Origin of the sequence: Muriicola marianensis, assembly GCF_014638095.1 — a bacterium.
GTDB lineage: Bacteria > Bacteroidota > Bacteroidia > Flavobacteriales > Flavobacteriaceae > Muriicola > Muriicola marianensis.
On record NZ_BMFH01000001.1, the window covers coordinates 1,941,284 to 1,998,125 of the forward strand.

The following is a 56,842-nucleotide window of genomic DNA, read 5'->3' on the forward strand; positions in this document are numbered from 1 at the left end:
GTCCGGCCATCGCATACCCACCGTCCCAGTTTTTTGAAGCTTTTTTGAGGATCTTGGCCAGGTTGAGACGCTCAGCGATCAGGGGAGAGGCCTCCATTTTATTGTATCCCTCCTTTTTGATCTGTTTGTAGAGTTTGGCCACGGCATCGTCCAGGAAATGTCCGATCTTTTCCATAACCGTCACCGTGTCTGCCATTTCCTTTGGATGCTGGCCCAGCTGCACGAGATTGTCGAATAACTCCGTTACGTTGGTCATGTTGAAATTCCCGGCAACGATCAGGTTTCTGTGCATCCAGTTGTTCTGACGAAGGAATGGGTGCACGTTCTCGATGCTGTTCTTGCCGAAAGTACCATAGCGAACATGCCCCAGCAGTACTTCTCCTATGTAGGGAATATGCTTCTTTTGGGCTTCTGCGTCATCGATGTATTCTGGGTGCTCTTCAAAAGCGCGGTTGATGCGATCTGTGATCTGTGCAAAGATGTCCTGAATGGGCTGGGCCTGTACGGATCTTACCCTGCTCATATAGCGCTGTCCCGGCTCGACATCCAATTTGATGCTGGCAAAACCGGCGCCGTCCTGGCCCCTGTTGTGCTGCTTTTCCATCATGAGATACATCTTGTTCACCCCATAAAAGGCAGAGCCGTACTTCTCTTTGTAGTAATCCAGGGGTTTTAACAATCGGATCAGCGAAATCCCGCATTCGTGTTTAATGGCGTCGCTCATATTCTATTTCAATAAAAAAAGCCCTGAATCTGCAGGGCATTATCTCAACTCAATATCGAATTGTGTCAATTGCTTAAATTGCTCCAGCCTTCGTTCAACCTCCTCCTTGGTAAGGTTTTGCATCCGTTCTGTACCGAACTTTTCCACACAGAAGGAAGCGAGATTCGACCCGTGGATCACCGCATTCCTGAGGTTGTTAAATGACACGTTTTCCGTCTCGGCCAGGTAGCCCACAAAGCCTCCCGCAAAAGAATCTCCGGCCCCTGTAGGATCGAAAACCTCTTCGAGCGGTAGTGCAGGTGCAAAGAACACCTCCCCGTTATGGAACAGTAAGGCCCCATTCTCACCTTTCTTGATCACTACGTATTTCGGCCCCATGCGGTGGATCTTCTGAGCAGCTTTTACCAGGGAATACTCATTAGAAAGTTGCCTGGCTTCACTGTCATTGATCGTGATCACATCCGTCCTGCTGATCACCTTCTTCAGCTCGGGAAAGGTATGGTTCATCCAGAAATTCATGGTATCCAGCACCGTGATCTTAGGTTCTTCCCTCATTTGTTCCAGGGCTTTCAATTGTACCGAAGGATGAAGGTTCCCCAGCATGAGTACATCTGCATCCCTGAAATGATCAGGTATCACCGGTTCGAAATCTGCGAGTACATTCAGTTCAGTGGCCAGGGTTTCCCTGCTGTTGAGGTCATTGTTGTATTTCCCACTCCAGAAAAAGGTCTTCCCTTTCTCGATGATCTCAATTCCGGAAACATCTATCCCCTTATTCTTTAAAAGGTCGAGGTACTCCCTGGGAAAATCACCGCCTATGACCGATACGATGGCCGATTCAGCCCTGAATTGTGAGGCCGCGAGACCTATAAACGTTGCTGCACCTCCCAGGATCTTGTCTGTTTTTCCAAAAGGGGTTTCTATGGCATCGAATGCTACTGTACCCAGGATCAAAAGCTTGCCCATACTCGCTGTTCAAATTCGATGCAAATATACGCTTTTGTAATTGCCTTCGCTCAGTCGGTTTTCAGGAAATCATTAGCTGTTTACTTCCGACCAAAATCAGCCGGAATCTCACCCCATGCGACAGTTTCCCATTTCACGATAGGCGTAGTGTACGAATTCTTCTCTAACCATTTTTCGGCCCTCGTGATCAGGTCGAACAATTCCCGGTTGCGGGCATTGGGCTGTAGCTTGGTGTTGCATCGCTTTTTCCGTACCCAGCTGATGGCCGTACGTGAATCCGAATAGAGGACGCGGTCTGAACGCCTTTCTTTCAGGAAGGCGAGACCGTGTACGATCGCCAGAAATTCCCCGATATTGTTGGTGCCCTCCGGAAAAGGCCCCTGTTTGAATAATCGCTTGCCAGTTTTAGTGTCTACTCCCTGGTACTCCATCTTTCCCGGATTTCCGCTTGAGGCCGCATCTACAGCAATGGAATGAGGGTTGGGATCCCCGATCTTCATCAATTCCTCACCTGAAAGTCCGGGTTTCTTCTTTTTTTGCCCCTTGTAGGCTGCGTAAGAACTGTTGTAAGCCTCTTCAGCATCTTTTCTCGAAGGAAAACCCATGTACTGAGCGCCTTTGATTCCCGAGATCTGCTCTTTGCATTCTTCCCAGCTCCCGTAAATTCCGGGGGCTTTACCTTTCCAGACCACATAGAATTTGTTCTTGGCAGCCATCAGTTGCGGGTTAGGAGGTCTTCAATGACAAGAGGGAAGTGCCTGTGCTCCAGGAGCTGCACTTTCCTGCCGATCTCTTCTGCGGAATCTCCGGGTTCCAGCCTAGTCTTTTCCTGTGTAATAATGGCCCCTTCGTCATATCGTTCATTGACATAGTGGATGGTGATCCCTGATTCTTTTTCTCCTTTGGCTTTGACGGCCTCGTGGACATGATGTCCGTACATACCCTTCCCCCCGTATTTTGGAAGTAGGGCCGGATGAATATTGATGATCTTTTTAGGGAAAGCCTGCACCATCTCCGCGGGAATGAGGCGCAGAAATCCGGCCAGGACAATGAGGTCCGGCTGAATGGACTTCAGGAGTTTAAGGACATGTCCGCCTCCTTTGAAACTGTGGCGGTTAAAGTAAAAGCCTGGAATTCCCAGGGTATTGCACCGCTCGAGGACGTAGGCGTCTTTCCTGTCTGTCAGGACGCAGGAGATCTTTATTTCGGGGTGTCCTTCAAAATATCGCGCAATGTTCTCAACATTGGTTCCGGAACCTGAGGCGAAAAGGACAATGTGTTTCATCGTTGATTTCTGAGTAAAGAAGCGGGCTCTATTCCCGGGGAGGTCAGCAGCATGTTGTACGGATGGGAAGAATAGCGATCGACCGCGATCAGCAGCCCGACTTTCCCCTTAATTTTATGGTGCTAAAGTAATATTCTTGCGATTAAATTTCTTAAATTACCCTACAAAATGGCATCCGGTGGTGAATTTCCACCAAAGTTTTTTATTTTTGCCATCAATTAAAAATTAAAACCAAAAAAATTATGTCAGACATTGCATCAAGAGTAAAGGCAATTATCGTTGATAAGTTAGGGGTTGATGAAAACGAAGTTGTGGCAGAAGCTAGCTTCACCAACGATCTCGGGGCAGATTCATTGGATACTGTTGAACTGATCATGGAATTCGAAAAAGAATTTGACATCCAGATCCCGGATGACCAGGCAGAAAATATCGCAACCGTCGGCCAGGCAATAAGCTATATTGAAGAGGCCAAATAAGGAATTTTATACATAACATGTTGTAATTTATCCATGTGGTTTCCACGCTGCATGGATATTTTTTTTAATTTTCGCTTGGCATAGGTACATCTGATACAAAAATTGATTCTATGGAGTTAAAACGAGTAGTTGTTACCGGATTAGGTGCCCTTACACCCATCGGGAATACCCTCGAGGAATACTGGGAAGGACTTAAATCAGGGAAAAGCGGTTCTGCTCCCATCACGTACTACGACACCGAAAAATTCAAAACTAAATTTGCCTGTGAGATCAAGAACTACGATCCACAGAATTACTTCGACAGGAAAGAAGCGCGCAAACTGGATAGGTTCACCCAGTATGCCCTGATCTCTTCTGATGAGGCAATCGCCGATGCAGGTCTCGATCTCAATGCTCTTGATAAATTCAGGGTTGGGGTGATCTGGGGTGCCGGGATCGGTGGTCTTGAGACCTTCCAGAATGAAGTGATGGACTTTGCAAAGGGAGACGGAACCCCGAGGTTCAACCCCTTCTTTATACCCAAGATGATCGCGGATATTGCCCCGGGGAATATTTCGATCAAGCACGGTTTTATGGGGCCTAATTATACAACGGTCTCCGCCTGTGCCTCCTCGGCCAATGCAATGATCGACGCCTTGAATTACATCAGGCTGGGCTATTGTGACGTAATTGTCACCGGAGGTAGCGAAGCAGCCGTAACCATGGCTGGGATGGGTGGTTTTAATGCCATGCATGCCCTGTCTACCAGAAATGACAGCCCGGAAACAGCCTCCAGGCCTTTTGATGTAACACGGGACGGATTTGTACTCGGGGAAGGTGCCGGTGCCCTGATACTCGAGGAATATGAACACGCCAAAGCCAGGGGGGCGAAGATCTATGCAGAGTTGGTCGGCGGAGGGATGTCCAGTGATGCCTATCACATGACAGCTCCCCATCCTGATGGGATCGGCGTGGTGCGCGTGATGGAAAATTGCCTTAGGGATGCAGGGATGAAACCGGAAGAGATCGACGCGATCAACACCCATGGCACGTCCACTCCTTTGGGAGATGTTGCCGAATTAAAAGCGATCTCTCAGGTCTTTGGCGAGCACGCCCCAAAAATCAACATCAATTCCACCAAGTCCATGACCGGACATTTACTGGGTGCGGCAGGAGCCATCGAGGCTATTGCTTCCATCTTAGCCATGAAACACAACCTGGTACCCCCCACGATCAATCACTCAACAGTAGATGAGAATATAGATCCCAAACTCAACCTGACCCTCAACAAGGCCCAGCCCAGGGATGTCAGGGTGGCTATGAGTAATACCTTTGGTTTCGGGGGCCATAACGCCTGTGTGATCTTTAAAAAAATAAGCTAGACGCAGGATGAATTTCCCTTCAAATATCTTTAATTCCCATTCAAAAAAGGATGGGGATTTTTTTTTAAGCATATCAAAAGTCCTGGGATTTAAACCTAAGGATGTCAGCATCTACAGAAGGGCATTTCTGCACCGATCGGTCAACCTGAAAGACAAGAAAGGGAACCCCATGAATTACGAGCGACTCGAATTTCTGGGGGACGCAATGCTCGGAACCATTATTTCCAGACATCTCTACAACGAGGTTCCGGGAGGGGATGAGGGGTACCTCACCAAGATGCGTTCGAAGATCGTGAGCAGGAAGCATCTCAATGAGTTGGGGAAGGACCTGGACCTCATTAGGTTTGTCGAGACCAAGATCCCTAAATCGCATTTTGGCGACAACATCCACGGCAATGTCTTCGAGGCCTTGATAGGGGCTATCTATCTCGACCGGGGGTATAAATATTGCGAAAAATTTATTCGTGAACGAGTCATTGAACCTTATGTGGATATCGAACAGCTGGAAGGCAAAGTGATCAGCTACAAAAGCCTGCTGATCGAATGGTGTCAGAAGCAAAAAAAGGAATTCAAATACGAGGTGTACGAAGATGATGGGAAGGACCTCTTAAAGCATTTTGGCGTCAGATTGTTCATCAATGGCAAACAGGTATCCAAAGCCAGAGCTACTTCCAAGAAAAAAGCAGAGGAGAAAGCGTCTAAAAGAGCTTTTTTTGCCCTGCAGCACAAAATTGAGAAATCCTGATCATTAAGTGAACTAAATCGTTTGCGCCATTATTTCACGGGCGTCGGACTAGGTGAGTAACGTTATAAATTATATATTTACATCTTAGGCTTTTATGGGGTCGAGCATGCGAATACTGGAAGATTTTTATGAAGAGGATTTTGCGCTGGCAGGGATTCACACCAGCCTTGAGGATTTTACCCTGGTGTACTCCCTGAATAAGATCCTGAAACTCCGACTCCGCAGGGCTGTTTCGGATCTTTCCTTTTCTTCGAATATCTTTTATCCCTATTTCGAATGGAAGGATGAATTATACGACAGAAGCTGGTCTCTGTTGACCAACTCCTGTATTACGGAACAAAGGGGTCCTTCGGGAGATCTTTTTCCGGAAGAGCCATCATTTACCAACAATGCTCTGGTTCCCGAGCATAAAGGAGCCAATTTTCTGTTGAAAACTGAAGAAGACGTATTGAATTCGGAAGTGATCTCCAGGATCAAATCCATACCCGGTGTCATAACGGCCTATGTCATTGAAACAGTGAATCTCAAGTCGAAGACCAACTTAATTTTTTAAGAATGCCGAGTAAAAAGAAGACAAAGATAGTTGCTACCCTGGGCCCGGCCTGCAGTGATAAGGATACCCTGAGGAAGATGATAGAGGCGGGGGTCGATGTCTTTCGCATCAACTTCTCTCATGCCGATTACGACGATGTAAAGACGCGTATCGAAATTATACGCGAGCTGAACGAGGAAATGGGGATTTACACCGCCATCCTGGCCGATCTTCAGGGGCCTAAACTCCGGGTAGGGGTGATGGCCGGTGAAGTGGTAGTAGCCCCCGGAGATGAGATTACCTTTAAGACCGGGAAGCCGTTTGAAGGCAATTCCGAAACGGTCTATATGAATTACGCTGAATTTCCCAGGGACGTGAACCCGGGTGAGCGTATCCTGCTCGATGACGGGAAACTCATCTTCGAGGTCGTGGCGACCAACAAAAAGGATGAGGTGCAGGCTAAAGTGATACAAGGTGGACCTCTGAAGTCCAAAAAAGGGGTGAACCTGCCCAATACGAATATCTCTCTCCCTGCCCTGACCAAGAAAGACATCAAGGATGCCATTTTCGCTATTTCTCAGAAAGTCGACTGGATTGCTTTGAGTTTCGTCCGCTATAGCCAGGATCTCATCGACCTTCAAAACCTGATCGAAGAACACTCCGAACACAAGATCCCTATCGTGGCCAAGATAGAGAAACCGGAGGCGGTAGAAAATATTGATAAGATCGTTTCCTATTGCGACGGACTCATGGTGGCCCGGGGCGACCTGGGGGTGGAAGTTCCCGCCCAGGAAGTTCCGCTCATACAGAAGACCTTGGTTCTCAGGGCAAAGCGGGCGAGGATTCCCGTGATCATCGCCACACAGATGATGGAGACCATGATCACAAGCCTTACGCCCACCCGGGCAGAGGTTAACGATGTGGCTAATTCAGTCATGGACGGGGCCGACGCGGTAATGCTCTCGGGGGAGACATCTGTGGGGAATTATCCCGTTCAGGTGATCGAAAAAATGTCGAGTATCCTCAGCAGTGTGGAAGGATCAGAACTCATCAAAGTGCCTCAGGAGCCCCCTCATATCAGGACCAAGAGGTATATCACAAAAGCTGTGTGTTTTCACGCCGCTACCATGGCCAATGAGATAAAAGCCAAGGCGATCTCCACCCTGACCAATAGTGGGTATACCGCCTTCCAGATCTCGGCCTGGAGACCGAGCGCTCATATTCTGGTCTTTACTTCCAACAAAAGAATTTTGACTCAGCTGAACCTCCTTTGGGGTGTGAAGGCCTTCTATTACGACAAGTTCGTCTCCACGGACGAGACCATTGAGGACGTAAACCGCATCGCCTGTCAAAAGGGTTTCCTGGAGGCGGGGGATATGCTGATAAGCCTGGCGGCTATGCCCATCAAAGCGAAAGGGATGGTCAATACCCTCAGGGTCACGGAAATAGATTCATGTAATTTCTAAAGAGCTTACAATTCAAATCTGAGTTGTACAGAAACGCTTTTTTCTTCGGTGGGGGAGGCGTCCTTCCCATTGAGATTGGAAAGGGATATTCCCAATAGTCTCACCGAATTCTCTAAGGGCTGCTGGTAGAGAAGGTCTATGGCCGTGTCGAGAATCAGGTCTTTGGCACTGATGTAGTATGGCAGGGTCCTGCTCCGGGTCTGCAGGGTGAAATCACTGTATTTGATCTTCAGGGTGACCGTCCTGGCAGACGTACCTGCCTTTGCTACCCTCCTTGCCAGTTCTTCCGCAATATGCTCCAGGCGGTCCTTCATAAATACTTCGCTGCTGAGGTTTTCGCTGAACGTCCGTTCTGCGCCCAGGGATTTTGGGGTTCGGTGCGACTTCACCTCACTCCGGTGGATGCCCCTCACGACCTCGTAATAATGAACACCACTCTTCCCGAAATGTTCCTCCAAAAACTCGGGGGTCTTGTCCTTCAGGTCCTTTCCCGTGAAGATGCCCTGGTGGTACATTTTCTCTGCCGTTACCTTACCTACGCCGTAGAACTTACGGATATCAAGTGCTTCGAGAAATGAAAGGACATCTTCGGGGTTTATGGTCTTCTGCCCATTCGGTTTATTGATATCACTGGCTACCTTGGCGATAAATTTATTGATGGAAATACCGGCAGATGCGGTGAGCCTTACTTCCCTGAAAATACGGTCCCGGATCTCCCTTGCGATCAAAGTGGCAGAGGGATTGCCTTTCTTGTTACTGGTCACGTCGAGGTAGGCTTCGTCCAGGGAGAGGGGTTCCACTTTATCCGTGTAATCGAAGAAAATAGAACGGATCTGCAAAGAGATCTCCTTGTAGCGGTCGAATCTCGGCTTTACGAATACCAGATCAGGGCAAAGTTTCGATGCAAGTACGCCACTCATGGCGCTCCGCACCCCGAATTTCCTCGCCTCGTAGCTCGCCGCTGCAACTACCCCTCTTTTGGCCCCTCCCCCGACGGCTACGGGCTTTCCTTTTAATTCCGGATTGTCGAGCTGTTCAACGGAAGCATAGAAGGCATCCATATCTACATGGATTATTTTCCTGATGGGGAAATCGAAGGGCATAAACAAATTTAAGTCATATCTTAGTTTTATGGACCAGCCGTTGAAAACCGCCATCATCCTGGGAGCTACCGGACTGACCGGCGGTATTCTACTGGATAAACTCCTGGAGGATCCAAGGTACGGATGTGTAAAAGTCTTTTCGCGATCCCCCCTTCAGAAAGATCATCCAAAATTGGAGGTACACCTGGGCGATCTTCTGTCCCTTTCAGATTTTAAACCGCATTTTATGGGAGATGAGGTCTATTGCTGTATTGGCACTACCAAGGCTAAAACCCCGGAGAAAGAGAAATACAAGGCGATCGATTATGGGATCCCTTTGGAAGCTGCCAAGCTGAGCAAAGAGAACGGAATTGATACTTTCCTCGTAATTTCTGCCCTGGGCGCAGATCCGGGAAGCGGGATCTTTTACAATCGGGTCAAGGGTGAGATGGAGGAAGCTGTAATGGGGAAAGGGATAAGTCGTACCTATATCCTCCAACCCGCCCTGATACAGGGCCCCCGGGAGGAGAGCCGGCCCGGGGAATGGATGGCCAGGAAACTCTTTTCCGTGCTGGATGTCTTACTGGTAGGACCTTTGCGCAAATATAAATCTATCAGGGCCGAGGATATCGCTACGGCCATGATCTGGCTCGCCAATAATGAAATTTCACTGAACAGAATCGTCTCAGATACCATAAAAGACCTTGCCCATGCTTGAGATTGAACGTAAATACCTGGTAAGATCCCGTGCGTATCGTGAGGAAGCCATAAAAAAAGAGGAGATCGTACAGGGTTTCCTCAATACCCATCCCGATCGTACTGTCAGGGTCCGCCTCAGTGGGGAGCAGGGATTTATGACGGTGAAAGGGAGGACAGATAATGAAGGGATCACCCGATTTGAATGGGAACGCGAGATTCCGGCCACCGAGGCCAGGGCTCTGCTGGAGATCTGTGAACCGGGAGTGATTCGCAAGGTGAGATACTTTGTGAGGAGTGATTCACACCTGATAGAGGTGGATGAGTTTGGAGGGGCCAATGAAGGCCTGGTCATCGCCGAGATCGAAATGCAGGAAGTAGATGAAATCATTGTAAAACCCGACTGGCTTGGGGAGGAAGTAACAGGGGATCCCAGATACTACAATTCCCAGCTCAGCAAAAACCCGTATTCCACATGGAAAAATACCTGAACCTCTATTGTCTGTTCTCACTTCTAGTCCTGGCAGGGTCCTGTGGGGAGCAGAAAACTGCGGATATTACTTTGCCCGCCCCAACAGAAGAACTTCAAAAGTCCAGTGCCCAATTAAAACAGGAACTCGTTGAAAAGGGATTCCAGGTGTTTGATTATGTAGACACTAAGACCGCCGATACTGTCCTCATGCAGCAGTATTTTATAGCCTTCCTGAAAAGAGGTCCGAACAGATCGCAAGGCAAGGCAGAGGCAGACAGTCTGCAGACCCTTCACCTGGAACACCTAGGCAGGATGTACGATTTGGGATATGCCGATATATCAGGGCCTTTCGGGGACGATGGGGATATCAGAGGGATTACGATCTACAATACGCCTACCCTGGAAATGGCTGACAGCCTGGCCAATCTGGATCCCATGGTAAAGTCGGGTCGCCTGGTCATAGAGATCCACCCCTGGTGGGCCGCCAAGGGGTTTCCACTCAGGTAAGGTTCAAAAAGCGCTTTTGAACTGTTCCAGGAAACGCAAGTCGTTCTCGCTGAGGAGGCGGATGTCTGAGATCTGGTGGAGGAGGAGTGCGATCCTGTCTATACCCATTCCAAAAGCGAAGCCGGAATATTCCTTGGAGTCTATCCCGCAATTGTCGAGGACATTGGGATCTACCATGCCGCAGCCCATTATCTCAAGCCATCCGGTGCCCTTGGTCATACGGTAATCCGTCTCAGATTCCAGCCCCCAGTATACATCAACCTCTGCACTCGGTTCGGTGAATGGGAAATATGACGGTCTCAGACGGATCTTCGACTTCCCGAAAAGCTCTGTAGTGAAGAACTGCAGAGTCTGTTTGAGGTCTGCAAAAGAAACATCCTTGTCTATATAAAGTCCTTCCACCTGGTGGAAGAAACAATGGGAACGTGCCGAAATGGCCTCATTCCGGTATACTCTGCCGGGAGATATGGTCCGGATCGGAGGTTTGTGAGTTTCCATATAACGTACCTGTACCGATGAGGTATGGGTACGCAGCAGTAGATCCGGATTGGTCTGGATGAAAAACGTATCCTGCATATCCCTTGCCGGGTGGTGTTCCGGCAGGTTCAGGGCAGTAAAATTATGCCAGTCGTCCTCGATCTCAGGCCCTTCTGAAACGTTAAATCCGATCCTGCTGAAGATATCGATGATCTGGTTCTTTACGATGGAAATCGGATGCCTGGAGCCCAGTTCCAGGGGCTCTCCGGGGCGGGTCAAATCGCCATAGATGGATTTATGACCTACCTTCTCTTCCAGGGAAGCCTTGAGGGTACTGACCTTTTCCGAGGCCAGGACCTTTAATTCATTGATAGTCTTCCCGAATTCCTTTTTCTGATCATTCGGAACCTGTTTGAATTCACTGAAAAAGTGATTCAGTATTCCTTTTTTCCCCAGGTATTTTATTCTGAATTCCTCAACGGCTTCCTCCGATGCCGCAGTGAAATCTTGAACTTCTTTGATATGTTCCTTGAGCTGGTCGATCATTTCAGGTATTCTTGGTTTGCCGCGTTCAAAAATAGGTGTTTTTTAGAATTCAGGGGTATCCCTTTAAGCAAAGTTTCCGGGTTGGGGATCAATCGGGGTCCGGGGTTGTATGTTCGTTGTTTTTCAGTACGTATTTCACACATTGGCCAAAGCTGTCAAAAATATGCTCATGGGGCACCAGGCCGGGGATGATATCGATCCGTTCCATCATATATCTCGGCTGATCCAGAACCCTGACAAAGAGCACACGGATATCCTTACTTCTGAGATCCTGCAGCACATCTTCCATGGCATAGAGGCCGGATTGATCCATATATTGCATCCTTCCCAGTCGGATGATCACTGTGGATGCTGTAGCCGGGATCTGGTCTGCCAGCATTTGGAAATCACTCGTCGTTCCAAAGAATAGAGGCCCTTTAATGTGTTTTATAAAGACCTTTTCCCGAAGGAAGTTGGGAAAGCCCTTTTCATCTGCCCAGGCCTTTTCGGTAGCCACCGACCTGATCTCTGATCGCTTGGCGGTGAGGTCCCCGATCTTTTTCATGAACATCAGTGAGGCTATGACAAGTCCTATACCCACTGCGTAGACCAGGTTCCACAGGGTTGATAATATCAGGACCACCAGCATGATGACGACCTCCATACTGAACCTGAGAGGGCCGAGCTTCACATCGCGGGGTAGGCTCGGGATGGCCTTGAGGCCCTTGTAATCCATGACCTTGATCCCCACAGTAATCAGTATCCCGGCCAGGACAGCAGCGGGTATCTGAGAGGCCACAGGGCCCAGAGCCAGCAAGATGATCATGAGCAGGATGCCCGAGATCATCCCGGAGAGCTTGGTTTTGCCCCCGGCGTTGATATTGACCACGGTCCTGATGGTCGCACCGGCTCCGGGGATACCTCCAAATACGGCGGCAATACTGTTGCCAAGGCCTTGCCCGACAAGTTCCCTGTTGGGATCGTGTTTCGTTTTTGTCATGTTATCCGCCACTACAGAGGTGAGCAAGGAGTCTATGGATCCCAGCAGGGCCAGAGTGAGGGCTGTAAATACAAAAGGGGTGATAGCCTGCAGGCGGAATTCTGTGATGATCTCAAGATTTGGGATGGGAAGGCCTTCGGGAATGGTTTCAATAGGACGGTAATCGAGCCCAAGGGCATAGGCTGCTCCCGATACAAGGATTAGTCCCGTCAATGTACTTGGAACTTTTTTGGTCAACTTTTTCGAGCTAAATATGATCACAACTGTGACCAGTGCCAGGATAAATTCGGTCCAGTTGATATTTCGAAGTGCCCTCGGCAGCACTGTGACCGCCCCGATCACCCCTGATGCCTCCTTAGCGGCCAGAACCTGTGCCTCTTCGAGGATCTCTTCCTCTGTGATCTCTCCGGCCCTGGAGATGGTCTCGTGAAAATCCTCCAGCACGAGGATACCCTCTCCGGCCTCTTCCCTCAGAATGTTTTCAAGGATCAGTTCCTCAGCCTGGGGCTTGAAGGGTTCTACCCAGCTCTGGTCCTCTTTGGGGTAATATCCCAGGGCGGGTAGTAATTGGGTGATGATGATGATGAGTCCGATGGCAGTCATAAACCCTGAGACCACAGGATATGGTATATATCGGATATAACTCCCTAAACCGATAATTCCCAGCCCGATCTGCATAAGACCGCTGAGTAGAAATACTGTAAGGATGGCGGGGAGAGCCTTTTCCACACTGCCGTCATAAACCGCTATGATCCCTGCAATGACGATCATACTGACCGCCGTCATAGGAGCTGTGGGTCCTGAGATCTGGGTGGGTGTACCCCCGAAGAGTGCGGCGAAGAAACTGATAAAAATAGCCCCGTACAGGCCTGCACTGGGCCCGAGGCCTGAACTGACCCCGAAGGCCAGCGCCAGGGGAAGAGCTACGATCCCGGCGGTGATCCCCCCGAGGAGGTCGCCTCGTAAATTTGAGAACAGGGATCTCATTAAAAGGTCGAATAGGTTGTCCCTTCTAAGATACTCTAAATCCGCCAAATAAAAAGCCAGCAGAATGTGCCGGCTTTCATTGCATTGTAGATTCCGGGGCGGATCAATCCAAATGGTAGATCTCCATGATATTTTTCAGGATCTTTTCGAAATCGATCTTTAGGTCGACCAGCTTACCCGTATGAATATCGAAAACCCACCCATACACCTTGAGGTTGCGTTCGCGGTAGGCTTTCTGTACGGCTGCGGTCTTAATCAGGTTTACGCATTGTTCCTGTACATTCAATTCAACGAGTCGCTCATACCGCTTGTCTTCATCCGCAATGGAATCGAGTTCCTTTTTGTGCAGGCGGTAGACGTCCCTGATATTTCTCAGCCATGGATTGAGCAGGCCGAGGTCTGCAGATTGCATGGCGGCTTTTACACCCCCGCAACCGTAATGGCCGCAAACCACCACGTGGTTCACTTTCAGGTTAAGAATTGCGTATTCCACCACGGACATAACGTTGAGGTCCACGCTGATGACCATATTGGCAATATTCCTGTGAACGAAGACCTCACCGGGTCCCAGTCCCATGACTTCTTCGGCGGTTACCCGGCTATCCGAGCAGCCAATATAGAGCATCTCCGGGCTCTGTCCTTTTCCCATTTTATCGAAAAAATCGGAATCGACCTTTAACTTGTCCTTAATCCAATTTTCGTTGTTTTTAAATACTTGCGTTATTTCCATGTTCGTTCTTTTTATACTGTTACTTTCTTTGTATTGGGATTAAGGTTGATATAATCCAGGAATCTGGCAGGGTTTTCAACCACCCCCTGTTCCGAGATCAAGGTTATATGAATATTTCGTTCCAGAGCTTTATAGGAGAAATCATCCAGGATCTCAATGATATCGTTATCGAGATAACGCGTATTCCTAACGTCCAGTTCAAGATACGTATCTTTAGGGAGACCTTCTAATTCCTTCAGGATCGCTCCCTTGTTAAAAAAGGTCACTTCTTCTGCCAGGGTCATCTTTATCTTATGGAACCCGTTGCTCTTATCCTGGATATGAAGAAAGTGGGAGTTCTGGTAGCTCTTGATAAGGATAACAACGATCCCCACACCGAGTCCCAATCCGATCCCTACCAGGAGGTCTGTGAATATGATTCCCAGCACAGTGACCGTAAAAGGGACAAATTGTTTCCAGCCAAGGTCATACATCTTGATAAACAAGGCGGGCTTGGCAAGTTTATACCCGACGATAAATAGGATGGCCGCCAGGACAGACAAGGGGATCATATTGAGTAAACGCGGGATCAGGATCACAGAGATCAGCAGGAAAAACCCGTGTACGATCGCAGACATTTTGGATTTTGCTCCTGACTGTATGTTGGCTGAACTGCGAACGATCACCTGAGTGATCGGTAATCCACCGATAAATCCGGAAATCATATTTCCAGTACCCTGGGCGAGCAGTTCCCTGTTCGTCGGGGTTACGCGTCTTTCCGGGTCCAACTTGTCCGTGGCTTCCACGCACAACAAGGTTTCCAGACTTGCTACCAGGGCAATGGTAAATGCGGTGATCCATATCTCCGGCAGGGTTATGACTGAAAAGTTTGGAAAACTGAACTGCGCCAGGAATGACGCCGTATCCTCCGGAATGGGAACCTTCACAAGGTGGTCCGTTGAAATTCCCCAGTAGGCATTGTCTTTGGTTATCACATAGAACAATATACCGACGATAACAGCTACCAGGGGTCCCTGTACAAGCTGAAAGAACTTGGCTTTTTTGATCAGGACTTTATCCCATAAGATCAGTATTCCAAGGCCCAGAACGGCAACGACTGTTGCGCCCGGACTTATATATTTAAATGCATTGAAGATCTCAGAGAAGGTGTTTTCCCCGTCGACCTGTATGAATGCCAGGTCACCTTCCGGATCGGCATCATAGCCGAAGAAATGCGGGATTTGTTTGAGGATGATGATGATCCCTATACCCGTAAGCATCCCCTTGATCACCGATGATGGGAAATAGTATCCGATAATTCCGGCTTTTAAGACACCGAAAAGAATTTGTATGGCTCCACCGAGGACGACTGCAAGCAGAAAGTTCTGATATCCACCCAGGGCTCCGATGGCGGTTAATACGATGGCGGCCAAACCTGCGGCCGGGCCACTCACCCCGATATGGGATCCGCTAAGGGATCCGACTACGATACCTCCCACAATGCCGGCGATCAGTCCGGAGAACAAAGGGGCACCGCTCGCAAGCGCGATCCCTAGACATAAGGGAAGGGCAACGAAAAATACTACGATACTTGCCGGTAAGTCGTTTTTAAGTGTTTTGAACATAAGAGAAGGTGTTTGCTCCTGTACCAGGTGATACAGGATAGGTTATTAATTGGTCGTAAAAGCAATAGAATTCAGGACAGGCTTTCGGGAGGCGGGAATGGGATCTCCATATAAATGGCACCTGAAGCCAAAGTGTTCTTCCAGCCGGACTTATCGGCGTAATAGGGCTTCTGTATGTGACTGAGATCTTGTGAATCGATAAATTTGGTCTCTTCCAAAGGATCCTTCTTTTCCTGTTCTTTGGATTCCTCCTCGTTCAGGGTGTAGGTGATACCCGGGCTGTTTTCATCGAGCAGTTGAAGGATAGGGGGAGCGGTGATCGACAGCAACCACAAGGCACTGACGAATAAAACCAGGAAAGATCTGTTTTTTGAAAGCTCCATGTACCAAAAATAAAAGGATTACTTTCAAATCCAAGTAAAATACTGATTAAAAATCCTTCAATGCCCGCAGATCTGAAGCGGGTATCCATCCGTTTTTTCCATCAGACAGCCTTACCTTGTTCCAGTCTTCCAGTGTCTCCTCTACAAATACTTTGCTTCCTTCATGAAGCGTAAACAGGGTAATACTCCGGTTATTCGGCTCTTCCTTTACGGAGGTTTCCTGGGCAAAAATAATGGCAGGCCGTGTATCCTTGTATTCCTGGTACTGCAGAACCGCCAGGGTAACACTCATGACAGTGAGAAAGAGACAGACCATACTTCCAATAAATGCAAGCCTTTTTCTGTCTGCAAATCGGAAAAAATAAAAGGCCAGATAGAGGAACACGAACAAGAGCATAAAGATTATAGAGGTGTATGCCCACTGATCAAAGGTCATGATATTCATCACCCGTGATGTAATCCTTGTGATGGCTGTTTGAGGAATAGGTTCTATCTCATCGATGGTCATCTGCCGGGCATAGTTGAGGTTATCCCTGATCTCGGTGTCATTGGGATCGAGCAACAATGCCTTTTCGTAATAATAGATAGACGGGGCTATCTTCTTGAGTTTGTAATAGGCATTACCCAGGTTGAAGTATAGGCTTGCTGAATGGGAACCGCTCTCAAGAATATGTTCGTAATTTTCAATGGCCAGTTCATAATCCCCCTCATTATAAGCTTTGGTGGCTTCATCAAATAATATGTCATTCTGGGAATGGCCAGAGAGTGAAACCAACATCAGAAATACTACAAAGAAGTTTTTCATATTACAATTGTTTGTCGAGGGAAGAGATCACTTCGCTCGCCTTGTCGTAATCCTGTTGCATCTGTACCTGGGAGAAAGGACTGTACCTGGCCATCTCACAGTTTTTGAGCAGGGCCATAAAACCGCCTATCGTATCCTCGTCAACGTTCTTTTTAGTAAGCAGATCCGTGATCTTTTCCTTGCTGAATTCTGAGGTCTCTATTTTCAGCTTTGCCTTAAGGTAATTGTGCAGGGCTTTTTCCATGGCGATGTAGAACTCATCTTTATTACCCATTGCCCTTTTTGCCTTAAAGAGGTATTTCCTGGCGAGCTTATTGGCTCTTTTAATCTTCCTTCCGGCAACATCACTGGCAATAGCCTCCCTTTTCCTGCCAAAGACAATGGCCAGGGGAATCAACAACAGTGGACTCAGGAAAAAGAGGTAATAGTTGAGGGACCCGAAGAATGGAGTCTCCATTTTCGGCGTGAGGTCGGGAGACAATTTGATAAAGTGGAACTGGCTCCCCGTGCTTTGTACAGGTCTCTTATTGCCCGAGGCCAGTGGAATATTTCCTCCGGAAGACTCGAGGGGGCCGCTGGTCACCTCAATGTTGATCTCCTCCGAGGTCAGGGTTTTATAGGTCTCATCATCCGGGTCGAAATAACTGAAACTGATAGGGGGAATGGGATAGTTTCCCTTAAAGGAAGGGACCACCGTATAATTATTACTCACCTTCCCCTGCATCCCGGACAAGGTGGTTCTCACATTCTCGTTGAATTCCGGCTCGTATACTTCGAGTGACCCCGGCATTTCCAGGGTTGGCAGCTGAAAGAGCTTGAGATTGCCGTTGCCTTCAACCTCCACGATAGCCTGAAGGGACTCAGTAGCTTTTAGGGTGCGCTTACTTGTTTTGACCTCAAAACGGAAGCTACCCACTGCCCCGCTAAAATCGCTGGGCTGGCCCGCAAGGGGCAAGGGCTTCACATCTATGGTCCTCTTTCCCGCTGACACAGTTTTATTGGTCTGGGTATAGATGGGTTGACCAAAGAAGTCGCGCCGGTTTGTTGGCACATCAAGGGTGATATCCAGCGAAAGGGGTTCAATTTCCAGTGCACCGCTCTTCTGAGGGTAAAGCACCACCCTTTTCAGGATGACGTATCGATACGATTTCCCTTCATAGGTTCCGTTCTTTACGCTGTAGGAGGTGACGGGGATATCCTGACTCCAGAAGTTGTTGTAGGTGGGATTATCCAGCGGGCGGAAGTTGGAGACATTGATCGTGGGGCTCACGTAGAGTTTGTAAACTACGCTTACTGCCTCATTCATATAAGGGTTTGTCTTGGACACTTCCGCTACAAGATGGAGGTTCTGATCGGCGATGTCGTCGGCCGTCATCTGATCGCTGGGTTTGTCAACGGCCGCGGTTACTTCCACCTTTTTCGGGGTGGTCTTATAGGTCTTACCTTCAATGACGATGGTGGCCTGATTAATGGTAAATTCTCCCCTTTGGGTTGGTGCCAGTGTATAAGAATAGGTTTTGGAATAGCTTTTAACTCCGTTGACCCATGAAGAACTAATGGCCTGGGACGGACCCATCAGCACCCTGAAACCTTCAAAATCTGGAGGGGTGAAATTATCCCCGTCCCTGTTCATCGTAAAGTCGACCCTCAGACGTTCATTTAGTCCCAGTTTGTCCTTACTCAGATTGGTCTCAAACTCAACCGGATCCTCTTCCTGTGAAAGTCCGACTGCTGATCCGAAAAGGAACAGGAGCAATAGAAATTTATGTATTGCCATCCGTTTCATCACCAGTCTTTTGCGTTTTTGCTTTTAGGACCTTTCACCTTTTTCTCATTCATTTTCTCCTGCACTTTGTTCTCTTCATTCTGCATGGCCTCCAGGAGGCTCTTTATCTGCTGTGGAGAGAGTTGATTAGGCTTGGGTTGTTTCTTGTCTTCGGGCTTTTCCCCTTGTTTGGGCTGTTCCTTTTTTTCTTCTCCTTCCCCTTCCTTATTGTCTTCCTTCTCCTGGTCTCCCCCGTCTTTTTCCTTATTGTCCTGTTGCTGGTCTTCCTGTTCTTTTTTGCCTTTATTTTCCGAATCTTCGTCCTCTTTTGATTCTTCGTCTTTATCCCCGTCTTTGTCCTGGTTTTTCTGTTGTTCTGCCAGGGCTTTGGCAAGAGCCAGATTATAGCGGGTCTCTTCGTCTTCAGGATTGTTTCTCAGGGCTTCCTTGTAGGCTTCGACAGCTTTTTCGTAGTCCTCATTTTTCATAAAGACGTTACCCATGTTATGAAAGGCCTTGTGTTTTTCAGCCTTGGCCCCTGCGACCTCCCCTGCCTGTTTAAATCTCCCAAAGGCTTCCTCCAGGCTTTCCTTTTTGTAGTAGGCGGTCCCCAGGTTGTAAGGGGCAATGGCGTTCTCCCGGCTTTTTGAGATTGCCCTCCTGTAATCAGCCTCTGCTTCTATGAATTCGTCCTCAGAGAGTTCCTTATTTGCCTCCCATGTCAGGTTCATGGAATTCTTCAGGGCTTTCTCAGCTTCTTTTTTCTTTTCTTCCTGGGCCATACCGGAAGTGATCATGCCCAGTAAGAGTAAAGCGAATAACTTATTCATGATCTTCTTCATTAAACAGGTTCAACTTTTGTACCCACCTTGTTTTTCTTTCCAGTAAAAAGATATCTAAAAATAGGAAGAATAAGGCTGCACCCAAAAACCACTGGAACTGATCCTTGTAGTCTGCAAACTGCTTGGCCTCAAATTCGGTCTTGTCTATCTGGTTCAGGGCTTCCTTGATCTCTTCCACGGCTTCATCCGTATTGGAGCCGTCAATATAAGCACCGTTGCCTTTTTCCGCGATCTCCCGCAGGATCTCAGCATTGAGTCTGGTAATGACCACCTCCCCCTCGCTGTCTTTTTTCAATTCCTGTACAACCCCGTTTCTCTTGATGGGAATAGGCGCACCTTTTTCATTGCCAACGCCTATGGTAAACACTCTGATACCTTCTTCCACCGCCAGGTCGACCGCGTCGATGGCGAGGCCGTCGCTGTGGTCCTCCCCGTCTGAAACAATAAACAGAACCCTGTTGGTCTGTTCCTGGTCATCATAGTAAGACGTAGCCAGCTTGATGGCCTCATCGATAGCAGTTCCCATAGATGATAGAAGGTCCGTATTCAGATACTGCAGGAACATCTTTGCTACGGCATAGTCTGTGGTGATTGGTAATTGTGGTGCAGCCTGGCCGGCATAGGCAATGATGCCGATCCTGTCACTGGCCAGCTGGTTGATGATCTCTGAGACCAGACGTTTCGACTTTTCAAGCCTGTTCGGGGCAATATCTTCCGCCAGCATACTCTTGGAGACGTCTATGGCGAAGACGATATCCACTCCTTCCCTTTTAACGGTCTCCATCTTGGTCCCTATCTTGGGGTTGGCTAAGCCGAGGATCAATCCCGTGAGACCGAGGAGGAAGACGATGAGCTTCAATACACTCTTAAACCCTGAACGAGCCGGAGCGAGTTTTTTGAGCAGCTTCGGATCTGCGAATTTGCGCTGAGTCCGTTTCTTCCAGTACAGCAACACCAGATAGAGCAGGACCATGCCCGGGAAGAGCAGGAAGAGGTAGAAATATGTGGCTTCGTCTATCTGTATCACGGTTACACAAAACTTTTAAAGACGGTAGTCCTGAAAATCCATTCAGAAAGCAGCAGTATTCCTGCCAGGAGGACCCATGGTCTGAATTTCTCTTCGTTGTTATAATACCTGAATTCTTCTATTTCGGTTTTTTCAAGTTTATTGATCTCGTCGTAAATAGCTTCCAGTTTTTGGTTGTTCGTCGCCCTGAAATACTGACCTCCCGTCACACTGGCGATCTTTTGCAACAGGGCTTCATCTATCTCAACTTCCCTCATCCCGTACCTGAAGGATCCATCTGCATTGTAGGCGATGGGAGAGAGTGCATTCCCATTGGTTCCAAGTCCGATAGTATAGGTCTTAATCCCGAATTCTACCGCCAGATTGGCTGCTGTCTCCGGTTCGATAAAGCCCGAATTGTTTACCCCATCCGTCAGCAGGATGATCACCTTGCTGGTCGCTTTGCTGTCTTTGAGCCTGTTGACTGATGTCGCCAGTCCCATCCCGATAGCAGTGCCGTCGGCCAACTGCCCGTAGGTGATCTCCCTCAGGGCATTGAGCACGATTCCCTTGTCGCTGGTGATCGGGGTCTTGGTGTAGCTCTCCCCTGCATAGGCCACCAGGCCAATACGGTCATTGGGCCTTTCCTCTATGAACTTCGAAGCTACCTCCTTCAGGGCTGCGAGGCGGTTGGGCCTGAGATCCCTGGCGAGCATACTGGAAGAAACATCAATCGCCATCACGATATCGATCCCACTCGTCGTTTTGGTTCGGGTTGAGATCTCCCTGATCTGGGGTCGGGCCATGGCTGTGATGATACAGGCCAGCGCCAAAAGCCTCATGGCGAACAGGACTGGCTTCAGTCTAGGAAGCAGATCGTTCTTTGGAAATCCTTTCAAACTGGGGAACTTCAATGAAGCCGTTTGATCTTTTCGTTTGAAAAAATACCAGAGAACGGCCACAGGCAGCCCAAGGAGCAGCCAGAAGATCTGTGGATTCGCAAACTGTATATTCTCAAACATCTATACCTGTGTTTTAACGTCTATCGAATTAATAATCCGGTCTATGATCTCTTCAGCGTAGGGATCGCCTTCCTCCCAGGAAAGGATGACCTGTTGTTGAAAACCCATACCCCCGAACAGGATAATGGCGTACTTGCCCCTTGTCCGTTCTCCCCCGTCTTCGTTCTGGTAGATCGCACTGCCGTATACCTTTATTCCGGGTACTCCAGAAGCAGAGCTGAATTCCTCCTGTTTAGTGATGATATTCCGTGCACCTTTGTCTACAAATTCCTTGAGGATCTGGTCAATGCTCTTCTGATAATCGGGTTCTTCCTGTTTTGCCAGAATGATAGAAGAAGTCCCTATCCCCAATTTATTATCTGGATTGTAAAATGAAAACACCTGTTTGTTCTGTATGTATTCCCTCTCATCAGGAGAGATCTCGGCCTCCTGCCGGATCAATACCTCCGGGGCAGAGAGATCAACGGGGGGGTAGCCATACGAACTCGAAACCCATTCGCCCTGAAGCAAATCCTTGGAGGAACGAAAAATGAGGGTATTCCTTACATTGTCGATGCCGTAGTAGAAGACGGTGGCGATCAGACCCAAGACGATCACAGCTGCTGTGGCCAGTGCGATCTGCACCCTTTTTTTCCGCTGTTTCTTCTTTTTGATCTCTTCCTGATAGACGACTTGTTCCATCAGTTCCTCCTCCGTGGGTTCCGGAATGGCTTCTTTGGTCTTGATCACTATCTGCTCAATAGCCCTTCTGTCCTCTTCGGCGCGGGAAGATTCCGGTTTCGAACGGGCAAATTTTACCAGGTCTGCCGTGTCCAGGATCCTCTTGAACTGGCTGATCGTTTCCTCTTCGATCTTGAGTTCCCCTGCGTCCTTCATCATTTCCAGCTTGGTGATGAGCTGATCCGTAGTACTTTCCAGGGCAGAGATGTGGACATCCTCTTCCAGGTAAGACCTCACAATATCCGTCAGTTCAGAATAGTATTTCTTGTATTCCTCCTGTATGAGATACTTTGAGTTTTCAAGTTTTTTTAGCTCAAGAAGGGCCCTGTCATAGGGGGGCATCATAGCTTCTTCCTCTTCCCGGGTCAGGGGTTTTGGCCGTAAAATGAACCAAAGCAAGGCCCCGAGAAGCAGCAGTGCCCCAAGGATAATCCATACATAGAAAGGAATAGCAGCACTGTTCCTCTCTACCTCGATCAGGGGCTTTATATCGTAAAACTCCTTGGATACTGTATCCACGGCGACCGAGGATACTGAAACCATCAATGAATCGGTAAAATACCCCTTGCCATCGATCTCTATCCTTTGAACAGGCAGTAGATAGGTTCCCGAATCAAATTGGGTGAGGGCGTAGATCTTTTGTAGGGTCATCCTGTCCAAACGACGTGTAGTATCCGTCTTAAAAGCCTCTACCGTCTCCAGGGGAGAAAAGGTCTGACCTTCAGGAAAGATGACTGCAGCAGCTGAATCTGCATCCACGGTTACGGTAAACCGAATCTGTTCCCCAATTTTAATCGCTGTCGTATCGACGGAAGAGGTGACCGTGGGAGTGGTCTGAGCAAGAACGGAACTAGAAAGGCCTGTACACAAAAGGAGAAGGATCCCCCACTTGCGGAGGGGACCTGAATATTTCCAAATTGTACCATAACTCCTTTCCATCAGCTCAGGCTCGTTGCTTAAAATATCCCAGCAGTTTTTTTACATAACTCTCGTCTACCCGGCATTGCAGGATGCCTGCTCCCGATTTGGTGAAAGCATTCCTGAAATAATCCACTCGTTCCCGGTAATATTTTTCATAGGCTTTTCTCACCTGTTTTGAGGAGGTGTTCACCAAATGGGTCTCTCCGGTTTCCGAATCCTGCATCTGCACCACACCCAGGTTGATCATTTGCTCTTCTTTAGGATCATAAACCCTGATCCCGGTTACGTCGTGCTTATTACCCACGATCTTCAGCGTCTGTTCGTATTCCTCCATCATAAAGTCGGACAGAACAAAGACAATGGCCCGCTTCTTCATGACGTTAGAAAGGTATTTCAAGGCCTCGGTTAGATCCGTTTTTTTGCTTTTGGGGTGGAATTCCAGCAGTTCACGTATGATCCTTAAAATGTGACTCTTTCCCTTTTTTGGAGGGATAAACAATTCCACCTCGTCGGAAAACATGATCATCCCTACCTTGTCATTGTTTTGCAGAGCCGAAAAAGCCAGGGTAGCTGAGATTTCGGTGATCACTTCTTTCTTGAACTGGTTTACTGTACCGAAGTGTTCGGAACCACTCACATCGATCAGCAACATGAGGGTGAGTTCCCTTTCTTCCTCAAACACTTTCACGTAGGGCTCGTTGTACCGGGCAGTGACATTCCAGTCGATCGTCCTCACATCATCCCCGTACTGGTACTGGCGGACTTCACTGAAGGTCATACCCCGGCCTTTGAAGGTGGAGTGATACTCCCCTCCAAAAATGTGATCAGAGAGCCGGCGGGTCTTGATCTCAATTTTCCGAACTTTCTTCAGTAATTCCTTCGTATCCATTGGTTCAGGTTTGAGCAGGAAGGTTCAAAAGCGCGTTTTGAACGGATGATACACCTCGAACTAGGGTACTTCAATCTCGTTGACGATGCGATTGATGATCTCTTCGGAAGTGATGCTTTCGGCCTCTGCCTCATAGGTAATTCCTATCCTGTGGCGCAGGACGTCGTGAATGACGGCCCTGACATCTTCGGGCACTACATAACCCCTGCGTTTGATAAAGGCGTAACACTTGGCGGCGATGGCCAGGTTGATACTTCCCCTGGGGGATGCTCCAAAACTGATCAGAGGCTTGAGGTCTTCCAGGTCGTATTTTTCCGGGTACCGGGTGGCGAACACCAGGTCCAGGATATATTTTTCGATCTTCTCGTCCATGTACACTTCCCTGACGGCCTTTTGAGCATCCAGGATCTGTTTCAGGCTTACCACCGGCTTAACGGTTTCATATGCCCCATTTAGGTTCTGGCGGATGATCAGTTGCTCTTCGGTCATCTTCGGATAGTCGATCACTGTCTTGAGCATAAAACGGTCTACCTGTGCTTCAGGCAGAGGATAGGTTCCTTCCTGTTCTATGGGGTTCTGGGTAGCCATAACGAGGAAGGGTGCATCAAGGGGGAAAGTTTCGTCTCCGATGGTCACCTGTCTCTCCTGCATTGCTTCGAGCAGAGCCGATTGTACCTTGGCAGGCGCCCGGTTGATCTCATCTGCCAGCACAAAGTTGGCAAAGATGGGACCTTTCTTTATCGAGAAATCGTTGGCTTTTATATTGTAGATCAGCGTACCCACCACGTCGGCCGGAAGCAGGTCAGGCGTAAATTGAATCCGGCTAAAACTGCCTTTGACAGCCTTCGCCAGAGTATTGATTGCCAAGGTCTTGGCAAGACCGGGAACCCCCTCCAGGAGGATATGACCCTGGCCCAGTAATCCGATAAGCAATCGCTCGGTCATTTTCTTCTGCCCGACGATGACCTTATTCATCTCCATCATCAGCAGGTCTATAAATGCGCTTTCTCTGGCTATCTTCTCATTTACCGCACTTATATCCACCGTACTATTCTCTTCCATAAAATTGATTTTTTCAGTTGTCTATCAAAGACTTGGTTGCAAGGACATGCAAATTCAAAATTTATTCATTTAGAGCCTGTTAACGATTGGTTAAAAATTGCGGGAACCCCAAGTTTTATGACCTTTTTAAGGGATTTTTAGTAATTTCACCACCCTATGAAAACACTGACAAATTTCTCCAGGATTATCGCGGGAACGATGACCTGGGGAGCCTGGGGGAAAAAATTGTCCAAACAGGAAATGATCACCCTGATGAATCAATGTCTCGAAACGGGAGTAACCACTTTTGATCATGCTGATATTTACGGGGGATACGGCAATGAAGAAGAGTTCGGCAATGCTTTTGCATCGAGTGATATCAGCAGGGATGACATACAACTGGTGACCAAATGCGGGATTCAGTATATGACACAGGCCAGGGACAATAAAGTAAAACACTATAATTATTCAAAAGAATATATCATCTGGTCGGCAGAGCGCTCCCTGGAGAAACTGTGTTCGGAATATGTAGACCTCTTGTTGCTGCACCGGCCCAGTCCGCTCATGGATCCCGAACCTATTGCCAGGGCCGCTGAGGAACTCTTGAAAAGCGGGAAGATACGTTCGTTCGGGGTGTCTAATTTTACCCAATCTCAGATCGCCATGCTCGAAACAGCCATTCCTGTAGAGGCCAACCAGGTAGAGTGTTCCCTGACGGCCGAAGGAGTGATGTATGACGGTACTTTAGACGATTGTATAGCCCACAAGAGAATGGCCATGGCCTGGTCTCCCCTGGGTTCTTATTTCCGTGAGGATGATGAAAGGACACGGAGGATAAGGGAGGCCCTGGAAACTATGAAATCCAAATATTCAGCCTCCGAAGATCAATTGATCCTGGCCTGGTTGATGAAACACCCGGCTAAGATCTATCCGGTGGTAGGGACCTCAAACGCCGACCGTATCGCGGATTCCGTGAAGGCTGCTGAGATCCCCATGGATCTGGAAGACTGGTTTATCCTATTGAAGGCTTCACAAGGTCACGAAGTCCCATAACCAAAGCTATGAGTACTTATAATAAAACAGCATTTATTACCGGCGCTACCAGTGGGATTGGCAAAGCTACCGCTCAACTCTTTGCTTCACATGGGATCAGGCTGGTATTGTGCGGGAGGAGGCAGGCCCAACTCGACAGTCTTAAAAAGGAGTTAGGAGTCAAAACAAAAGTACACACCCTCAACTTCGATGTCAGGGATAGAGAAGAAGTAAAAACAGCCATTGAGTCGCTGCCCGAAGATTTTGCCCAAATAGATATTCTGGTAAACAATGCAGGCAATGCACATGGGTTGGATCCTATTCAGGAAGGGGATCTGGCCGACTGGGATGCAATGATCGATATCAACGTCAAGGGACTGCTCTATGTCACCAGGGCGATACTGCCCGGGATGATCACAAGGCAAAGCGGTCACATTATCAATATTGGATCGACGGCCGGAAAGGAAGTATATCCCAACGGGAACGTGTATTGTGCAAGTAAGCACGCCGTAGATGCCATCAATCAGGGGATGCGAATCGACCTTAATGAACACGGGATCAGGGTTGGGGCTGTAAATCCTGGACTGGTGGAGACCGAGTTCAGCGAAGTGCGCTTTAAAGGCGACCTGGAAAGGGCGAAGAAGGTCTATCAGGGATATCAACCCTTAACCCCTGAAGATATCGCAGACATCATTTACTTTGTCGTCACCCGACCCTACCATGTGAACATTGCAGACCTGGTGGTGATGCCCACTGCCCAGGCCAGCAGCACAATTGTGAAAAAGAAAGCATGATCAACAAACGCCTTCTGGTTAAAAACCTGCTGGCCCATAACGATGAAAATAGTTTTTATGACAAAAAGCGATTCATCGATATAGGACAGCGGGAAGGGAAGGGCAAATTCCTGAAACACGTCTGTGCGCTGGCCAACAGCAATCCCCGGAATAATTCGTATATCGTGATCGGAGTGGAGGATGAGGATAACAAGATCGTCGGGGTCGACTTCTTCGACGACAGCAAGATCCAGAACCTCGTAAACGCCTATCTGGATAACCCTCCGCTGATCTCCTACGAGAATATCCCATTTCCCCACCTGCCGGAGGGAAAGGTAGTGGGCCTCGTGACCATCAAATCGAACGGAAAGGTGTGTGCCCTGAGAAAGAATATATGGAAGTACTACGGGGGTGCGGTATTTTTCAGGGAGGGCAGTATCAGTATGCCCAAGGCTTTTGATATCGAACTAAAGGATATCAACTCAGACCTCGTCTCCACCATTGAACAACACGCGAGGAACAACATAGAACTCACTCTGGACGGGGTGATTGACTTCATCAACCACCGCCACAAGGACCTGAGCAGCAGCTACAAGGTCTTCAAGGAGCAATTTGTGATCTGCTGGGCGGGGAACAAGAAGGTGGTCAAGAACCAGACCTATTATTCCCGGGTAGACATTGAACTGATAAACGAACAGGTTAAACTGTTCTATTCTGCCCTGGACGAGATCTCGATCGTGATCACGGAAGACACCTTCGCCATCACCGAATATGTACATTTAGGTCTTGGAAGGGAGAAACGCTATTATCCTCTTGAGGAGGTTGGGATCACCTTTAATGACAACGGAACCTATCAGATCCAGAGTGAACTGCTCTTTGAGCCTCCCCGCTACGACCGGAAGACGCTTTACCATATTTTTAATACCAACAATATCCTGCTGCAAAAACTGCAGAAGAACCTAAGGCTTACCAAGGCCGATAACGAAGATCTGAAACTGGCACCTGCGACCTATCTCCTCTGCTATCTCAATGGTTTTGAAGAGGCAAGGGAACAAATGGATACTATGAAACACCTGGTAAAAAGCAAGGACAGGGCCACGTATAACAACTTTAAAGAATCTCAGAGAATCCTCCGGAAGGTTAGGTACAGTTAGGGTCTGAAAAGCCAGAGAAGTTCATAAGGCCTGAGCTCAACGAGTCCGCTCGTCAGTTTCCATTCTTCTCCCTTCAGAAGATCTTTCACTTTGCCTTCGTTCAGATATCCCAGGCTGAGGAGCAGATGAGCATCCAGGATCCGGGGATGTTCATCGAAATTGGCGATAACCAGGACTCCCTGTTTGCCTTTTCCGGTCCGTTCAAAGACAAACAGATGGGGATTCCCCGGATCGTGGACCTCGAGGTTATTGTGATCTGCAAAAACGGAAGTTCTCTTTCGGAGGGCGATCATTTTTTTCAAGCCGGCAAAGATCCTGGAAGAGGGGATATCCTGATCGCTTAGTCGGCCCACAGCCTCCCAGTTTTGCCTGGGTCGGTTTACCCACCGACTGTCATTTCTCTTGTGAACATCCTCCAGATAGGAGTAGTCATTCAGGGTTCCGAGTTCATCACCGGCATAGATGAAGGGAATACCCCCAAAGGAAAGTATAATACCATACAACATCAGGATCTTCGCAATAGAAGTCTCCACAGCCGCAGTATCTCCTTTTCGTATCGCTTTTTCCAGGCCGAGGAGTGAGGCACAGCTACCCGTGATCCGGCTGTCTCCCGTAGCGGGATTCTCCATGAACTTGTAGCCCACTGCCGGGCTCCAATCAAGTCCCTGGCAGTAATAATCGATCAGGAACCTGCGGTGCATCCAGGGATCAAGGCCGAGTTGTGCTATGTAGCCGTCATCCAGCCCCAGCCCGATATCATCATGGCAGCGCAAATAGTTGATCCAGGTACAGGAATCGGGTTTCTGGGGTACATTTTTCAGGGATTTCTGCAGGAGGAGCGTCTTTTTTGTAGCGATGGAATTCCAGAGCAGGGACATGAGGGAGGCGTTGTAGGCGATATCGCATTCATTCCCTTCCAGTTCCCCTTCACCAAAGTATTTGACGATGTCGTGAGGGGATACAATCGCTTCGGCCAGGAATATCACACCCGGGGCTATGACCTGCAGGCACATTCGAAACAGGGAAATAAGTTTATGTGCTTCCGGCAGGTTCTGGGAGATAGTACCGATCTCCTTCCAGAGGAAAGCCAGGGCATCGAAACGAACTACATCTACTCCGCTGTTCACCATGTTGACCAGGTTAGCCAGCATTTCAGAGAATACCCAGGGGTTGGTATAGTTGAGGTCCCACTGGTAGGAGTTGAATACGGTCATCACCCATTTTGAAATTTCCGGTCTGAAGGTGAAATTCCCAGGGGAGGTAGCGGGAAAAACCTCGGGCAGGGTGGCCTCAAAAGCATCGGGAACGGTCCTGTCAGGGAACATGTAGTAATAATCCTGGTATTTCTGCTCACCCTTCAAAGCCTTCTTGGCCCAGGCATATTCATCCGAGGTGTGATTGACCACAAAGTCGAGCATCAGGTACATCCCGTGCTCCCGTAGATCTGCTGTAAGTTCGAGCAGTGATTTCCTGTTGCCGAATCTGGGGTCCACCGCCGTATAGCTGTTGACCGCATATCCCCCGTCATTCTCCCCCTTTGGCCTGGTTGTGATAGGCATCAGGTGAAGGAGATTCACCCCCAATTCTTTGAAATACGTGATCTTTTCACGGACCCCCTGTAAGTTGCCGTTAAAGAGATCCACATAGAGTTGCATCCCGGTGAGTTTGTGCGACTGGTACCAGTTGCCTTCCTTCAGTAATTTCAGGTCCCGAACCTTCAGTTCCTCCGGCCGTTTCTCAAAAAGGCTCTTGAGGAGCGAAGGCAACTTTTTGAAATGTGGTTCGTGTTCAGAGTCGGGGTAAAGGGATTTATAAAGGTCTGATATAAGGGGAAGATTGGTCTGTAGCCGTTGTTCAAAGAGGGCTCGGGGATCAGCTTTCTCCACATCCCGTAACTCTTTTGTGGCCAGCTTTTTGTGAAGCGAAGCCTGGTTCATGGGAGACTGTTGAGTTGATCTTTCTCCGGCAGGGAATCTATAGCCCCGTAACCGGTGGTGGTGATGGCACCGGCTTTATTGGCGACTCCAACCATCTTTACCAGCAGTTCATCATTTTCGAGGAGTTCGGAAGGAGAGCTGAGTTCGCTGATCTGTTCGAGCAGGCAGCCTATAAAAGCATCACCTGCCCCGGTTGTGTCTACCGGAGTGACGGGAATGCTTGGGATGGTTCGCTGTGTATTTTTTGTGCTGATCCAGGTACCTTCTGAACCCATGGTGATCGCGACAATAGCCGTTCCCATTTTATGAAGGGCATTACTCGCTTCTTCCAGACCTGACTTTCCGGACAGCATCCTGGCTTCTTCCAGGCTGAATTTACACAGGTGGGACTTCTCTATATAGGGCGTGCATTTTTTGATAAAGGTATTTTCATTCTCCTTCCAGAGGTCGGCGCGATAATTGGGGTCAAAACTGATAAAGGCATTCTCGGTGATGGCATCGAAGAGGTAATGGCCATAGGCCTTCTCCAATGGCCCGCCAAGCAGGGCTGTGGCAGCTCCCAGGTGCACCATCTGGTCACGGAATTCTGTTTTGATGGAGGAGTCATAAGTGAGCTCCCTGTCTGCCCCCCGCGAGAAGACAAAATCCCTTTCCCCGTCCTCGGCAAGGGAAACAAAGGCGAGGGTGGTAAAAATATCGGATCGTTGTACAAGGGAAAGGTCTACGTAGCAAGCGCCGAGGGTGTTAAGCAGGTAGGTCCCGAATGGGTCATCCCCTACACAACCGATAAAAGCGCTTTTTCCACCGAGTTTAGAGATGGCACAGGCCACGTTGGCCGGGGCCCCACCGGCTTTCTTTGTAAAATGGACAGCCTTTGTAAGGTCGGCCCCCTGATTTTCTGCGACGAAATCGATCAGCAACTCCCCAATACAAAAAACCTTCTTCGATGGCATGAGCGGTACCTGTCTGAAATAATGAGGATCAAGTATAGGAAATTATAGGCGGATTTTAAACTTGAGACAGGAGAATTCCTATACGGTTCTGGTCTATGCACAAAATATTTCATCCGGCACTATGGGCTAACAAGTAGAAATTTCGAATTTTGTACCATGAGAACATTGGTTGTAGGGGATATACACGCCGGAGTTAAAGCACTTCCGCAGGTGTTGGAAAGAGCAGGGGCAAAACAGGACGACCTGCTTATTTTTTTGGGGGATTACGTCGATGGCTGGAGTGAGGCTGTCGAGACCGTAGACTACCTGATTGAGCTTCAGGAAAAGCATCCCTGTGTGTTCCTCAGGGGCAATCACGACGACCTCTGTTATCGCTGGCTTGAAACCGGGGAATACAACCCTTTGTGGTTAGCGAACGGCGGACAGGCCACAATTGATTCTTACGAAAAGGCAGGAAAAGAGATCAAGGATGCCCACATTCCCTTTTACAAGGCCCTGAGCAATTACTATCTGGATGAGCAGAACCGGCTTTACCTCCATGCAGGCTTTACGAATTTAAAAGGAGTAGAGCACGAATACTTCACCAAGACCTTTTATTGGGACAGGACCCTGTGGGAGCTCGCCTTGTCACTTGATCCTTCTATTCCCAGAGACAGCATTTATTACCCCAAGCGGCTTCTCCATTATTCAGAGATCTTTATAGGGCATACCCCCTTGAGCAAGATTGGCAAGTCAGTTCCACACCGGGCAGCCAATGTGTGGAATATCGATACGGCTGCTGCCTACAAAGGGCCCCTTACCGTAATGGATGCCGATACCAAGGAATTTTGGCAAAGCGATCCCGTATACTCTTTCTACCCCGGGGAAAATGGGCGCAACTAAATTTTGGTATTTCTTTAATAATTTTTCCCTTAATAAATCTCGTCCTTTGTAGAAATTGCTAAGAATGAAGAATATCAGATTGGAAGTAATGGAAGCCATCGAACCCATGATCGACGGCTATATGAATGAATTCCTTATACCGCCGGATGAGATTTGGCAACCCACCGATTTATTGCCGAATTCTGAATCGGAGAATTTTATGGACGAAGTGGAACAGCTCCGAGGTGAGGCCCAGGAACTGGGATATGATTTCTGGGTAACTCTTGTGGCTGATACCATTACCGAAGAAGCTCTTCCTACTTATGAGTCATGGCTTATGGACGTGGAAGGAATCAATCAGCACGAGGGAAAAAACAATGGTTGGTCCCGATGGGTCAGGGCCTGGACGGCAGAAGAGAACAGACATGGGGACGTGCTGAATAAATACCTTTACCTATCCGGAAGGGTAAACATGCGGGAGGTTGAGATCTCCACGCAATATCTCATTTCTGACGGGTTCGACATAGGGACCGACAGGGATCCCTATAAGAATTTCGTCTATACCACTTTCCAGGAATTGGCTACCAACATCTCCCATAAACGCGTCGGTAAACTGGCCAGGAAGAAAGGCAATATCCTGTTGGGGAAGATGTGCGGGATCATCGCAGGAGACGAGATGAGGCATCATCTTGCCTATCGCGAATTCGTGAAGACCATACTGGGGCACGACCCTGATGGAATGGTCCTCGCCTTTGCCGAAATGATGAAGAAAAAAATTGTCATGCCGGCCCACTTCCTGCGCGAATCCGGAGGGATGATTGGTGCGGCCTTTGAGAATTTTTCCATTTGTGCTCAAAGACTTGGGGTTTATACGGCCATGGACTACATCGACATACTCAAAAAACTGAACACCTACTGGGAAATCGGTTCTCTCAGGAGCCTGAGTGCCGAAGCGGAGAAGGCCAGGGATTACCTGATGAACCTTCCGGACAGGCTGGAGAGAATCGCAACTCGGATGCGATATCCTGAAGACCGGTATCGATTTAGTTGGATTCAGGCCAATGGTACCCTGTAAAAAGGGATCAGAAGTTCAAGGACGCCTATAGTTTACCGTGTTTGTGTTCCTCCTGCCACCTGGCCAGTTCCTTCCATTTTCCCTCGGCAGCCATTCTCGCCTGCATCGGCCATGAGGCGGGATCGTGAACCCTGAACCGGTCACCTCCGGAATCGAGAACCTCCTGGCATTTGGCTACGGAGGTCTCGGCAAGGTTCCTCCAGGTTTTGATCTCGTAATTGTGGAACAGGCTCCGAATCTTGGGACCTATCCCTTCGATTAAGGTCAGGTCATTCAGTTTTACAGCCTTGCCCATGATCTTACGGGCTTCAGCAGCGTCAAATCCCTGGTAGTCATCGTGGTTTAGGGACGAACCTGCGTCGAGTTTATGCCTGCACTTCTCCAGATCAGCCTTTGCTTTATCAGTTTCCTGTTTCAGCTTTTTTATCTCGGCTTTATAGTCGACTACCGGATCTGCTCCCCTTCCTATGAGGTAGCCGAAAAAACCGCAGATAAGGCCGACACTTAACGGGATCAGCCAGCACCAGATATTCATGTATTCTAACTCCATGGGATATGATGTTGTTTAAAGGGATTTAACCAAACCGGTGACAAAGAGAACAAAAAGGATCTCGCAAAGAAGAGCTTTTTTATGAACATTGGCCGCAATACATGACAAAGAAATAGATGCCGGCGAGCAGGGTTATGATCAACCCCAGGATGTTCGTGGTTTTCCTGGACATTCTTGTAGTGGTTAGTTAAATCTCATTACAAGATATTAAAAAAAGCCGTACCTGAAACTCAGATACGGCCTGTGTAACCTATTCTTCGATAAAAGTTTACAGATCGAATTTGATTCCCTGTGCCAGGGGTAGCTCTGTGGTGTAATTGATGGTGTTGGTCTGCCTTCTCATATAGATCTTCCAGGCATCCGAACCCGATTCCCGTCCACCGCCGGTTTCTTTCTCCCCGCCGAATGCGCCTCCGATCTCAGCCCCTGATGTCCCGATATTGACATTGGCTATCCCACAGTCGCTTCCCGCAGCTGACAGGAACTTTTCTGCTTCCCTCAGATCCCTGGTCATGATGGCTGAAGACAGCCCCTGGACCACTCCGTTCTGCAAGGCAATGGCATTTTCTACCTCCCCGGAGTAAGGAATCAGGTAGAGGATGGGAGCAAAGGTCTCGTGCTGAACGATCTCAAAAGTGTTTTTCGCTTCTGCGATGGCCGGTTTTACATAACAGCCGCTTTCATAACCCTCTCCCTTGAGTACGCCGCCTTCAACCAGAATCTTTCCTCCCTGGGCAACCACTTGTTCCAGTGCGCTCTCGTACATCTTCACAGCGTCCTTGTCGATAAGCGGACCTACGTGGTTAGATTCATCCAGAGGATTACCGATTTTCAACTGACCATAAGCTGCTATGAGGGCTTCCTTGACTTTTTCATAGACAGACTCGTGTACGATTAACCTTCGGGTTGACGTACAACGCTGGCCTGCAGTACCCACGGCTCCAAACACAGCTCCGATCACTGTCATTTTTATATCTGCGTTCGGAGTGACGATGATGGCGTTATTACCTCCGAGTTCCAGCAGGGACTTGCCCAATCTGCTCGCTACCGCCTGGGCCACGATCTTCCCCATCCGGATAGAACCGGTGGCGGAGACCAGGGGGATACGCTTGTCTTGGGTCATAAATTCCCCCACTCTGTAATCCCCGTTGATCAGGCAGGAGATACCCTCCGGCAACCCGTTCTCCTCAAGTACATCCGCGATAATGTGCTGGCATGCGATACCGCACAAAGGGGTCTTTTCAGAAGGCTTCCAGACACATACGTCCCCACAAACCCATGCAAGTGCTGTATTCCAGGCCCAAACGGCTACGGGGAAATTAAAGGCGGAAATGATCCCCACTACTCCCAGTGGGTGGTATTGCTCGTACATCCTGTGGCCGGGTCTTTCCGAATGCATGGTAAGGCCATGTAGCTGGCGGGAAAGCCCCACCGCAAAATCACAGATATCAATCATTTCCTGTACCTCGCCCAGGCCTTCCTGATAGGATTTACCCATCTCATAGGAAACAAGTTTTCCCAGGGGTTCTTTTAACTCCCTCAGGCGCTGTCCGAACTGGCGGACGATTTCCCCCCTCTGTGGGGCAGGTTTTAATCGCCATGTCTTGAAAGCTTCAGAAGCTTTCGCCATGACTTCCTCGTAGTCTTCCCGGGTGGTCGATTTCACCCTGGCGATCAGGGTCCCGTCTGCCGGGGAGTAAGAATCGATTATCTCCCCGGAAGAAAAGAACTTTGATCCCGTGGAGGTGCCTTCATTGACCTCTTTGATTTGCAGTGCTTTCAGGGTGTCTTGGATTCCTGAATCAACAGTTGCCGTTGCCATATATCTCGTTTTTAATTTGTATAGATCGTTATCGTGCAAAGCTACAAATAATAAACATCTCAGCGTGCTACCGAAGATACAGTTCGCAATCCCAGCTCCCTTTTAAAGATGAAGAAGGACAAGGGCGATCAGGGCCGGTAATCCCTGGATGAAGAAGATCTTTCTCGATGCAGTTACCGCCCCGAAAATACCGGCGATCAGGACACAGGTGAGAAAAAAGATGGAAATGTAGATCTTCCAGTGGTGATCCTGAATGAAAAACGTCCAGATCAACCCTGCTGAAAGAAAACCATTGTACAGCCCCTGATTGGCCGCAAGGGTTTTTGTGGGTTCAAACAGTTCCCGTGGAAATCCGCGGAAGACCTTCGGCCCTCTGCTGGTCCAGGCAAACATTTCAAGCCACAGGAAGTAGAGGTGCATCACTGCGATAAGTCCGATCAGGATTTCTGTGGCTGTTCTCATAATACGATGTTATTCCTGATCGTCTGCGACAAACCTGGGATCCGTTTCCATCACCTGCCCGCATTCTGAACAGGTGCGGAGTTCCTCAGATCCATAGAAGTGTTTAAAGTGTTTGAGAAAATCCTTCTCGATGTCTTCCAGAGGGAAATAGGCTTCGTACAGCTTGTGGTTGCAATTGTCACAGAACCATAAAAGACCGTCTTTGGCCCCCAGGTCTGCCCTTTTGCGTTCGATGACCAGTCCGATGGACCCTTTGTGTCGTACTGGGGAGTGAGGTACTCCTGCAGGATGCAGGTACATGTCTCCCGGTCCTAGTTTCATGGTTTTCTTTTGTCCGTCTTCCTGGATATGAACCTCAATAGTTCCCTCGAGCTGGTAGAAGAGTTCTTCCGTCTCGTTGTAGTGGTAATCCTTTCTCGCATTAGGGCCTGCCACTACCATCACGATATAGTCCCCGGCGTCTTTGTAGAGATTTTTATTGCCTACTGGAGGTTTCAGAGTATCCCGGTTATCCTCTATCCACCGGGTGAGATTAAAAGGGGGTTTAATAGCCATCGAACAGTAGAAATTATAACTCCGGGCCGGAGTTGCATTCATTCAAAAATAACAAAAAGAGGGGTTTAAACCGGGATTACTTGTAGAAGATCTGGGTGTAGAAGAGGGTACCGTCTGATCCTTTTTTCACGCTGATGGCGGTAAAGGTGTAATCAGACTCCATGGTGCTTCGGTGATTAGGGCTTTGCAACCACCCCTGAAATGCCTCAGCCGCGCTGGGATAATCCATCGCAACATTCTCTGCGATCTCCTTGGCATTGGTCTCTGCGGCTATTTTGGAAGCCCGCGCGCTGAAATTATCGTGACTGATAGTTCCCTTGGATACCATGTAATCCGTATGCTGATTCGCATAGTCATAGGCCAGAGCGCTGAATTCAAGGGGTTGTTCTCCCTTGGATATCCTGTGTTCATTGACGATATAAAGCAATTCCTGCTCGACTTCCACAGCGTTTAATGCCACCGGAATAACAGGGTCGTCAAGGTTCTCCTTGGAACAGGATACCCCAAAACACAGGACCATTGCCCAGAAAAAAACAGACAGACTTCTTCTCATATAGTGTTCCTCGCAAGTAGGTAGGGAAGAAGTTGGGGACTTTTCTCTTTCGCAAAAGAAGAGAGTAAGTATACTAAAAAGGATCCAAGGATGGGTTTATTCGTCTAATAAATTCGACGAAATGCATAAAAGTACTTTCTCGGCTGTCCAGATTAAGTGGAATGTGTGGATCAGAAATGAACATTTTCATTTACCTGTTCAGGTGCATCCGTATCTTTTTTGATCACAGCACTAAAGACCAGGTCGCCGAGATTCCTTAGGGGTTCGTAAAGGACTGATTCCCCTTTTACATCCTCGTCGATGAACCCTAAATTCTTGTTCACACTTTCCAGAAAGATCAGAAGGGCCCCAAGGATGATACCCACCTTCAACAAACCAAAGACGCCTCCTGCGATCTTATTGAGAAGGCCCAGCAGGGCCAGTTCGGCTATCTTGGTCAGGAGTCGGGCCGCCAGGACCACCACCGTCACTATGATAAAGAAGGTGATGATAAATGAGATCAGGCTCATGATCCGTTCGTTCCAATTAAAATGCTCGGCCAGGTAATCACCCACTATGTAGGAAAAATGGATAGCCCCATAGAGTCCGGCGACCAGGGCGAGGATAGAGGCGATCTCGACTACCAGGCCGTTCTTAACCCCTTTGAACAGGCCGTAAAGCAACAACAGACCCAAAACGATATCAATGAAATTCACGGAAGGGTGGTTTACACAAATATAGGACATTGATTTGTACCTTTGGGTTTTGAAAAAATCTGCAAGACCAGTTTTAAAACAGGGATATCATGGCCAGGGACGAAGAGCTAAAGAGACGTTGGGACCTTTTGGTAGAGAAGCTGTCTTTACAGTTCTCGGACGGAGATCCCCTGGAACTGGACGGTATCATTTACCTGATAGGGGTGCAGGAGCTTGGGCAGTATCACCGGACCTTTAAGAAAGACGAAAAGATCAACCTCATGCATATCGCCATCTGCCGGTTGCTGGAGCCCTATGGGTATTATGAATTCGAATACTTCGATGAGGATGGATGGCCCCATTATAAAGTGAAAGAGGCCTTGCCCCCTCTGAAACCGGGAGAGCAATCCGTACTCATGAAAGAGGCCATTGTCACCTATTTTCTCGAAAAGAACTATATGATATGAAGAGTTTCATCCCCTATTACGCAGTGATATTTTCCTCTTTGAGGACGGAGGGAGACAGGGGATACACAGAGATGGCCGAAAGGATGGAAGCCCTGGCCAGGGTGCAACCCGGATTCCTGGGTTTTGAAACCGCAAGAGATGAGGTGGGGATCACTGTGAGCTACTGGGAAAGCCTGGAGGATATTACGCGGTGGAAAGAACAGGCAGAACACCTGGAGGCGCAAAGACTCGGTAAGGAAATGTGGTACGAGCATTATACCCTCAGGATCTGCAAGGTTGAAAGGGAATATTCTTTTAGCAAAAGACCTGAAGAATAACAATACCTTAAACTATAGGATTTTGTCCTCCTGTCTTCTGCCCTTACCTTAGGGGACCCGATAATTATAATTATTTCTATATGTCACAAACCCCCTCCTTTTCCAACCTGGACAGAAAGAAGACGCTGGCTGAGATTGATTCCACCGAATTCGACCTCGTTGTGATAGGGGGAGGGATAACCGGGGGTGGGATCGCCCTTGATGCCGCCTCCCGAGGCTTGAAAGTACTCCTGTTGGAAAAAGGGGATTTTGCCTCAGGAACCAGCAGCAAATCCACCAAACTGATTCACGGCGGACTTCGATATCTCAAGCAGTTTGATTTCTGGCTCGTCAAAGAGGTGGGCTCAGAAAGGGCTATTGTCCACAAACTGGCCCCACATCTGGTGCTTCCCGAGAAGATGTTGCTCCCTCTCATTGAAGGGGGGTCTTATGGAAAATGGCTGACCTCTGTCGGTTTGAAGGTTTATGATATCCTGGCCCAGGTAGGTGGGGATGACAAGAGGAAGATGCTTGAGAAGAAAGAGGCCATGGCCCTCGAACCCCTCCTGCCTAAAAAGAAGGTTAAAGGGGCCGGGTATTATGCCGAATATCGTACCGATGACGCCAGACTCACCCTGGAAAATATAAAGACCAGCCTGAAATATGGAGCCGGGGCCCTCAATTATGCGGAGGTCACAGAATTTCTTTACAAGGATAAAACGGTCAGCGGGGTGATTTTCAGGGATGTGATCTCTGGCGAATCCCATAGGGTCAACGCGAAGTATGTGATCAACGCAGCCGGACCCTGGGTAGATGAACTCCGGGGGATCAACCACAGCAAAAAAGGGAAACGCCTCCACCTTACCAAGGGTGTTCACCTGGTCTTTCCCCATAAAAAACTGCCGGTAAAACAGTCCGTATACTTCGACGTGCCCGATGGCCGTATGATCTTTGCCATCCCCAGGGGCAAGGTCACCTATGTAGGGACTACGGACACCAACTACAATTCGGACAAAGATAAAGTGGAGACAGACCTGGCAGATGCGATCTACCTGATCGCTGCAGTGAATAATATGTTCCCTGAGATCGAACTGGAGATGGATGACATTGAATCCTCCTGGGCAGGCCTTCGCCCCCTGATCCACGAGGAAGGGAAATCAGCTTCTGAACTCTCCCGTAAGGACGAGATCTTTACCTCAGACAGCGGCCTGATCAGCATTGCAGGAGGGAAACTGACCGGCTACCGGAAAATGGCGGAACGTGCAGTTAACAGGATCAGCAGGAGACTTGAAGAAGAAGGCGGTGAGAAACTACCGGAATGCACCACAGATACCATCCCGCTCTGCGGCAACGACTTTAAGAACTACAAGGAGGTAAAAAAATATATTGACAAGATACACGAACGATTAAAACCGCAGGGCTTCTCAAAATACGACGCCTGGTACCTCGTCACCAATTACGGGAAACAGACAGAGGATATCCTGGATCGCTTCGCAAAGAGGAAGGAGGAAGAGGCAGCTGTACGTATGATCCTTTCCGAACTCGAGTTCACAGTGGCCCACGAAATGGTACAGTCGCCTCTCGATTTTTTTGTCAGGCGAACGGGTCGGCTGTATTTCGATATCCACAGCGTGAGGGAGCATATGGATGCCGTTATTACTGAATTGAGCAAGATCTTTAAGGCTGATAAAGGCACGACAGCAGCGTGGACGGAAGAATTGATGGCCGAACTAAAATCCCATTCCCATTTCTCTCTTGACAAGGATAAATAGAATTCGTGTTAATCCATACGGTCTGCCAGGGCCTTGAAATTTTTCCTGGCGTTTTCATTTTCGTAGAGGATTCTATAGACCGTGTCGATAATAGGTGTTCGTACCTTACTCTTAAATGCATTTTTTTGCTCGTAAGCGCTTTTGGTGGCGTAATAACCTTCCGCGACCATGTTCATTTCCATCATTGCGCTTTTCACGGTATACCCCTTCCCGATCATGTTGCCGAACATTCGATTCCGGCTGAAGGTAGAATACCCGGTTACCAGCAGGTCGCCCAGGTAGGCAGAATTGTTGATATTCCTCTTCATCTTGTGTACCCTCTTGATATACCTTTTCATCTCCCGTATGGCGTTGCTCATCAGGACGCTCTGAAAATTGTCCCCATAGCCCAGTCCGTGTGCGATCCCTGCCGCCAGAGCGTAGATGTTCTTTAGCATAGCTGCGTACTCTGTGCCGATGATGTCATCGGAGATCTTGGTCTTTATGGATTCACTCTTTAAAACGGAAGCGACCAGCTTGGCCTTGTCCTTGTCTGCACAGGCCAGGGTAAGGTAGGAGAGTCTGTCCAGGGCTACCTCCTCTGCGTGGCATGGGCCGGTGATCACTCCGATATTTTTATAGGGAATATCGTATTTGTCATGGAAATGTTCCCCCACGATCTTTCCGGTCTCAGGTACGATCCCCTTGATCGCACTAAAAATGATCTTGTCCTTCAAGGATACTGAGAGCTTTTGCAATTCGCTTTCCAGAAAGGCCGATGGAATGGCGAAGATTAGTACATCAGCACTTTTCACGGCGACATCGATCTGGTCTGTGAGGTTGAGTTGGGATACCCTGAATTCTACCGAAGTGAGGTAATTTGGATTGTGCTTGTTGGTCTTGATAAATTCGATGGCTTCCGTATTCCTCATATACCAGGTAACCTTGGTAAGATTCTTTGTCAGCATTTTTACCAGGGCTGTCGCCCAGCTTCCTCCTCCCAGAACTGCAAATCGCATTTGTTTTTTCATATTCTTTCCTTCGTGGGGCAAAAATAATTAAAATCAAGTAGCCACTAAAATATTGAAAATCAGAAGTATACTACAAATGGCATGATGCTTGTTTACCCTTAAGTGAGAATCAAAATACCGAGTATCATGAAAAAAATTACCCTCCTTAGTTTAGCTGTAATAGCCATGCTGACCTTGGGCAGTTGTTATACCGAGGTCATTGTAGACGATGTCATTGTCGATGAAGTTCCTGTGCAAACCAGGCAGGTCCTGCATGCATATGATCTCTGGTATGTCGATATAGAATCTACCCAGGGCCTGGGAGAGGTACCCTTTTTGCAAAGGGCCTTTACCCTTTCATTTGTCAGCGGGCTGTTGTATGCCAATAACAATCTGTCCGGAATCGGCAAAACCGGTAACGGCCTCGGGATACGGGTCGGGTATTACGACGCCGGTGGGGGAATTTTGGAGATCGACCACGATGTGGATGGGATCTGGAGCTTTGAGGTATACAATATCAACGGAAGAACCCTTGAACTGTACAACAGGCGATCTAATACTTCCTACTTTCTGGACGGCTACCAGCGATCAGGATTTGACTACGACCGTCTGTTCTATGAGAATATAGAGCTGCTGCTTCAGGAATATGAGGTTTGGGAGAAGACCTATGCGAGCGAGACAGGCTACCTCAATGAATTCGACGAAGAGAACTTCCTGCAGTTCTATCAGGGTGGAACGGGTACGCGATTCAGGTCGTCTGTTGACCCTGTGGGAACTCCTATACCCAATATCGTGTGGGATTATGAAGGGTTTTATGAGATCTACAACGTACAAAACGATGAAACGCTCAAAACTTTAACACTGGACTACACCTTTATGGGCAATGATTATTTTGAGTTGTACGTTATTGATGACAGGACCGTAGAGTTGTACCATCCCGATAGCGGTACGGTCTATGAGTTCACCGGAAGGGGGTATATACAATACCTGAAATCCGGGGAAAATTCCGAGACGAGGAAACGCAAGAAGAGCGATCATCCTACCATGGATGTAAAACGGAAAAGAAAGCCCTTCTCTAAGGGATAGAATAAAGGCATAATTTTTTTGGTTGGTTATTTGGTTAGAAACCGTCCTGCCCTCTCCGGGCGGGGCGGTTTTATTTTTACACAGCTTTTTTATGTACCTTAAGGGGGCAATTCTTCAAGGTGATATCATGGATTCCAGGTACAACATCAAAACAGGGAATACAGGTCATAAGGACATTCCCGGCAACCCCTCAACGGCAACCAGCAGCAGCAAGAAATTAAATGACCGCTCGGGGGCAGAGCCTTTGAGGGTGTTGAGTGAGGACGACTGGCAATTCTGGGTCCACAATGGATATATCGTAATTAAAAATGCCGTGCCCAAAGCCCAGGCCGAAGAGACGGCCCGCTTCCTCTGGGAATTTGACGAAAAGGACCCGAATGAACCGGAAACCTGGTACGCCCCACCCAGGGCCGAAATGAAGATGAAGGAACTCACAGGTACCGGGATGGTTGAGGTCTACAACCACCAGCTCTTGTGGAACAACAGACAAACCCCGAGGGTCTACGAGGCATTTGTCGATATATGGGGTACGGAGAAACTGTGGGTGACCATAGACCGGGCCAACCTCAATTTCCCTCAGCGTCCAGGTCATGAACAAAAAGGGTTCATCCACTGGGATTACGACCCTGAGACCAAACCGCAGAATGTGCAAGGGGTGCTTGCCCTGGCAGACCAGACCGATGAGAATATGGGGGGATTCCAATGTATTCCCTGGCTTTACAGGAACTACGACACCTGGAAAAAGTCTCAGCCGGAAGATCGGGATCATTTCCAACCGGATATCAGCGGACTTGAAGACAAGATCGTCAAGGTAAAACTGGAAGCCGGCGACCTGCTGATCTTTAACAGCCTTCAACCTCACGGGATACGGCCCAACCGATCAAAAGACAAGGTGAGGATCGCCCAGTATATTTCCATGATGCCTGCGGAACCGGAAAATGAAGCTCTGCTCAAATGGCGTATCCATTCCTGGAAGAATCGGGTGGCTCCTGAGGGCTATGCTTTCCCGGGTGATCCGCGCAAGTGGGAACAAGTGAAATACGAAACTGCTAAATTATCTCCCCTTGGAGAGCGATTATTGGGGCTTACTCCCTGGTAAAATGTGATATTCTCAATTCTCCTGACAGGGTCTTCCGCCTGTTAAAATAATAGTACTTTTGCCCCCTTAAAAACATAAGGGTTTGAAGAAGTACCTCAATCTATTCGATTTTTCCCAGAAAGTAAATTACCGGACCGAGATCTTGTCAGGACTTACGGTGGCATTGGCTTTGGTTCCGGAAGCGATTGCATTTGCCTTGATCGCAGGCCTTTCACCCCTTACAGGTCTCTACGCGGCCTTTGTGATGGGACTGGTCACCTCTGTGCTTGGAGGCAGGCCGGGCATGATCTCCGGGGCAACAGGGGCAGTGGCAGTAGTGATCGTAGCACTGGCCAGGGATTTTGGGGTTGAATACGTCTTCGCAGCTGTCATCCTCGCAGGGATATTACAGGTGATCGCGGGCATGCTGAGGCTTGGCAAACTGATGCGTCTCGTCCCACACCCGGTGATCTTCGGATTTGTGAACGGCCTGGCCATCATCATTTTCATGTCTCAGTTAGACCAATTTAAAAATTCGGACGGGACCTGGCTGGGAGGACAGACCTTATGGGTATTTTCAGGGCTGGTTTTATTTACCATGCTGGTGATATGGGGACTTCCCAAGATCAGCAGGGCCGTACCCGCATCCCTGGTGGCTATCCTTCTGGTGTTTGGAATGGTTCTCGGACTGGGTATCGATACGCGGACTATTGGGGATATCGCTTCTATCAAAGGAGGGTTTCCACCTTTCCATATCCCTGTTGTTCCATTTACACTGGAAACCCTTCAGATCATTTTTCCCTATGCGGCCATCGTAGCCGGAGTGGGGTTAATAGAATCTTTGCTTACCCTGAACATCGTAGATGAGATCACCGAGACCCGTGGGCGTGGCAACAAAGAAGCGGTGGCGCAGGGTACGGCTAATATCCTGTCCGGCTTGTTCTCGGGAATGGGTGGATGTGCGATGATCGGACAGAGCCTTATCAATACCTCCAACGGAGCCCGGGCAAGGCTTTCCGGGATCGTAGCCTCCACTATGCTCCTGGTCTTTGTCATCTTTGGAGCTGACCTGATCGAACGGGTACCCATGGCAGCACTGACGGGCCTGATGATCATGGTGGCTCTCGGCACCTTTGAATGGGCCAGCCTGCGAACTTTCAGGAGGATGCCAAAGAGCGATGTCCTCGTGATGGTTCTGGTCACCCTGGTCACTGTCTTCCTGCACAATCTCGCCCTGGCTGTCCTTGTGGGGGTCATCATCGCTGCCCTTGTCTTTGCGTGGGACAACGCCAAACGTATCCGGGCGCGCAAGTATATAGACGAAGAGGGGGTGAAGCACTACGAGATCTACGGACCCCTCTTCTTTGGGTCTGTGACCCTGTTCAATGAAAAATTCGATGTGTTGAATGACCCGGAGGAGGTGATCATCGATTTCAGGGAAAGCAGGGTGGTCGACATGTCGGCCATTGAAGCCCTCAACAAGATCACGGAACGCTATGAAAAGGTGGGCAAGAAAGTCCACCTGAGGCACCTGAGCAGGGACTGCAGGCAACTATTGCAGAATGCAGATGATATCATTGAGGTAAATGTACTTGAGGACCCTACCTACAAGGTGGTGGTTGATAAACTCTAATGAGGCGTTCTACTCAGTCACCGGGCCTAAAGAGAAAACCAGAGCCTGCCAGGGTTCCAGGGAGAAGACCCTGTCCTTGTAATACACCTGCGGCAAGTTGTTGAGCAGCAGGTCCTCCAACTCTTCTTCGACAGGTACCGGAAGGGTAACGATGTCATCCGAGAAATTCAGGAGTACCAGCATCTTTTCACCTTCCCATTCCCGTGTATAGGCATAAACCTGTTCGTGATCCGGTAAAAGAAGTGTATAGGCTCCGTAGACCAGGACAGGATTTTCCTTTCTGAGCGTTACCATAGCATTAAAGTGGTTCAGCACAGAACCGGGGTCCTCCTCTTCTAGGGCCACATTCACAGTCTTGTAATTCTCATTGACAGGCAGCCAGGGGGTACCCGTACTGAACCCGGCGTTCAGGGTGGTGTCCCATTGCATGGGGGTCCTGCCGTTATCCCGGGAGGAGAATTTCAGGTTCTGGAGGTATAGGTCCAGGTCGCCCCCCGCCGATTTTACTTTCTCATACCCGTTCAGGGCGGCGATGTCCCGGTATTGGGAGATACTGTCGAACCCTATATTGGTCATCCCCAGTTCATCCCCGTAATAACAATAGGGGGTGCCCCTCATACTCAGGATAAACGTATTCAGCAATTTTGCAGAAGCTTCCCTGAATTTCGGATCGTCATTCCCGAACCGGCTCACGAGCCTTGCCTGGTCATGGTTGGCCAGGAAAATGGACAGCCAGCCCTTTTCGGCAAATTCGGCATCCCATCGAGAGAACACCTCTTTGAAGTGCACCAGGGAATACCCTTCCGGCTTGGCGATGTCCACTCCTTCGAAGGCATAGGCCATGTTGAGTTCGTTCCGGTCTGCATCTACCAGTTCATGGGCTTCTTTAAAATTACGTCCGGCTCCTTCAGCCACGGACATCACGTCGTATTTACTGAAAACCTCTTCATTCATTTCTTTCAGATAGTCGTGGAGGCCGGGCTGCATGGCGTAGTACTGAATAAAGTTCTGCTCCAGGTCGTCCGGGAATTCAGGATAGGTGGTATCCTTGGCGGCAAACTGAAAGGCATCCAGGCGGAAGCCGTCCACCCCTTTATCGGCCCAGAATTTCATAAAATCATAAACCTCCTGCCTTACCTTGGGGTTCTCCCATTTAAGGTCGGGTTGCTGTTGTGAAAAATAGTGCAGATAATAGGCATCGGTTATGGAATCGTATTTCCAGGCATCTCCGGCAGCATCAAAAAGGCTGTATCGGTAAGGGGGTTCCCCTTTTTCGGCAGGCCACCAGTGGTAATAATCCCTGTAGGGGTTGTCCCTGGAACTGCGCGACTGCAGGAACCATTCGTGCTGGTCACTGCTGTGGTTCACGACTACGTCCATGACAAAACGGATCCCCCGTTCGTGCATGCCTTCCAGCATAGCGTCAAAATCTTCCATAGTCCCGAATTCTTCCATGATACTGCGGTAGTCACTGATATCATAGCCATTATCTGCATTGGGGGAACTGTAGATAGGGTTGAGCCAGACCATGTTTACCCCCAGGCTCTGGATATAGTCCAGTTCTTCAATGATCCCCTTAAGGTCACCTATCCCGTCCCCATCCGTGTCCTTAAAACTGCGGGGATAGATCTGGTAGACGATGCCTTCTTTCCACCAGGAGTCGTCTTTTTTAACAGGGGCTTCCGCTTTCTCGGCACAACCGGCCATTAGGAAGAACAGAGAGGAAAACAAAAGGAGATTTTTCATGTTGAGTCAGCGTTTGAAATCTCCTTAAAAATAGAGAATATGGACCAGTTTCCGGTCGCTTATTTTGAATTTATGGCTGAACCTCTTTTTGTAAGAGGGCCTGAGAACCATTACTGAATTCGGTATTCCACGTAGAGCAATGCACGCACTTTCAGAGTCCCTAAATTGACCGCAACATCAGCGCTTGCCCCCTTCATATTCATATCGGATTCTACGCTCATCACTGTGCTTCTTTGCAGGTCATTGACGGGATAGGACACCTCAGGAGCCACGTTGCTGATCCTGATGATCTCCTTCTTAGTCTCGGGCATTTGAGCCAGGAGTTCTTCGGCCAGGGCATTTGCTTTTACAAGGGCATCTGCATGGGCTTTGTTCTTTAGCCCGTCCATGTCTGTATGAGAATACGCCAGTCCCCCAAGATTCAGGTTTTCATTCTCCATCAGCTTGGAGTAGATCATAGAAAGGGAATCCATCGACCTTACCGTAACTACTATGGAAGTTGAACTTTCATACCCTATGAACACCTGCTCCCCATTATCCCAACGGTACTTTTTATTCAATTCTACGGCAGTGGTAAGGATGTCCTTTGATGCGATCCCGAATCCTTTCAGCTGCTCACTGAGGGCATTCGATTTTTCCTCCAGGCACGTTTTGGAAGCCAGCAGATCAGTTTCCAGGCAGTTAAGATTAGCCCGGAAGGTGGCCATGTCAGGAAGGGTCTCGATCTCCCCAACTGATGACAGTAGTATCGTCTTGGGGACAGTTAATGTTTGAGTATTGCCTACGCTGCAACCGGCTAGCAGCATGAATGTAAGAAGTAGTGTGAGTGGTCTCATAAATTTTGTTTTTGAAGTTAGTCCAAATCCTGTGCCAATCGGTAAGAATTACTTAATAAAAATAAGGAACATGAATAAGAGGTCACTGGACTCTTCTCACCCTGTATAAGTGAAAAAAACTAATTGCTCAAAATAGGTTTGAGATGATCTTTCTGCCCCGTCATCTCCCAGTGACCAAGGGAAATGGGGATATTGCCTATACTGTTGAGGTTATCCATAAAATCTTTCACCTGAAAAGGATTTCCCTCATCCTCCTTCATTTTCGCATAGTCGGCCATGGCGCTTTCAAGCAGGTATTTCCCGGTGATGTAGCTACTCCCGTAACCGGGTTGCCGCATATAGAGGTGTTGTTCAAAGAGCAGGAGATCCTTTTCAGTTTTCATCCACCCCCTGGGCGTGTATTCTGAATGGATCCCCCCGGCCTCCTCCATGGTCATCATATTGGCATGCGCATAGAGAGAACCGAGTCCGCGTGCAGCCCGCTGGGCGATCATGATATAGACGATCTCCCTGCTTCTGGGGGTATCGTCGTATAAACCTCCTTGCAGGAACAATTCTTCCACGGCCGTGGCCGTGCCCTCGTTTCGGGAATCAAAGATGTTGTAGAGAAGGGGACCTCTCCGTATCTCACTTGCATGAGGCTCTTCCCTCATCCGCGCCAGTTCGAACCAGTGGTAGAAGTGGGAATACAGGGGCCTGGGATCGTAATGCTCACCTATTATAAAGAAGTTGCGCTTTTCCTCGGGGACAAAACTGCCCAGGTGTTCCCGGAGGGCGGGTTCAAAATAATCCTTCACCGTAACGATGTCCTGATCATCGAGGAAGGCCATCAGGCTTTCCGCAGCCTCATTCGCCAGCTTATCATAGGCCTCCGGGCTGTCTGCTGCAACCAGGGTTGGCAGGTCCCTGTTCCGGTGTTCTTCCATTTTCAGGGAAGACCAGGCTCTGGCCAGTTCCCTTTTTAACAACATTACCTCATCTTCCCAGCTCAGGGGTACCAGATGCACATTTTGCAGGTACCAGGTATAGTTTTCCTTCCCTATCCCGGAGGGACCGGTCTTCTCCTCGGCTTCCTTCTTCAACCAGGCAGCGAATTCTTCTGTGGATCTCATGGCTTTTTCGATGACCCCTACCAATGGGGTGTCACCGCTTACTCCTTCCCGATTCAGGATAGCCGACAGGTCCCTGACCTGATTTTCGATGACACGTATCCCGGCCCTCCAGAGCTCCGCCGCATTCCCGGTCAGGTTTTCCCGGGCCTGTTCATTCAGGGGTGGGATGACGCTGAGGTCGGCCAGGAGTCGCTTTCGTTCGTCCGGATTCAGGGGAAAGGAATAGGTCCAGATCTCTGTGGTCTTGTGATGGGTGGGCCCTTCGTGTGCGGGTACATCCGACTGGTACGTCCAGATGGATTTGTAAAAAGCGGGGTCCCTTTGCCACGGCTTGAGAATACGATGATTGAAATCATATCCATTCATCTCGGCCCAAACCAGCATACAATCTACCTTCTGAGGGATCTCCCAGCCTGTGGTGTCTATGGCGATGAGCCGGTTGCGAAGGGACTGGAATTCGGGCCATCGCGCCTCAAATGTGGCAGCTGAATAATCGGGAGCCCCATCTCTCACAGGAGGCTCTTCAAAGGCCCTCCACGTCTTGAAAAGGGAGACCAGCTCGCTGTAGGAATTCGGGTTGTTCTGGATTAGATTCCCTTGTCCGAAGGAGTAAAAGGTAAGGAGGAAGGCGTAATTAAGGAGTAATAATCGTATCATAGGAAGACGGGATGCACATTGGATCGTGTTAAAAGTAGGGAAATCAATTTAGTGTGAAAAGTATCCTTTCCCGATACAGGCAACTGAGCAAACGCCCTGATCACAGGCCTAGCTTAGTCCGCAATCGACCCCATTGTTCCGCAAACCAGTTAGTTTTGAGATTCAGGTCTCTTTCTTCCAGAATCTCTATACCATCCTCATATCCTTTCTGGATGAGTTCTTCTATCTGACTTGTATCGGCCCTGTCAAAACCGGACAGGTCGGGTTTGATCAGAAGGTCGGCATTCTGGGTCTGGAATTTGGCCGACTGCTGCATAATAAAGTGGAAACTGTTCAGCAGTACATCCAGGATATTCTGAGGTTCCTGATATTCGTGCTGGGCATTCAGATCGACCCCGATCACGTATTCGGCTCCGATCTCCCTCAGGGTTTTGATTGGAACATTCTCAACGATGCCCCCGTCGAGCAGCATCCTGCCTCCAATCTTAACGGGTTTGAACAGGCCAGGGATACAGGTGCTGGCCATGACAGCCTGGGCTACGGGGCCTTCCCGAAGCACCACCTTTTCTCCTTTTCCTGCATCGGTGGCGATGATGGCGAGGGGGATGTCTGCTTCTTCAATGCGTTTGTCGCCAATGTGCTCTACCAGAAGGTCCCCGAACTTTTCATTAGACAGGAGGCTGTACCGCGAAAGGGAAATACTGGAGATGTCCATCCACTTCAACTTACAGGAGATCTCGTTGATCTCTTCCCAGTCCTTACCAAAAGCGTACAGAGCGGCTACAAAAGCGCCAATGCTTGTGCCTGATATGAATTGGACATTGATCTCCTTTTCCTTTAAGGCTTTTAAAACACCTATGTGTGCAGCTCCCAGGACGGCACCACCGCCCAGGGCAAGTCCGATCTTTTTCATTTTGCGGTCTTCAATGGATTGATGATTGCATAGGGTCAGCTCAAAAACTGAGGGTTAAATTAATAAGAATAAACAAGCCCTGAAGTAAGGTTTAATAGAATTATCTTTACCTTCTTACCAAAGTGAAAAGAAATTGCCTGGCAGGGGATCAGGATATGTCTAATCACCGGACAACTAAAAACAAACTCATGAAAAGAATCATCGGCATCCTACTTTTAGTACTGGCGGTATACCTCGGATATACCGGCATCACAAAATTCTCAGACAGTACTTCCTCAGTGGACGTACTCGGGGTGGAACTCAAGGCCGAGAATACCCAGGAAAAGAATACATCTTACCTCTACATAGGGTTTGCCGTGATCGCTGCGATCGGCGGGATTGTCCTCGCCAAATCAGACAGTAAATAATGCGTTTCCTTTAGGGATTCTCTAAAGAAGGATGATGAGCAGCAAGATGATGATCAGTGCCCCGGCCGAGATATAGATCCCGTTCCCGGTGGTCCGCAGCTGGGTCTTGATGGCACGTACCTCCTTGCGAAGGGCCTTCTTTTCTTCCCGTTTCAGGACTGATTTATCCATCGCCTTGATCTCTTCCAGGCGGTCGAGCATAACACGAACTTCGGCAGGGATCTCCGTAGGTTCAGGGGTTCTTTCTTTTTTAGCGGCGTGAACGGGTGTGCTCAGACCCATCGTAAAACACAAGAGTAGGGCAATTAAGGATACTTTTTTCATCGGTTGAATTTTAAGATTATAACTCCAAGGTACCTTTTTTTATCCGAATTCCATGGAGACGGGAAGTCCTGTCTCAGAACTTCCCATGATCATTCGGGACTCCATGGAATAACCTTCTATAAGATCATTCGATCAATGTCTGTATGTGTCCTACATTTTTCCTAATAGGCCAGACAGTTGAGAATACAGCATCCAGGTTTAATGCTTTTTATGTCCGGGTTCCCATATAAGTCTGACAAAGGAACTCAACCGCTGATTTTCACGGCTTACAGGTATCCCGGCAACTATTCCAACCAAAAGATTGTCTGCGATACCCAGCCGCATCTGTGGGCGTATTGTCATGTCAAAATCCCTGTTCCCAACTGTCTTATTGAACTCTGCACCAATGAAATTTCTCGTGCCTGTAATCATATAATGAATACTCGTATGTATATCGTAATCAGTACGCATTTCTCCCGTTTCAAAAGTCTTCTCTATTCGTGGCCCGGTGTAGAGCAGGGAATGAATATTGTTTCCCCAGCGTTTAGCCACCACTAGAAAAGGATTGTACACATTCCCTTTGATGAAGGGCTTGCCAAAATCCCTGAAATCGGATAATTCAAATTCATTGATATAGCCCAAAGCCATAGATGTGGCCATGGGCTCACTGACCAGGAAGGACCATTGGGCAGCAATTTTCAAACTGTTCAGCCTGTTAGATGGAATATCATTCCTGCCGGTCCCGTTCACAGGAGAATAAAATGTGAATGGCAGCTCCACCTCCAGTCCCAGGCGATCTACCGGAGCCCATTCGTATTCGATCAGGGCCTCGTAGGAATCAAATTCTAGGTTGTCAGTAAGTCCGAGTCCGATGTTCCATTCCTTTTCACCCTTTCGGGCGCCTAGATCCCGGATGAGGTCGATGTAAAGGGGTTCAGCATGAAGGACCTTATACGGTTCCCGATGTTCCTCCACCTGGTTGATGAATATGCTGTCTTTTTCAGCGTCTGAAAGTTGGGCAATCGCAGATGCCCAGGACACCATTAGTAATAATGGCATCATCCATGAATGTAATTTCATAATTGATTTGCTTTTTAAGTGAATTAATTCATTCCACGACCAGCAGGCCACAGAATCTTTTTGGTAAAAAACAAATCAAAACCTGGGAGGAGGAGTGTCAATCGCCTCGAAACCGGCGGTTAGCAGGCTATTTGGCTGTAGGAATCGGTTTTTAAGTGAGGGTGATGTATATGGATCAGCCTTCCGTTGGGATGTCTCCCAGACGAGGAAGTCTATTTTTGTGTTTTTCTTTTCATTGTGTTCCTCCCTGTCTCCGTCATCGGTTTCTTTGATAGCATCCTCATATCCCAGGATTTTTTCCACGACGAGTTCCACGATACTTTCCTGATCGTTGACCGTCAGATCCTGAGGTGAAAAAGAGGGGACCTGTTCAATGGTATCCACACTGAGGTTAAGCAAATACAGGCCCATGATCCCAGCCAGGACCCTGGTGACAATACTATGTTTTATTCGACCGATCACGACATGAAATTAATACGCTTTTTTATTCCGGAAACAATAGAACATGTAGATTAACATGGATTTAAGGCATGCGATCTGTGATTAGTGAATATAAACATCATCTAGACCCTACAGAAGATTTAAAGAGACTGAGAATAACCATGTTAATAATCAGTTATCCTTAACACCTTCAAAGGAGTTACCATCGTTATTGATCCACAACATTTTAGAAACGTCCCCTTCATCATCCTTTAGGAAATCGATGTAAGAATACAGGGTGCGACTAAAAAACCGGCCGTCTGCCAGGGGGATGAGTTCGGAGTATCCTCCTTCATTGGCACGGGCTTGGAGACTGTCGTCAAAATATTCTATATGCACTTTGAAATTAGGACCAAATGCATAGGTGCCCAAAAAGGGTTTGGGATCCAGGATATCCTCTGAGAGAGGAGAAGTTTTGGCCCTGCTCTTGTACTCTAGGTCAAAAACAATGGAAGCGATATCGCTTCGGAAAAAATCGGCCACCCCCGTTTGCACATTGCCCAGGATGATGATGGTTACCCCGGATTCCCGGTAGTGAAGGTAGTCTGCGATAAATCCGTTCACCCGGCCGTCATGCCCAAAAACCTGCTGATCTTTGGATGTATACACCGAGATTCCTAAACCGTAATTGTGACCGTAATTCTTCAGGAATTTTTCATAGGAATCATTTCTCAACAGTTTGCGTGTCTCGATAGACTCGACCCAGCGTTGCAGGTCGCCAATAGTACTGTGGAGGGAACCACTGCCCTTGAGGACTTCGGGGCTAATATAGGGGGTGATCTTCAAGCCATCATATCCCTTGGGCTCGTACCCTGTTGCCAGACCCGAAACCACCTCATCCCCGGCGGCATGGGCTGTTGCCGTCATTTCCAGTGGGTCGAAGAGGAATTGTTTTAGGTATTCGCTGTAGGACATACCACTCACCACTTCAATGATCCCCGCAAGGACTGCATATCCCCCATTGGAATACCGGTATTGGGAGCCTGGATCAAAATCCAGGTCGGTGTTTAAAACCAGTCGGACTACTTCCGATATGGATATATTCTGACAGGAAAGGGTGTTGAATTCTGGAATGTTGTAAATATCGGTTACACCTGAGGTATGGGTAAGGAGTTGTTCCAGGGTGATTTCTGAAGCGTGGGGATGTGCAGGGTAGAATCGGGAGACCAAATCATCGGTGCGCAATTTGCCTTCTTCTTCCAGGCGCAGAATGGCGGCAGCGGTGAATTGTTTGGAAACCGAACCGATCTTGAACTTCGTGTTGGGCGTATTGGGTATAGAGAAGGAAAAATTGGCCTGGCCAAAACAATCTTTGTACAGGGTATTACCGTGCTTGGTGATCAGAATACAGCCGCTGAAATCTCCGGTATCGACATAGGTCTGGACATATGATCCTACTTTCTTTCCAAGATCCTGCCCCGGGACTAAAGAAGTACAAATAAGTGCGATAAGGAAAAGAGCATGTCTCATGAAAATTTTATGTACATCCAACAGATGGGGCCTGACGCCTAACGAATAAGAAATACCTTCCTGCATAGGGATTTGGCCCAATGCTTAAATGACTATTGGAAAGCGTTTAAAACCAGGAAGATTCCCGTATGACTCTTATAATGTTCTCAGGTACTCAGCCAGGTCACGTGCTTCTTCTTGGGTAAGATTCTGGTTGAGCATGATGGCGTTGTTGTATTCCTTTAGAAGGGCCATGGCAATGGGATCTTCCCTTAACATAACGTCGGGGTTGAGCATCATGTTCATCACCCATTCCGGGCTTCGCCTTTCGTATACACCTGAAAGGGCCGGGCCTATCATCCGCTGATTGGGGAGGTGGCAGGCCGTGCAGATTGCATTGTATTTAGCTTCCCCCCTGGCGGCCATTTCCGCATCGATCTCATCCGGGAAGGTGAGTTCGGTAATTGGGCCGATCCCTTTGTTGTCCATATCTACAGGTACGCCTTCTGATGCGGTTTCTGTGGTTGTCGCGGTCTTGGTCCGGCTCATCTCAAAACCTTCTTTCTTCTCTTCTTTCTTTTCTCCGCAACTCAGGGCAAAAAACCCAAGTATTGCTGCCAGTAGTATTTTTTTCATGCTTCCTCTGTTTTATTCAGTCTAAGATATGAAATTCGGGACGACTTAGATTTCATCAAAAAATTTTAACGCCCTTTTTTCTGTATAGGCGATGTTCTGCGCATCGTAAAACCCAACGTGTCCGCCGTAATCCGGCACCTCCAGGTATAGGAGGCCGTTAGCCTCAGCCTCCCTGTACGGATAGCACTCAGGGCCCAGAAAAGTATCGTTCCTGGCATTGACGAGCAAGGTCTTTACCCTGATATGATCCAGGAACTGCCGCGAACTGCATCGGGCGTAATAATCCAGGGCATCTGCAAAGCCATGTGCCTGGCTGGTATAGATATCGTCAAAATCCTTCAGGGTCTTTATCTGGCTTATTTCACTGTCCGGGAGCCGATCCGGATACATGGGCTGTTTGGCTTTGAGCTTTGCTACCAGGTGTTTTCTGAACCTCTTGGCATAAGGGATGTTCTCCCAGCTCATGAGGGCCCTGAGCGAACTGTGAAGATCCACCGGTGCGGATATCGCGACTATCCCCTTTAACTCTTTCGGAACTTCCCTTCCTTCCCCAGCGTATTTCAGGACCATATTCCCACCGAGGCTAAAGCCTTTGATGTATAATTCCCTGTAATCCTTGGTGTTCAGGATATGATTTATCACGGCTTCCAGGTCTTCCGTAGCTCCTGAATGGTAAGAGCGATAGAGCCGGTTAGGCACCCCGCTGCATCCCCTGAAATTCACCGCACAGCAGTCGTATCCCGCCAGGTTGAAATGTTTGGCACTACCGGTGATATAAGGTCTTTGTCCGTGGCCTTCCAGGCCGTGCAGCAGGATTACCACCTTTTGTGTTCTGCGCCCGGCATAACTCCAGTCCAGATCCATAAAATCCCCATCGGGGAGTTCCAGTCGCTCCCGTTCCTGTTCAAAGTCTGTGATCTTTCTGAAGAGGCCGTAATAGACCGTAGATACATGCCCGTTCCTGAACAGGAGGGGGGGATTGTATTCAGAACTTATTTCCGGCATGGGTGAATGGTCTTATGGATAGGCTTGGAGCAGCTTGCTTTGGGTTTCTATGGCCACCCTGAATTCGGATTTTAACCTCGCCACCAGCTCTTTAACCGGCAGTACGTCCCCGACGGTTGTGACTCCTTGTCCGGCAGACCAAATGGTTTTCCATGCTTTGGCTTCTGTATCCAGTTCCTTCCCAAAATCGACCTTGTGATCTTTTTTCAGGTCTTCATCTGAGATACCTGCTGCTTTCAGACTGGCACTTAGAAAATTTGCATGTACTCCGGAAATAGCGGCCGTGTAGACCACATCACTGGCTCCTGCGTCGATGATCATATCCCTGTAAGCCTCCGGGGCCTGACTTTCAGTAGTATTGATAAATCGAGTTCCCATATAGGCGAGGTCTGCCCCCATCTGCATGGCTGAGGCGATATCCCGGCCGGTGGAAATACAGCCTGAAAGGATGATCGTCTTATCGTAGAACTTCTTGACCTCGGCGATCAGGGACATGGGATTGATAGTTCCCGCGTGGCCTCCGGCCCCTGCAGCGACCAGGATGAGACCGTCTACACCGGCCTCAGCCGCTTTTTCGGCATGTCTTTTTTTGATGATATCGTGGAAGACGAGTCCGCCATAACTGTGTACAGCATCCACCACCTGGGAAACAGCCCCCAGGGAGGTGATGATGATGGGTACCTTATGTTTTATACAGATCTTCAGGTCGGCCTCCAATCTGGGATTGGTAGGATGGACGATGAGGTTTACCCCAAATGGTGCTGCTTTTTTACCGCTTTCCTTTTCATAGGCAGACAGGGCTTCTTTGATCTCTATGAGCCACTGCTCAAAACCTTCGCTTGTACGCTGGTTCAATGCGGGAAAGGTACCGACGATGCCGTTTTTACAGCATTCGATCACAAGAGAAGGGCCGGAGATCAGGAACATCGGGGCCGCTATTGCCGGCAGGGAAAGGGATTTGATAAAGGCAGGTTTTGTATTCATCTGACGGGTTTAAGGGCTAAAAATAGGGATTAATTTTTTTGCAGTCCTCCCGGGGTTCAAAGAAAACAATGGTATTTTTGGAGCCTGATAAAAAAGGAAAGATGACCTATTTCAAGGAATTTGAAGTCCGCTGGAGCGATCTGGATGCCAATCGGCACATGGCCAACAGTGCTTATACAAACTTTATGAGTCATACCCGGATGGCCTTCCTGATGGAGATGGGCTTCGATCACAGGACTTTGGTAAAGCATCACATAGGTCCGGTGGTCTTCTACGAGCACATGTACTACTTCAAAGAGGTCTTCCCCGGTAAGCCCATTAAGGTATCTGTTGAGGTAGCAGGGATGAGTGAAGACGGGATGTTCTTTGAATTCCACCATAACTTCTACACTGCAGATGGAAAGAACGTGGCCCATTGCGAGATGATGGGCGGCTGGATCAGCCTGGAAACCCGGAAACTCATCGGCCTGGAGGGAGAATTGC

Annotated in this window: 59 protein-coding genes (2 of these 59 cut by a window edge); 21 read left to right on the plus strand and 38 right to left on the minus strand. The window is 48.6% G+C overall.

Annotation, left to right across the window (positions count from 1 at the left end; genetic code table 11):
* From IEV19_RS08770 to purN, 4 genes are all read right to left on the minus strand, one after another.
* On the minus strand, positions 1–724 hold the 5' end (the start) of the coding sequence (locus IEV19_RS08770) for an amidophosphoribosyltransferase (RefSeq protein WP_188370277.1). The gene continues 1,175 nt to the left of window position 1, outside the view; the window shows 724 of its 1,899 coding nt (coding positions 1–724); it begins with the start codon at positions 722–724; the stop codon falls past the left edge of the window.
* Between the two features lie 39 nt (positions 725–763).
* The gene (locus IEV19_RS08775; protein WP_188370278.1) at positions 764–1,690 is read right to left on the minus strand and encodes a PfkB family carbohydrate kinase; all 927 of its coding nucleotides are present in this window, start codon (positions 1,688–1,690) and stop codon (positions 764–766) included.
* An 80-nt stretch (positions 1,691–1,770) separates the two neighbouring features.
* Positions 1,771–2,406: a ribonuclease H1 domain-containing protein gene (locus IEV19_RS08780; protein ID WP_188370279.1), complete on the minus strand. Its 636-nt coding sequence runs from the start codon at positions 2,404–2,406 to the stop codon at positions 1,771–1,773.
* The gene (gene purN / locus IEV19_RS08785) at positions 2,406–2,975 is read right to left on the minus strand and encodes a phosphoribosylglycinamide formyltransferase (protein ID WP_188370280.1); all 570 of its coding nucleotides are present in this window, start codon (positions 2,973–2,975) and stop codon (positions 2,406–2,408) included. The genes IEV19_RS08780 and purN overlap by 1 nt, the downstream gene beginning before the upstream one ends.
* Before the next feature lie 242 nt (positions 2,976–3,217).
* Between purN and IEV19_RS08790 the strand changes: the two genes are divergently transcribed.
* From IEV19_RS08790 to pyk, 5 genes are all read left to right on the plus strand, one after another.
* The gene (locus IEV19_RS08790; protein ID WP_009778413.1) at positions 3,218–3,451 is read left to right on the plus strand and encodes an acyl carrier protein; all 234 of its coding nucleotides are present in this window, start codon (positions 3,218–3,220) and stop codon (positions 3,449–3,451) included.
* Positions 3,452–3,561: 110 nt separating this feature from the next.
* A complete protein-coding gene (fabF, locus tag IEV19_RS08795; protein ID WP_188370281.1) occupies positions 3,562–4,812 on the plus strand; it encodes a beta-ketoacyl-ACP synthase II in 1,251 nt (416 codons plus the stop codon).
* Positions 4,813–4,819: 7 nt separating this feature from the next.
* A complete protein-coding gene (gene rnc, locus IEV19_RS08800; protein WP_188370282.1) occupies positions 4,820–5,557 on the plus strand; it encodes a ribonuclease III in 738 nt (245 codons plus the stop codon).
* Positions 5,558–5,663: 106 nt separating this feature from the next.
* Positions 5,664–6,110, plus strand: a complete 447-nt coding sequence (locus IEV19_RS08805; RefSeq protein ID WP_188370283.1) for an IPExxxVDY family protein — start codon at positions 5,664–5,666, stop codon at positions 6,108–6,110.
* A 2-nt stretch (positions 6,111–6,112) separates the two neighbouring features.
* Positions 6,113–7,555, plus strand: a complete 1,443-nt coding sequence (pyk, locus tag IEV19_RS08810; protein ID WP_188370284.1) for a pyruvate kinase — start codon at positions 6,113–6,115, stop codon at positions 7,553–7,555.
* A 5-nt stretch (positions 7,556–7,560) separates the two neighbouring features.
* On the opposite strand, the gene dinB is transcribed toward pyk, so the two are convergent.
* Positions 7,561–8,658 (minus strand): DNA polymerase IV, encoded by a 1,098-nt coding sequence (gene dinB, locus IEV19_RS08815; RefSeq protein WP_188370285.1) that lies wholly within the window; start codon positions 8,656–8,658, stop codon positions 7,561–7,563.
* 28 nt (positions 8,659–8,686) lie between these two features.
* Between dinB and IEV19_RS08820 the strand changes: the two genes are divergently transcribed.
* From IEV19_RS08820 to IEV19_RS08830, 3 genes are read left to right on the plus strand one after another with little or no spacing between them, the layout of a single operon-like run.
* Complete coding sequence (locus IEV19_RS08820; protein WP_188370286.1) at positions 8,687–9,355, plus strand: NAD(P)H-binding protein; 669 nt, start codon at positions 8,687–8,689, stop codon at positions 9,353–9,355.
* Positions 9,348–9,824, plus strand: coding sequence for a CYTH domain-containing protein (locus tag IEV19_RS08825; RefSeq protein ID WP_188370287.1), 477 nt, complete (start codon positions 9,348–9,350; stop codon positions 9,822–9,824). Before IEV19_RS08820 ends, IEV19_RS08825 begins: the two co-directional genes overlap by 8 nt.
* Complete coding sequence (locus tag IEV19_RS08830) at positions 9,809–10,312, plus strand: YciI family protein (protein WP_188370288.1); 504 nt, start codon at positions 9,809–9,811, stop codon at positions 10,310–10,312. Before IEV19_RS08825 ends, IEV19_RS08830 begins: the two co-directional genes overlap by 16 nt.
* Positions 10,313–10,315: 3 nt before the next feature.
* Here the strand turns inward: IEV19_RS08830 and pheS are convergent, their stop codons facing one another.
* From pheS to IEV19_RS08895, 13 genes are all read right to left on the minus strand, one after another.
* The gene (gene pheS, locus IEV19_RS08835; protein ID WP_188370289.1) at positions 10,316–11,335 is read right to left on the minus strand and encodes a phenylalanine--tRNA ligase subunit alpha; all 1,020 of its coding nucleotides are present in this window, start codon (positions 11,333–11,335) and stop codon (positions 10,316–10,318) included.
* A gap of 88 nt (positions 11,336–11,423) precedes the next feature.
* On the minus strand, positions 11,424–13,301 hold the full coding sequence (locus IEV19_RS08840; protein WP_188370290.1) for a SulP family inorganic anion transporter: 1,878 nt from the start codon (positions 13,299–13,301) through the stop codon (positions 11,424–11,426).
* Positions 13,302–13,404: 103 nt separating this feature from the next.
* Complete coding sequence (locus IEV19_RS08845) at positions 13,405–14,031, minus strand: carbonic anhydrase (RefSeq protein ID WP_188370291.1); 627 nt, start codon at positions 14,029–14,031, stop codon at positions 13,405–13,407.
* Positions 14,032–14,042: 11 nt separating this feature from the next.
* The gene (locus IEV19_RS08850) at positions 14,043–15,635 is read right to left on the minus strand and encodes a SulP family inorganic anion transporter (protein ID WP_188370292.1); all 1,593 of its coding nucleotides are present in this window, start codon (positions 15,633–15,635) and stop codon (positions 14,043–14,045) included.
* Between the two features lie 71 nt (positions 15,636–15,706).
* Positions 15,707–16,018, minus strand: coding sequence for a hypothetical protein (locus tag IEV19_RS08855; RefSeq protein WP_188370293.1), 312 nt, complete (start codon positions 16,016–16,018; stop codon positions 15,707–15,709).
* Between the two features lie 46 nt (positions 16,019–16,064).
* Positions 16,065–16,823: a tetratricopeptide repeat protein gene (locus IEV19_RS08860; protein ID WP_188370294.1), complete on the minus strand. Its 759-nt coding sequence runs from the start codon at positions 16,821–16,823 to the stop codon at positions 16,065–16,067.
* 1 nt (position 16,824) lies between these two features.
* The gene (locus IEV19_RS08865; protein ID WP_373284819.1) at positions 16,825–18,609 is read right to left on the minus strand and encodes a BatD family protein; all 1,785 of its coding nucleotides are present in this window, start codon (positions 18,607–18,609) and stop codon (positions 16,825–16,827) included.
* Positions 18,609–19,418, minus strand: a complete 810-nt coding sequence (locus tag IEV19_RS08870; protein WP_229732517.1) for a tetratricopeptide repeat protein — start codon at positions 19,416–19,418, stop codon at positions 18,609–18,611. The genes IEV19_RS08865 and IEV19_RS08870 overlap by 1 nt, the downstream gene beginning before the upstream one ends.
* Positions 19,411–20,457, minus strand: coding sequence for a VWA domain-containing protein (locus IEV19_RS08875; protein WP_188370297.1), 1,047 nt, complete (start codon positions 20,455–20,457; stop codon positions 19,411–19,413). Before IEV19_RS08875 ends, IEV19_RS08870 begins: the two co-directional genes overlap by 8 nt.
* A 2-nt stretch (positions 20,458–20,459) precedes the next feature.
* Complete coding sequence (locus tag IEV19_RS08880) at positions 20,460–21,458, minus strand: vWA domain-containing protein (RefSeq protein WP_188370298.1); 999 nt, start codon at positions 21,456–21,458, stop codon at positions 20,460–20,462.
* Positions 21,459–23,117 (minus strand): BatD family protein, encoded by a 1,659-nt coding sequence (locus IEV19_RS08885; RefSeq protein ID WP_229732518.1) that lies wholly within the window; start codon positions 23,115–23,117, stop codon positions 21,459–21,461.
* A 4-nt stretch (positions 23,118–23,121) separates the two neighbouring features.
* The gene (locus IEV19_RS08890; protein WP_188370299.1) at positions 23,122–23,988 is read right to left on the minus strand and encodes a DUF58 domain-containing protein; all 867 of its coding nucleotides are present in this window, start codon (positions 23,986–23,988) and stop codon (positions 23,122–23,124) included.
* 60 nt (positions 23,989–24,048) lie between these two features.
* Positions 24,049–25,050, minus strand: a complete 1,002-nt coding sequence (locus IEV19_RS08895; protein ID WP_188370300.1) for an AAA family ATPase — start codon at positions 25,048–25,050, stop codon at positions 24,049–24,051.
* 156 nt (positions 25,051–25,206) lie between these two features.
* On the opposite strand from IEV19_RS08895, the gene IEV19_RS08900 reads away from it, so the two are divergent.
* The 3 genes from IEV19_RS08900 to IEV19_RS08910 are packed head-to-tail and all read left to right on the plus strand — an operon-like array spanning position 25,207 to position 27,988.
* Positions 25,207–26,082, plus strand: coding sequence for an aldo/keto reductase (locus tag IEV19_RS08900; RefSeq protein WP_188370301.1), 876 nt, complete (start codon positions 25,207–25,209; stop codon positions 26,080–26,082).
* An 8-nt stretch (positions 26,083–26,090) separates the two neighbouring features.
* On the plus strand, positions 26,091–26,855 hold the full coding sequence (locus IEV19_RS08905; protein ID WP_188370302.1) for an SDR family oxidoreductase: 765 nt from the start codon (positions 26,091–26,093) through the stop codon (positions 26,853–26,855).
* Positions 26,852–27,988, plus strand: coding sequence for an ATP-binding protein (locus IEV19_RS08910; RefSeq protein ID WP_188370303.1), 1,137 nt, complete (start codon positions 26,852–26,854; stop codon positions 27,986–27,988). Before IEV19_RS08905 ends, IEV19_RS08910 begins: the two co-directional genes overlap by 4 nt.
* Here the strand turns inward: IEV19_RS08910 and IEV19_RS08915 are convergent.
* The gene (locus IEV19_RS08915) at positions 27,985–29,925 is read right to left on the minus strand and encodes an amylosucrase (protein ID WP_188370304.1); all 1,941 of its coding nucleotides are present in this window, start codon (positions 29,923–29,925) and stop codon (positions 27,985–27,987) included. The genes IEV19_RS08910 and IEV19_RS08915 overlap by 4 nt on opposite strands.
* A complete protein-coding gene (locus IEV19_RS08920) occupies positions 29,922–30,878 on the minus strand; it encodes a carbohydrate kinase family protein (RefSeq protein ID WP_188370305.1) in 957 nt (318 codons plus the stop codon). The genes IEV19_RS08915 and IEV19_RS08920 overlap by 4 nt, the downstream gene beginning before the upstream one ends.
* A gap of 156 nt (positions 30,879–31,034) precedes the next feature.
* Here IEV19_RS08920 and IEV19_RS08925 point away from each other — a divergent pair, with 156 nt between their 5' ends.
* Positions 31,035–31,760, plus strand: a complete 726-nt coding sequence (locus IEV19_RS08925; RefSeq protein WP_188370306.1) for a metallophosphoesterase family protein — start codon at positions 31,035–31,037, stop codon at positions 31,758–31,760.
* Positions 31,761–31,824: 64 nt separating this feature from the next.
* Positions 31,825–32,814: an acyl-ACP desaturase gene (locus IEV19_RS08930; RefSeq protein WP_188370307.1), complete on the plus strand. Its 990-nt coding sequence runs from the start codon at positions 31,825–31,827 to the stop codon at positions 32,812–32,814.
* 25 nt (positions 32,815–32,839) lie between these two features.
* Here IEV19_RS08930 and IEV19_RS08935 read toward each other — a convergent pair whose 3' ends face one another.
* From IEV19_RS08935 to IEV19_RS08960, 6 genes are all read right to left on the minus strand, one after another.
* Positions 32,840–33,364: a hypothetical protein gene (locus IEV19_RS08935; protein WP_188370308.1), complete on the minus strand. Its 525-nt coding sequence runs from the start codon at positions 33,362–33,364 to the stop codon at positions 32,840–32,842.
* A gap of 268 nt (positions 33,365–33,632) precedes the next feature.
* Positions 33,633–35,186: an L-piperidine-6-carboxylate dehydrogenase gene (gene amaB, locus IEV19_RS08940; RefSeq protein WP_188370309.1), complete on the minus strand. Its 1,554-nt coding sequence runs from the start codon at positions 35,184–35,186 to the stop codon at positions 33,633–33,635.
* Between the two features lie 102 nt (positions 35,187–35,288).
* The gene (locus IEV19_RS08945; protein WP_188370310.1) at positions 35,289–35,648 is read right to left on the minus strand and encodes a DUF1304 domain-containing protein; all 360 of its coding nucleotides are present in this window, start codon (positions 35,646–35,648) and stop codon (positions 35,289–35,291) included.
* A 9-nt stretch (positions 35,649–35,657) separates the two neighbouring features.
* Positions 35,658–36,203 (minus strand): 3-hydroxyanthranilate 3,4-dioxygenase, encoded by a 546-nt coding sequence (locus tag IEV19_RS08950; protein WP_188370311.1) that lies wholly within the window; start codon positions 36,201–36,203, stop codon positions 35,658–35,660.
* Positions 36,204–36,279: 76 nt separating this feature from the next.
* Entirely contained in the window at positions 36,280–36,756 is a 477-nt protein-coding gene (locus IEV19_RS08955) for a CAP domain-containing protein (protein ID WP_188370312.1), read from the minus strand.
* A gap of 170 nt (positions 36,757–36,926) precedes the next feature.
* The gene (locus IEV19_RS08960; protein WP_188370313.1) at positions 36,927–37,451 is read right to left on the minus strand and encodes a CvpA family protein; all 525 of its coding nucleotides are present in this window, start codon (positions 37,449–37,451) and stop codon (positions 36,927–36,929) included.
* Between the two features lie 89 nt (positions 37,452–37,540).
* On the opposite strand from IEV19_RS08960, the gene IEV19_RS08965 reads away from it, so the two are divergent.
* The 3 genes from IEV19_RS08965 (at position 37,541) to IEV19_RS08975 (ending at position 39,965) form a co-directional block, all read left to right on the plus strand.
* On the plus strand, positions 37,541–37,897 hold the full coding sequence (locus tag IEV19_RS08965; RefSeq protein WP_188370314.1) for a hypothetical protein: 357 nt from the start codon (positions 37,541–37,543) through the stop codon (positions 37,895–37,897).
* A complete protein-coding gene (locus tag IEV19_RS08970) occupies positions 37,894–38,214 on the plus strand; it encodes an antibiotic biosynthesis monooxygenase family protein (protein ID WP_188370315.1) in 321 nt (106 codons plus the stop codon). Before IEV19_RS08965 ends, IEV19_RS08970 begins: the two co-directional genes overlap by 4 nt.
* Before the next feature lie 80 nt (positions 38,215–38,294).
* Entirely contained in the window at positions 38,295–39,965 is a 1,671-nt protein-coding gene (locus IEV19_RS08975) for a glycerol-3-phosphate dehydrogenase/oxidase (protein ID WP_188370316.1), read from the plus strand.
* A gap of 8 nt (positions 39,966–39,973) precedes the next feature.
* Here IEV19_RS08975 and IEV19_RS08980 read toward each other — a convergent pair whose 3' ends face one another.
* Positions 39,974–40,975: an NAD(P)H-dependent glycerol-3-phosphate dehydrogenase gene (locus IEV19_RS08980; RefSeq protein WP_188370317.1), complete on the minus strand. Its 1,002-nt coding sequence runs from the start codon at positions 40,973–40,975 to the stop codon at positions 39,974–39,976.
* A 126-nt stretch (positions 40,976–41,101) separates the two neighbouring features.
* Between IEV19_RS08980 and IEV19_RS08985 the strand changes: the two genes are divergently transcribed.
* From IEV19_RS08985 to IEV19_RS08995, 3 genes are all read left to right on the plus strand, one after another.
* Positions 41,102–42,040, plus strand: a complete 939-nt coding sequence (locus IEV19_RS08985) for a nicotinic acid mononucleotide adenyltransferase (RefSeq protein ID WP_188370318.1) — start codon at positions 41,102–41,104, stop codon at positions 42,038–42,040.
* A 127-nt stretch (positions 42,041–42,167) separates the two neighbouring features.
* The gene (locus IEV19_RS08990) at positions 42,168–43,139 is read left to right on the plus strand and encodes a phytanoyl-CoA dioxygenase family protein (protein ID WP_188370319.1); all 972 of its coding nucleotides are present in this window, start codon (positions 42,168–42,170) and stop codon (positions 43,137–43,139) included.
* Between the two features lie 82 nt (positions 43,140–43,221).
* Complete coding sequence (locus IEV19_RS08995) at positions 43,222–44,751, plus strand: SulP family inorganic anion transporter (protein WP_188370320.1); 1,530 nt, start codon at positions 43,222–43,224, stop codon at positions 44,749–44,751.
* Between the two features lie 9 nt (positions 44,752–44,760).
* On the opposite strand, the gene IEV19_RS09000 is transcribed toward IEV19_RS08995, so the two are convergent.
* The 4 genes from IEV19_RS09000 to IEV19_RS09015 form a co-directional block, all read right to left on the minus strand.
* Entirely contained in the window at positions 44,761–46,497 is a 1,737-nt protein-coding gene (locus tag IEV19_RS09000) for a glycoside hydrolase family 13 protein (protein WP_188370321.1), read from the minus strand.
* 110 nt (positions 46,498–46,607) lie between these two features.
* Positions 46,608–47,333, minus strand: coding sequence for an SIMPL domain-containing protein (locus tag IEV19_RS09005; RefSeq protein WP_188370322.1), 726 nt, complete (start codon positions 47,331–47,333; stop codon positions 46,608–46,610).
* Positions 47,334–47,452: 119 nt separating this feature from the next.
* Positions 47,453–49,102, minus strand: coding sequence for a DUF885 domain-containing protein (locus tag IEV19_RS09010; protein WP_229732519.1), 1,650 nt, complete (start codon positions 49,100–49,102; stop codon positions 47,453–47,455).
* A gap of 100 nt (positions 49,103–49,202) precedes the next feature.
* Positions 49,203–50,015, minus strand: coding sequence for a patatin-like phospholipase family protein (locus tag IEV19_RS09015; protein WP_188370323.1), 813 nt, complete (start codon positions 50,013–50,015; stop codon positions 49,203–49,205).
* A 188-nt stretch (positions 50,016–50,203) separates the two neighbouring features.
* On the opposite strand from IEV19_RS09015, the gene IEV19_RS09020 reads away from it, so the two are divergent.
* Complete coding sequence (locus IEV19_RS09020; protein ID WP_188370324.1) at positions 50,204–50,422, plus strand: hypothetical protein; 219 nt, start codon at positions 50,204–50,206, stop codon at positions 50,420–50,422.
* A 21-nt stretch (positions 50,423–50,443) separates the two neighbouring features.
* Here IEV19_RS09020 and IEV19_RS09025 read toward each other — a convergent pair whose 3' ends face one another.
* From IEV19_RS09025 to IEV19_RS09055, 7 genes are all read right to left on the minus strand, one after another.
* A complete protein-coding gene (locus IEV19_RS09025; protein WP_188370325.1) occupies positions 50,444–50,746 on the minus strand; it encodes a hypothetical protein in 303 nt (100 codons plus the stop codon).
* A 198-nt stretch (positions 50,747–50,944) separates the two neighbouring features.
* Positions 50,945–51,805 carry an HAEPLYID family protein gene (locus tag IEV19_RS09030; RefSeq protein ID WP_188370326.1) on the minus strand — a complete coding sequence of 287 codons (861 nt, stop codon included), beginning with the start codon at positions 51,803–51,805 and terminating at the stop codon, positions 50,945–50,947.
* A 75-nt stretch (positions 51,806–51,880) separates the two neighbouring features.
* Positions 51,881–52,267, minus strand: a complete 387-nt coding sequence (locus IEV19_RS09035) for a hypothetical protein (RefSeq protein ID WP_229732520.1) — start codon at positions 52,265–52,267, stop codon at positions 51,881–51,883.
* A 150-nt stretch (positions 52,268–52,417) separates the two neighbouring features.
* Positions 52,418–53,755: a serine hydrolase domain-containing protein gene (locus IEV19_RS09040; protein WP_188370327.1), complete on the minus strand. Its 1,338-nt coding sequence runs from the start codon at positions 53,753–53,755 to the stop codon at positions 52,418–52,420.
* A 135-nt stretch (positions 53,756–53,890) separates the two neighbouring features.
* A complete protein-coding gene (locus tag IEV19_RS09045; RefSeq protein WP_188370328.1) occupies positions 53,891–54,370 on the minus strand; it encodes a c-type cytochrome in 480 nt (159 codons plus the stop codon).
* 45 nt (positions 54,371–54,415) lie between these two features.
* Positions 54,416–55,375 carry a YheT family hydrolase gene (locus tag IEV19_RS09050; RefSeq protein ID WP_188370329.1) on the minus strand — a complete coding sequence of 320 codons (960 nt, stop codon included), beginning with the start codon at positions 55,373–55,375 and terminating at the stop codon, positions 54,416–54,418.
* Between the two features lie 12 nt (positions 55,376–55,387).
* Positions 55,388–56,359 (minus strand): NAD(P)H-dependent flavin oxidoreductase, encoded by a 972-nt coding sequence (locus IEV19_RS09055; protein WP_188370330.1) that lies wholly within the window; start codon positions 56,357–56,359, stop codon positions 55,388–55,390.
* 101 nt (positions 56,360–56,460) lie between these two features.
* Here IEV19_RS09055 and IEV19_RS09060 point away from each other — a divergent pair, with 101 nt between their 5' ends.
* A protein-coding gene (locus IEV19_RS09060; RefSeq protein ID WP_229732521.1) for an acyl-CoA thioesterase crosses the window boundary here: on the plus strand, positions 56,461–56,842 show its 5' portion. 98 nt of this gene lie beyond the right edge of the window; only the first 382 of its 480 coding nucleotides appear in the window; the start codon lies at positions 56,461–56,463; its stop codon lies beyond the right edge, outside the window.

Bases quoted from the DNA above. Each gene is read 5' to 3' on its own strand.
- IEV19_RS08775 (WP_188370278.1), bottom strand. From the start codon at position 1,690: ATGGGCAAGCTTTTGATCCTGGGTACAGTAGCATTCGATGCCATAGAA.
- IEV19_RS08780 (WP_188370279.1), bottom strand. From the start codon at position 2,406: ATGGCTGCCAAGAACAAATTCTATGTGGTCTGGAAAGGTAAAGCCCCC.
- purN (WP_188370280.1), bottom strand. From the start codon at position 2,975: ATGAAACACATTGTCCTTTTCGCCTCAGGTTCCGGAACCAATGTTGAG.
- IEV19_RS08790 (WP_009778413.1), top strand. From the start codon at position 3,218: ATGTCAGACATTGCATCAAGAGTAAAGGCAATTATCGTTGATAAGTTA.
- fabF (WP_188370281.1), top strand. From the start codon at position 3,562: ATGGAGTTAAAACGAGTAGTTGTTACCGGATTAGGTGCCCTTACACCC.
- rnc (WP_188370282.1), top strand. From the start codon at position 4,820: ATGAATTTCCCTTCAAATATCTTTAATTCCCATTCAAAAAAGGATGGG.
- IEV19_RS08805 (WP_188370283.1), top strand. From the start codon at position 5,664: ATGCGAATACTGGAAGATTTTTATGAAGAGGATTTTGCGCTGGCAGGG.
- pyk (WP_188370284.1), top strand. From the start codon at position 6,113: ATGCCGAGTAAAAAGAAGACAAAGATAGTTGCTACCCTGGGCCCGGCC.
- dinB (WP_188370285.1), bottom strand. From the start codon at position 8,658: ATGCCCTTCGATTTCCCCATCAGGAAAATAATCCATGTAGATATGGAT.
- IEV19_RS08820 (WP_188370286.1), top strand. From the start codon at position 8,687: ATGGACCAGCCGTTGAAAACCGCCATCATCCTGGGAGCTACCGGACTG.
- IEV19_RS08825 (WP_188370287.1), top strand. From the start codon at position 9,348: ATGCTTGAGATTGAACGTAAATACCTGGTAAGATCCCGTGCGTATCGT.
- IEV19_RS08830 (WP_188370288.1), top strand. From the start codon at position 9,809: ATGGAAAAATACCTGAACCTCTATTGTCTGTTCTCACTTCTAGTCCTG.
- pheS (WP_188370289.1), bottom strand. From the start codon at position 11,335: ATGATCGACCAGCTCAAGGAACATATCAAAGAAGTTCAAGATTTCACT.
- IEV19_RS08840 (WP_188370290.1), bottom strand. From the start codon at position 13,301: ATGAGATCCCTGTTCTCAAATTTACGAGGCGACCTCCTCGGGGGGATC.
- IEV19_RS08845 (WP_188370291.1), bottom strand. From the start codon at position 14,031: ATGGAAATAACGCAAGTATTTAAAAACAACGAAAATTGGATTAAGGAC.
- IEV19_RS08850 (WP_188370292.1), bottom strand. From the start codon at position 15,635: ATGTTCAAAACACTTAAAAACGACTTACCGGCAAGTATCGTAGTATTT.
- IEV19_RS08855 (WP_188370293.1), bottom strand. From the start codon at position 16,018: ATGGAGCTTTCAAAAAACAGATCTTTCCTGGTTTTATTCGTCAGTGCC.
- IEV19_RS08860 (WP_188370294.1), bottom strand. From the start codon at position 16,823: ATGAAAAACTTCTTTGTAGTATTTCTGATGTTGGTTTCACTCTCTGGC.
- IEV19_RS08865 (WP_373284819.1), bottom strand. From the start codon at position 18,609: ATGAAACGGATGGCAATACATAAATTTCTATTGCTCCTGTTCCTTTTC.
- IEV19_RS08870 (WP_229732517.1), bottom strand. From the start codon at position 19,418: ATGAATAAGTTATTCGCTTTACTCTTACTGGGCATGATCACTTCCGGT.
- IEV19_RS08880 (WP_188370298.1), bottom strand. From the start codon at position 21,458: ATGTTTGAGAATATACAGTTTGCGAATCCACAGATCTTCTGGCTGCTC.
- IEV19_RS08885 (WP_229732518.1), bottom strand. From the start codon at position 23,117: ATGGAAAGGAGTTATGGTACAATTTGGAAATATTCAGGTCCCCTCCGC.
- IEV19_RS08890 (WP_188370299.1), bottom strand. From the start codon at position 23,988: ATGGATACGAAGGAATTACTGAAGAAAGTTCGGAAAATTGAGATCAAG.
- IEV19_RS08895 (WP_188370300.1), bottom strand. From the start codon at position 25,050: ATGGAAGAGAATAGTACGGTGGATATAAGTGCGGTAAATGAGAAGATA.
- IEV19_RS08900 (WP_188370301.1), top strand. From the start codon at position 25,207: ATGAAAACACTGACAAATTTCTCCAGGATTATCGCGGGAACGATGACC.
- IEV19_RS08905 (WP_188370302.1), top strand. From the start codon at position 26,091: ATGAGTACTTATAATAAAACAGCATTTATTACCGGCGCTACCAGTGGG.
- IEV19_RS08910 (WP_188370303.1), top strand. From the start codon at position 26,852: ATGATCAACAAACGCCTTCTGGTTAAAAACCTGCTGGCCCATAACGAT.
- IEV19_RS08915 (WP_188370304.1), bottom strand. From the start codon at position 29,925: ATGAACCAGGCTTCGCTTCACAAAAAGCTGGCCACAAAAGAGTTACGG.
- IEV19_RS08920 (WP_188370305.1), bottom strand. From the start codon at position 30,878: ATGCCATCGAAGAAGGTTTTTTGTATTGGGGAGTTGCTGATCGATTTC.
- IEV19_RS08925 (WP_188370306.1), top strand. From the start codon at position 31,035: ATGAGAACATTGGTTGTAGGGGATATACACGCCGGAGTTAAAGCACTT.
- IEV19_RS08930 (WP_188370307.1), top strand. From the start codon at position 31,825: ATGAAGAATATCAGATTGGAAGTAATGGAAGCCATCGAACCCATGATC.
- IEV19_RS08935 (WP_188370308.1), bottom strand. From the start codon at position 33,364: ATGGAGTTAGAATACATGAATATCTGGTGCTGGCTGATCCCGTTAAGT.
- amaB (WP_188370309.1), bottom strand. From the start codon at position 35,186: ATGGCAACGGCAACTGTTGATTCAGGAATCCAAGACACCCTGAAAGCA.
- IEV19_RS08945 (WP_188370310.1), bottom strand. From the start codon at position 35,648: ATGAGAACAGCCACAGAAATCCTGATCGGACTTATCGCAGTGATGCAC.
- IEV19_RS08950 (WP_188370311.1), bottom strand. From the start codon at position 36,203: ATGGCTATTAAACCCCCTTTTAATCTCACCCGGTGGATAGAGGATAAC.
- IEV19_RS08955 (WP_188370312.1), bottom strand. From the start codon at position 36,756: ATGAGAAGAAGTCTGTCTGTTTTTTTCTGGGCAATGGTCCTGTGTTTT.
- IEV19_RS08965 (WP_188370314.1), top strand. From the start codon at position 37,541: ATGGCCAGGGACGAAGAGCTAAAGAGACGTTGGGACCTTTTGGTAGAG.
- IEV19_RS08970 (WP_188370315.1), top strand. From the start codon at position 37,894: ATGAAGAGTTTCATCCCCTATTACGCAGTGATATTTTCCTCTTTGAGG.
- IEV19_RS08975 (WP_188370316.1), top strand. From the start codon at position 38,295: ATGTCACAAACCCCCTCCTTTTCCAACCTGGACAGAAAGAAGACGCTG.
- IEV19_RS08980 (WP_188370317.1), bottom strand. From the start codon at position 40,975: ATGAAAAAACAAATGCGATTTGCAGTTCTGGGAGGAGGAAGCTGGGCG.
- IEV19_RS08985 (WP_188370318.1), top strand. From the start codon at position 41,102: ATGAAAAAAATTACCCTCCTTAGTTTAGCTGTAATAGCCATGCTGACC.
- IEV19_RS08990 (WP_188370319.1), top strand. From the start codon at position 42,168: ATGGATTCCAGGTACAACATCAAAACAGGGAATACAGGTCATAAGGAC.
- IEV19_RS09000 (WP_188370321.1), bottom strand. From the start codon at position 46,497: ATGAAAAATCTCCTTTTGTTTTCCTCTCTGTTCTTCCTAATGGCCGGT.
- IEV19_RS09005 (WP_188370322.1), bottom strand. From the start codon at position 47,333: ATGAGACCACTCACACTACTTCTTACATTCATGCTGCTAGCCGGTTGC.
- IEV19_RS09010 (WP_229732519.1), bottom strand. From the start codon at position 49,102: ATGATACGATTATTACTCCTTAATTACGCCTTCCTCCTTACCTTTTAC.
- IEV19_RS09015 (WP_188370323.1), bottom strand. From the start codon at position 50,015: ATGAAAAAGATCGGACTTGCCCTGGGCGGTGGTGCCGTCCTGGGAGCT.
- IEV19_RS09020 (WP_188370324.1), top strand. From the start codon at position 50,204: ATGAAAAGAATCATCGGCATCCTACTTTTAGTACTGGCGGTATACCTC.
- IEV19_RS09025 (WP_188370325.1), bottom strand. From the start codon at position 50,746: ATGAAAAAAGTATCCTTAATTGCCCTACTCTTGTGTTTTACGATGGGT.
- IEV19_RS09030 (WP_188370326.1), bottom strand. From the start codon at position 51,805: ATGAAATTACATTCATGGATGATGCCATTATTACTAATGGTGTCCTGG.
- IEV19_RS09040 (WP_188370327.1), bottom strand. From the start codon at position 53,755: ATGAGACATGCTCTTTTCCTTATCGCACTTATTTGTACTTCTTTAGTC.
- IEV19_RS09045 (WP_188370328.1), bottom strand. From the start codon at position 54,370: ATGAAAAAAATACTACTGGCAGCAATACTTGGGTTTTTTGCCCTGAGT.
- IEV19_RS09050 (WP_188370329.1), bottom strand. From the start codon at position 55,375: ATGCCGGAAATAAGTTCTGAATACAATCCCCCCCTCCTGTTCAGGAAC.
- IEV19_RS09055 (WP_188370330.1), bottom strand. From the start codon at position 56,359: ATGAATACAAAACCTGCCTTTATCAAATCCCTTTCCCTGCCGGCAATA.